The following is a 45,496-nucleotide window of genomic DNA, read 5'->3' as shown; positions in this document are numbered from 1 at the left end:
GGTCCGTTCACGGCTGATGGCAACGGCGGCGCTGTCTCAGGTCCGTTCACTGCTGATGGTAACGGCGGCGCTGTCTCGGGCCCGTACACAGCTGATGGCAACGGGGGAGCAGTCTCCGGTCCCTACACTGCAGACGGCAACGGCGGCGCCGTCTCCGGTCCCTAAAGTTTCGAGAAGTCGAGTTCGTCGCTCCAGACCAGCGAGCCGTCGATTTTCACCGGTACTGTTTCGAGCGAGAGGAATTGCTGTACCTCCTCGCGTGTCATCTCGAACGTCTTCGAGGTGCCAGACCAGAGGTGATACTGGTCCTCGTCGTCTATCCACGGCATCACCATACTCCCCATCCCGACGCGAGTCGAGGGGTGAGTCTGCCAGTCGAGTTCGTACTGGTCGCCGCCACACCGCCGAACCACGCAGACGTTCGGCGGTCCGCCGTCCGTCCGGGCCAGCGACAGGCTACTGTCGCCGATGATTGTGTACTGGTCGCCGATGACTGAGTCGTCGCGAGCGACTTCAAGGGCGCTCCCGACGGTGAAGCCCCGATTGAGGAGGCGGGCAAGCATCCGGCCCATCCGGACCGCGCCGCTGTTGATGACGTCCGAGAGCGTGACGATGCCGGCGATGGCGCCGGCTTCGATGAGGGCCGACCCCTGCTCGTAGGACTGACACGCGTTGAGTAGGAAGGCGTCCGGCCCGGCGGCCCGGAGCGTCGTCGCGTCGAGTTTGCCGTCGGCGCACTCGAACCCCTCGCCGTCGATGTGTCCGATGTAGTGGAGGAGGTCGGCCTCCGCCGAGAGCACCTCGCGGAGTTCTGCCCGCGTCAGGTCGTGATGGACCTGGACCTCGAAGGGGAGTTCGTCCCGCGAGGCGTACACCTCGTCGACGATGTCGCGTTCGTCCGCCATCCGAAGGTCGTTACAGACGACGGTGATGCCGATGTCGCCGTCGGCCGGGGTGCGGTCCAAGCGGTTGTAGAAGGCGTTGGTCGTGGCCTTGCTCGCGCCGATGGGGGCGCCGTCGCCGACCCAGGACTGTTCGAGCGAGTCCGCTGCCTCGGGTTGGACGTACGAGCGCGTGGGGTCGTCGGCCGCGGCGCTTCGGGTGAAGGCAGCGTCGCGGAAGAACTCGTTCGCGGCCGTCGTCTGGACTTCCGAACTCGGCTCCGGTTGGCTCTGGGGCGTCCGCACGACGGCCAGGTCGTTGGTGACGAAGGGCAGGAGTTCGACGTTCTCGGGGTCGGGGGCGACGTGCGACGTGAGTCGCCACTCCGGCAGTTCGTCCTCCACGGCCCCGAAGGGGACGGAGAGATACTCCGCCAGTTGCGTCGCCAGCGGCTGGTCGTACAGCCATTCGAAATCGAGGTCCAGCGACGATTCGATGGCCTCGCGTTCGTGGAGGTCGACCGAGTAGTACCCCTCCGTTCGCGTCACGCAGTCGAGGAAGAACGTCTGCTTGAGGACGCGTTCTACCTCCGTCTCGAAGCCACGAACGGTGTCGAGGTCGTGTTCGAAGCCGTCGTCGGTCACCAAGCGCGGTCGGTCGCCGGGGACCACGTCCGCCGCGACGTAGTACGCGAGCGGCGCGGCCACGTAGATGGACTCGTACTCCGGCGGCAGTTCGAGTCTGACGCCCGTGTCGGGGGCGTCGACGCCGTCGGGGACGTGGAGTCGCTCGCCGAGTTCGACCAGCGGCGGATGCCCCCGGAGTGTCGGATACGACCGCTCGGGCGAGGTGGTCTTCAGCGCCGAGGAGAACGTGGAGACGGCGGTCATCACGTCGAGTGGGTCCTCGGTCGTGGTGAGCGTCGCCGCCGGTCCCTCGTGGTGAGAGCGGGCACCGACCCCGACTTCGCGCGTGCCGTCGAACTCGATGTGGGTTCGCGTTACGTCCGAGGAGACGGTGACCGCCCCCTCGACGCGGAGATACATCTTGATGGGGCCACAGAGTTCGAGGCTGTACGTGCCGTGGGGGAACTCCTCGTGGGCGGAGTGTTCCGTCTCGGCGAGCATGGTGCCCGTCTCGTCGCGGACGTAGACCGAGACGACGGTCGGGAGGGTTATGGACGCGGCGTCGACCGTCACCGCGGCGTCGACGGGGAATCGGTGGTCATCGGTGGCGGCGGGCGTCGGGGAGACGGGCCGGTCGGTGAACAGTCGGAACTGATTGCGCTCTATCAGGTCCGACACCATCAGGCCCGGCCGGTCGTCGAGGGGCGAGAACGCGACTTCGAGGGTGTCCTGCTCCGTCTCGGAGCGGTCCGACGCCGACCGCTCGGTCCGACTCATCGTACCTGTACGTCAGTCGTCGTGTACAAAAGCGTATTGCTGGTTCGTTCCATCACGTCGAGCGGTCAATCGGGAGCCAGTCGGACGTGAGGTCACGGTCACGGAAGTGCCAGCGCTGGTCGAGATTACCCCCGTCGATACGGAGTTCGACCGTCGCGTCGAACAGCGGCTGGAACAGCCGGACGATTTCCGAATCCAGCGCCCGCGGCAGTCGGAAGTGGACGAGTCCCGAGACGGCCCGTGCCTGTGCAATCGTGAGGTGCAGGAAGCGAAAGGCCGCCTCGCGTCCGTACGTCGAGAGGAGCGTCGGCAGGCAGTCGAAGGCCATGCGGAACTCCGCGGGCGCGAGGCCACCCGCGAACAAGTCGAACTCGTCGATAACCTCTGCAATCGTGCTCCCGAGTTCGTAGACCGTGCCGTCGACGACGTGTGTCCGGGGAGACACCTGGTCGAGCGGACGGTCGGCAGCCGCCGACCGCGCCGCCTCGCCACGCGTGACGAGACGAGCGTATTCGGAGGACAGCGGCCCCGTCTCGCGGAGTCGACTCACGCCGTTCACCTGATTCGGCTCCGGCGTCACGACGAGTCGTCGTCGCGGCGGGTCGGCGGACGGGTCGCCCAGCATCGTCGCTGATGCGTCGGCGAACATCTCCTCGGGGACCGAGCCGACGACGAGCAGCGCGCTCCCCTGCTCTTTCAGCGTCGCAAGAGCGTGCGCGAAGCTAACGCCCTCGTCGTCAGGCCCCATCCCGCCACCCGCAACCATCAACTGTCCGAACGGAACGCCGACAAATAATACTTCTTATCACAGAATCAGCCGTAATATTCGGGCGTGGTCACGCCGCCGCTCAGCGTTCCTCGAGGAACGCCTCGATGCGGTTGAGCGCTTCCTTCAACTCCGACATCCCCGTCGCGTAGGAGACGCGGAGGTGACCGTAGCCTTCTTCGCCGAAGACGCGTCCCGGAACCAGCGCGACGCCCTTCTCGTGGAGCAAGTCCTCCGCGAACTGCTCGTCGTCGTAGGGCGCCTCGGGGAACGCGTAGAACGCGCCCGTCGCCTCGAAGCAGTCGAGGCCCATGTCGCGGAACCGCGAGATGACGAACCGGCGGCGACGGTCGTACTGCGTTCGCATATCGACCACGTCGTCGTCACACGTCTGCAGGGCTTCGAGCGCGGCGTACTGCGCCGTCGTCGGTGCCGAGAGCATCGTGTACTGGTGGATGCGGTTCATCGCGTCGATGGCGTCGCTCGGCCCGAGGGCGTACCCGAGTCGCAGCCCCGTCATCGCGTAGGCCTTCGAGAACCCGTTGAAGACGATGGTGCGCTCTCGCATTCCGGGCAGCGTCGAGATGGACGTGTGCTCGCCTTCGTAGGTGAGCCCCGCGTAGATTTCGTCGGAGAGCACCGTCAGGTCGTGCTCGCGTGCGAACTCCGCGATTTCGGCGAGTTCGTCCTTGGTGGCCGTGGCCCCAGTCGGGTTGTTGGGGTAACACATCATCAGCACCTCGGCGTCGGCGGCGCCGGCCCGTTCCAGGTCGTCGTAGGTGAGCACGAAGTCGTTCTCCACACGCGTGGAGACGGGCAGGGGTTCGCCGCCCGAGAACCGCACGCCCGGGCCGTAGGAGATGTACGCCGGCGACTGGACGGCCACGGCGTCGCCAGGGTCGACGACAGCGCGGAGCGCCAGGTCGACGGCCTCGCTCGCGCCCGTCGTCACCAGAATCTCCTCGTCCGGGCCGTAGTCGAGGTCGTAGCGCGTGACGTGCTCCGAGATGGCCTCGCGGAGCTCGTACATCCCGCGGTTGGTGGTGTAGGAGGTGCGTCCGCGCTCCAGCGAGTGGATGGCGGCGGCCCGCGCTTTCCACGGCGCGCTGAAGTCGGGTTCACCCACGCCCAGCGAGATGACGTCGTCCATCTCCTCCGCGAGTTCGAAGAACCGACGAATGCCCGACGGGGGCGTATCTCTGGCTCGCTCCGACAGCTTCATGGCGAGACTGAGAGCCGGTCGTCGTCGTCGCGTTCGGTGAACTCCATGCCACGGTTCTTGTACGTCTTCATGACGAAGTGCGTCACCGTCTGCGTAACCTCCGGAATCGGTGCGATCTGTTCGGAGACAAACATGGAGACGGCGCGCATCGACTCGGACTCGACGGTCACGTCGAAGTCGTAGTCACCCGAGACGAGGTGGAGTGCAGTGACCTCGTCGAACTTCGTGATGCGGCGTGCGACTTCGGCGTAGGTGGTGTCGCGGTCGAGTTCGAGGTTGAGCTCCACCTCCGCGGTGACGTGGTCCTCGTCGACCTTGCTCCAGTCGACGACGGGCTGATAGCCGAGAATCGAGCCGTCGGATTCGAGCTCTTCGAGCATCTCCTCGACCTCCTCCTGCGAGCGGCCGAGTTGTCGAGCGATGGTTTCGGTGTCCTCACGAGCGTCGTCGAGAAGCAAATCGACTAGCTCCCGTTTAGCGTCCATACGTGAGGGTGGGGAGCCTCAGTAAAAGGGTTTGCTCACGCGTCAGTATCCGTGTGGAACGATGGTGCCACGACTCGGCCGAGGAGTGCGTGTTTCGCCCGAGGGCGGCGAAAGATGGATACGGAGTGACACCGAGTTGCGGACATGGCCCTCGCAGACGTCTTTCTCTCGCCGCTGGGGTTGGTCGCCCTGCTGGCCGCAGTCCCCATCGTCGTCCTCTATCTGGTCCAACCCGACCCCCGACGGGTCGAACTCCCGACGCTCCAGTTCCTGCTCGACGAAGACGAACGCGACGCGTCGAACCCGCTGCTGGAACGCCTCCGGCGCAGTCTCCTCCTCCTGTTGCAACTGCTCGTCGTCGTCGCCCTCGCGGCGGCGCTCGCGGGTCCCTACGTCACCGTCTCGGAGAGTCAGACCGTCGAGGAGACGGTCATCGTCCTCGACGGGAGCGCGAGCATGGGCGTCGACACCGGCGACGGCACGCGCTTCGACGACGCCGTCGCCGCCGCCCGCGACTCAACGACCGGCACCAACGCCGTGGTCTTCGCCGGCGCCGAGAGTCGAATCGCCCTCCGCTCGGGCGGGAGCGACGAGGTGGACCGCACCCTCGACGGCCTCTCGGTCGTCGACACGCCGACCGACCTCGGCACCGCCATCTCGCAGGCGGCGTCCATCGCGGGCGAGAACGCGCGAATCGTCGTCCTCAGCGACTTCGCTGACGACACGGGCTGGACCGACGCGGTCCGGTCCGCCCGCGCCCGCGGCCTCGTCGTCGACCTGCGTCAGTTCGCCGAGGGCGGCGCCGGCAACGTCGGCATCGTCGACCGCTCCTTTTCCGGGAACGAGGTGACGCTCTCGGTGAAGAACTACGGCACCCAACAGGTCACCCGGACGGTGACGCTGGGTGGCCGACAGCGCTCGGTCACGCTCGGCCCGGGCGACGTCGAACGCGTGACCCTCGCCGTGCCCGGTGGCGGCGGAGAGGCGCGCCTCTCGCCCGGCGACGACTTCCCCACCGACGACACGGCGTTCGTCGCCGCGCCCGCCGACCCGACGGTGGACGTCCTCCTCCTCACGAACGACCGAAACCGGTATCTCGCGGCCGCGCTCTCGGTCATCGACGAGGTGAGTCTGACTGTCGACGAACCGCCGACGACCATCGAGGACGACTACGACGTCATCCTCTACAGCAATCTCGACGCCGAACGTCTCCTCCGGGGGAACGTTGAGGCCGGCCGCGACGTGGTGGAATCGGGTGGCGGCGTGGGCGTCCTCGCACAGGATTCGCCGCCGAGCGCGCTCGCCGACCTCCGTCTCCTGTCGCCGTCCGGCGTCGGCACCAACCCCTCGATTGGCCGCGTGGCGACCGACGAACTCACGCGGGAGGTCGACTTCCCGCCGCCGGAGCGCTACCAACGGGGGACGCTCCAGGCCGGCACGCCGCTGGTGACCACCGGGAACGGGACGCCGCTGGTGGCCACCCAGTCCCGCGACGGCGGGCGCGTCCTCTACTACGGCTACGTCGTGAACGACGACCCGTTCCGCTTCAACTACCAGTACCCCGTCTTCTGGAAGCGGGCGACGTTCTATCTCGCCGGTCGCGAACCCCTCTCGTCGCTGAACCGAGAGACGGGCGCGCGCCTCCAGTTCGCGAGCGAGACGCGCGTCGAGACGCCGGACGGGACCGTCGAATCGACCGTCGTCTCGCTCGATCAGGCAGGCTTTTACACGACTCCCAGTCGCCGCGTCGGCGTCTCGCTGTACAGCGAGACGGAGTCGAACGTCACCGCCGAGTCGCTCGACGACCGGACCGAGGAGACGGGCGTGACCGCCCGCGAGGAGGACCGACAGGTACCGCGGCCGCTGACGCCACTCGTCGCCCTCGTCGGCCTCCTCGTCGCCGTGGGTGAAATCGCCTATCTCCGCAGGCGAGGTGACCTGTGATGTCGGTGGCGTTGCAGGCGGTGCGGACGACGGTCGGTGACACCGTCGTCGGCGTCGAGCGCCCCCTACTACTGCTGGCGCTTCCCGTCGTCATCGCCGCGCTGGTCCTGCTCGTTCGCTACCGGGTGCGCGGGACGGCGTCGACGCGGAGCCGGCGCCTCCTCCTCGCCTCCCGGGTGGTGATGGCGACGCTCCTCGTCGTCGCCGCGGCGGGACCGTTCACCGTCGTCACGATGGAGACGCAGGGCGACCCCTCGGTCTCGCTGCTCGTCGACCGCTCGGACAGCATGGCCGTCTCGCCCGTCGACGCGGAGGGACTCGCGGCCGACATCGAACGTGAGGGCGTCCCGGTGACGGTGTCGACTATCGGTCAGGGGACGAACTCCCGCGTCGGCGACGGTATCGCGGCCAACCTCCGCGAGAACGGATCGGTAGTCGTCGTCTCGGACGGGCAGGTGACGGGCGGCCAGCGCCTGACGGAGACGACGGAGTTCGCTCGGTCGCTCAACGCCACCATCAGCACCGTCCGGACCGACCCGACCCGGACCGAACGCTACGTCACGGTGTCCGGACCGAGCAAGGCCAGCGTCGGCGTCGAGAGCAGCTTTCTGGTGCAGGTCGAGGGCGTCCAGACCAGCAATCCGGTGACGGTGAGCGTCGAAATCGACGGACAACCGGTCGCCACGGAACAGATTGCCGAGGGCGAGGGGAGCGTCTCGGTCGACCACACCTTCGAGTCGACGGGCGACCACGAAGTGACGGCCGAAATCGACGGGGACGACGTGTACTCGCAGAACGACCGGGCGCTGAAGACCGTCCGCGTCGTCGAACAACCCCGAATCCTCTACGTCTCGCGAGGCAACTACTCCCTCCAACCGTATCTGAACGAACTCTACGACGTGGAGACGGCCGAGTCGGTGCCGTCGAACCTCGACCCCTACTACGCCGTCGTCGTGCAGAACGTCGCCGCCGACGACATGGGGAACGTGGACGAACTCCAGCGATTCGTCATCGACGGCGGCGGACTGCTGGTCGCCGGCGGGCCCAACAGCTTCGAGAACGGCGGCTACGCCAACTCCTCCATCGCCGCGACGCTCCCAGTCACGTTCGGCGAGTCCACGCCGGGGAGCGCGCGCATCGTCATGCTCGTCGACGTCTCCGGGAGCGCAGGGACGGGCATGGAGGTACAGAAAGCCATCGCCCTCGACGCCCTCTCGCAGCTCGACGACGAGAACACCGTCGGCGTCGTCGGCTTCAACCACCAGGCGTACAGCGTCGTCGAGCCAGCCACCCTGAGTCAGAATCGCGACACCGTCGAGGACCGCATCCGCCGACTGCGGGCGGGCGGCGCAACCAACATCGCCAACGGCCTCCGTGGCGCCGAGGAGATGCTCGGCGGCCAGCGCGGGACGATTATCCTCATCAGCGACGGCGCCGACACGGAGAGTCGGTCGGACGTGGTGGCGAGCACGCTCGGCCGGCAGGGGATTCAGGTCGTCGCCATCGGCGCCGGACGGAACGTCAACGAACGCGTCCTCCGGCGGGTCGCGGAGGAGTCCGGCGGCAACTACTTCCGCGCCAACGAGACGGACCGCCTGCGACTCCTGTTCGGCGGCGGGAGCCGCCAGTTCCAGGGCGATGGCCTCACCGTCGTCGATTCGAGTCACTTCATCACCAGCGGCGTCACGCTCGAATCCAACCCCGGGCAGGTCAACGACGTGTCGATGCGCCCCGGCGCGAACTTCCTCGTCGCCACGCCGGACGGCACGCCCGCTGTCGCCTCGTGGCGGTACGGACTGGGGCGGGTCGCCACCATCACCACGTACGGTTCGGACGGCGGCCTCGACGGCTTGCTCCAGCGCCCCGACTCCCTGCTCGTCTCGAAGTCGGTCAACTACGCCATCGGCGACCCCGAGCGCAAGGCTTCGGGCGTGACGGACGTGTCGGACACTCGCATCGGCCAGCCGACGACCGTCGTCTACCGCGGCGAGCGCCCGCCGAGCGGGACGACCCTCACGTTCAGCGCCGTCGACGACGGCGTCTATCGGGCGCAGGTGACGCCGACGGAGGTCGGCTTCCACGACGCCGCGGGTGCGACGTACGCCGCGAACGCCCACGCGGAGTACGCGGGTTTCGGCACGTCGACGGCGCTGACCGAGGCCGTGCGGTCGACGGGCGGGCAGCGATTCGACCGCGGGCAGACCGCCCAAATCGCCGCGTTCGCCCGCCAGCAGTCGACGCGCGTCCGAGACGTTCGGCAGACGTGGGACTGGGCGTTCGTGGTCGCCGCGCTCCTCCTCTTCGTGACCGAGGTGGTCGTCCGGCGGCTTCAAGTGTACAACGGGCGTACGAGCAGGGAGAGTGGTCTCCCATGAGCCTCATCGGTCGGTCGATTAATCTGGCGCTCGCCCTCCTCGTCTGCGTGTCCGTCGCGGGCACGGCAGGTGCGACGCTCTACTACCAAGAGTCGGTCGAGCAACTCGACTCCGAGAACAGCGACCTGGAACAGCGGAACGAACAGCTGCGCGAGGACCTCGAAGAGACGCGACAGGAGCTCCAAGCGACGCGCGAACGCCTGCGCGAGCTGAACGAGAGCCTCGAAACCACCCGGAGCGACGTCGGGCAGGTGTCGGAGAATCTCGAAGAGACCGAGGGACAGCTAGAGTCGACGGAAGACGAACTGTCTTCGACCCGGCAGGACCTCCAAGCCGCCCAGAATCGCGTCCAAGAGCTGGAGGGTCGCGTCGAAACCTTGGAAGACCGGAATCAGGAGCTGCAAACGAGGGCCAACAACCTCGAATCCACCAACCAGGACCTGCGCGCGGAGCGCGACGACCTCCAGCAGGACGTGGACGAACTGAGCGACGAAGTGAACCGGCTCGAATCTGATGTCAGCGAACTACGGACAAGGAACGAACAACTCCGACAAGAAAACGAGCAACTTCGAGATGCACTCGCGGAGGCCTGTGCTGCCATCCCACCGAACGAGACCAAACCGAGTGAGTGCTGATATGGCCGGCGCAACGACCACCGAAAGAAGTGACTCAGAGTCTGCGGACGACCCGGCCGAGATGCAACGCATACGCCGCGCGCTCCGAGAGATTCGACGCGAGGGGTGGAAGGTGGCGGTCATCTACGCCATCGTCGACGCGACGCTGGCGACGCTGCTCGCGAACCTTCTCGTGACGGTGCTGGGCGGCGTGCCGGGCCTCCCGGCCCGCGTGCCGATTCCCGAGGCGGTCCGTCGCGTCCTGCGCGAGACGGCGGGCATCACGCTCGCGGAGCCGACGGTGTCGAGCGCCGCCGTCGTCGGCGTCGCCGTCGGCTGCCTCGTCTTCGGCGCCGACGTGGCGTTGCGGGTCCGGCGCCCCCTCGTCGAGCAGTTCGAGGCGGCGAATCCCGAACTCGCGGAGTCGCTCCGGACCGCCCGCGACGCGGTTCGCGCGGACCGTCACTCCCGGATGGCCCGGCGGCTCTACGAGGGCGTCCTCGATGACCTCAAGCAGTCCTCAAGCATTGGCTTGCTCGACCTGCGCCGCATCGCGGTATCCGTCCTCCTCATCACGGCGCTGAGCGTGGGGACGATTCAGTTGGCGGTCGTCGACCTCTCGATTGCCGGCCTCGGACCACAGCCGGGAGCGACGGCCCCGGACGGCGGCACCGACACGGAGTACGGCGGTCTGCAGGACGGGTCGTCCATCCTCGGGGAACCCGAGGACGTTCCGGAGGGCGAGGAGGACCTCGACACAACCATCGACACCAGCGGATCGGGGAGCGGCGGCGGGACGGACGCGTCGGCGACGGCCTACGAGGACAGCGGGTTCGCGGGGGCAGACACCGTCGAGAGCCAGCGGGCGGGCTACACCGAGAGCGAGCAACTGGAAGACGCGGAGCTGATTCGAGAGTACAACCTGCGGATACGAGAGGAGACCGACGACGAATGAGCGACGACACAGACATCGACCGGCTACAGCAACGACTCGAAGGCGTCCGCGAGGAGGTCGGCAAGCGCATCGTCGGCCAACACGAGGTGCTCGAACGCCTCCTCGTCTGCATCCTCGCGGACGGGAACGCCCTCCTCGAAAGCAACCCCGGTCTCGGGAAGACGACGATGGTCCGGACCGTCGCGGACGTGACCGACCTCGACTTCTCGCGGGTGCAGAACACGCCCGACCTGATGCCCTCGGACATCACGGGTACCGAAATCATCCGGGAGTCGGAGGGGAACCGCGAGTTCGTCTTCGAGAAAGGTCCCATCTTCGCGAACGTCGTCCTCGCCGACGAAATCAACCGCGCGACGCCGAAGACACAGGCGGCGTTGCTCGAAGCAATGCAGGAAAAGCAGGTGACGGCGGCCGGTGAGACCTACGACCTCCCGCGGCCCTTCTTCGTCCTCGCGACCCAGAACCCCATCGACCAGGAGGGGACGTACCCACTGCCTGAGGCCCAGACGGACCGCTTCCTCCTGAAGCTCGTCCTCGATTACCCCTCCTACGAGGAGGAACAGGACATCGTCCGACTCTACACCGAAGGCGGCGGCGGGTCGGTCCCGCCGGTCGAGAAGGTACTCACGCGCGAGGAGATACGGCAGATTCAGTCGCTCGTCCGTGAGGTGCCCATCGCCGACGACGTGCGTGACCGGGCGATTCAGTTGGTGCGAGCGACTCGCGAGGCGGAGACGGTCGAATTCGGCGCGAGTCCGCGCGCGAGCATGGGACTGGTGCTCACCGCGAAGGCGCGGGCGTTCCTCCACGGCCGCAACCACGTCTCGTGGGAGGACGTGGAGGCGATGGCGCCGCCGGTCCTCCGGCACCGCATCCTCCTCGATTTCCGCGCGGAGCGTGAGGGACTGACGACCGACGACGTCATCGCCGACCTCGTCGACGAGGTATGATAGACCCCGACTTCCTCGACGAACTCGGCCGCTTCGAGGCGTCGCTGGACCAGCAGACGACGGCGATAAAGAAGGGGGAACAGGAGTCGCCGAACGTCGGCGAGGGACTGACCTTCAGCGACTACCGCCGCTACGCCCCCGGCGACGACACGCGACTCATCGACTGGCGGCTCTACGCCCGCACGGAGGAGTTCTACATCAAGCAGTTCGAGGAGGAGCGCAACCTGACGGTCCACGTCCTCCTCGACGCGAGTGCGTCGATGGACTTCGGCGACGGGGACGAACGCAAGTTCGACTTCGGCGCCAAACTCGGCCTCGGCTACGCATATCTCGTCGCCGAAGCCCACGACGACTTCCGCTTCTCGCTGTTTCGGGAGCGCCACGAGCGCATCGACACGGGGAAGTCGACCCGCGGCGAGGTGTTGGCGCTCATCGACCGCCTCAACGAATCGGCGGTCGACGGCGAGACGGACTTCGAGACGGCGCTGACGGAGTACGCATCGTCGATTCGGTCCCGGTCGCTCGTCGTCGTCGTCACCGACGGCATCGGTGACCTCGACGGCCTCGAGACGGGACTGGCCTCGCTCGCAGGCAACGAAGTCGTCCTCGTGCAGGTGCTCTCGCCGGACGAACTCGACCCCGACGTGGCTGGCGACACCATCTTCGAAGATTTGGAGACGGACCGCTCGCGCCGAACCTACTTCGGCGGTCGCTTGGCCGAGACGTATCGCACCCGCGTCGACGAGTTCGTCGACGACGTGGGCGACCGGGCGGAGGACCTCCGACTCACGCACCGACTGGTGGCGACCGACGAGGACTTCTTCGACGCCTTCACCTCCATCTGGGTCGGGTAGAACCCACGGAGTTTTGCGCCCACCCCCGCTACGGCAGGGCGAATGCCGTACGACGAACTCGCCGACCGTCTGTCGACTCCACTCGACCCAGTTCGCGTCGGCGCCTTCCCCGACGGGAGCGTCGACGACTACCACCGCATCCGGGCCGGCGAGTCGTCGGTCGACTCGCGGGAGGCGTTCGCCGCCGAAATCACCGCTGGACGCGACTCGTTCGTCCGCGACCACGTTGCGACCGACGCGGGCGGCCAGTCGGTGAACGCGGCCCGACAGGCGGCGGCGCTCGGCGACGACGTCTGCCTCGCGGGCCATCTCGACCACGCCGTCTTCGACTTCGACTTCGAGACGGTGTCGATGGGGGCGCCCGCGAGCGTTCACGTCACCCTCTTCGATGCCGACGACGTGATGTTCGTCGAGGAGTCCGCCGACCTCGAAACGTGGTCGTTCGCGGAGCTACGGGCCGCACTCGGCGAACGACTCGACACCTTCCTCGAACGCGATGCGCTCTGTTGCACCAACTGGGCGTCGGTGCCGGGACTGGGGTCGGCGTTCGACGAGATTGCAGCGCGCGACCCGGACGGGAACGTGTTCTGTGTCGACCCGGGCCCCATCTCGACGGCGCAAGCGGGCGACTTGCTCGACGCCCTCGAACGACTGGACGGCGCCTACGACACCGTGTTGAGCGTGAACGAAGACGAGGCGGGGCGATTGGCCGAGACTGTGGACCGCGGGGACGCCGACCCGACGAGCGCGGCGGCACTGGACGCGATTCGGGCGGCGGCGTCCGCGGCGGGCGTCGTCGTCCACGGCGTCGACGCCGCGACGGCGACGACGCCGGACGGCCGCGTGTCGGTGCCGACGCTCGAAACGGAGCGCACGCTGACCGAGACGGGCGCGGGTGACCGATTCAGCGGGGGCCTCGCTCGGTCGCTCGGCGCCGGGTGGGAGTGGGACGTCGCCCTCGCGATGGGCAACGCCTGTGCCGGCCACTACGTCTCGGGACAGGGAACCGGCGGGGTGGCGGAACTCCGCGACCGAGTGCTGGCCGACCGGCCCCGATAGAGAATATCGTACCCGTTTACCGGCGTATTGCCGAACGGGGCGGCGACACGCTGGTTGGCGTACGATACTCACGACGATAACCGGAATCGAAATCCTATACTGTCGCCACGGCGGCGTACGACCATGAACTACGTCCAGTGGTCGATTCTGGCGCTGTTGTCGTACTCGGGTGTGGCACCGCTGATCGGGTTCGCGACGACGGGCGACCCGAAGATTCCGAGCTTCGTCGCCGCGCTCATCAGCAACGGACTGCTCGTGGTCGCCACCATCGGCGTCGTCCTCTACGAGGGGCAGTCAGTGGCGACGTATCTCACGCATCCGAAATCGCCGTATCTCTACCTCGCGGGCGTCTGCCTCGCCGTCGGCATCCTCGCGTACTACCGGGCGCTCTCGCTCGGCCCCGTCAGCGCCGTCGTCCCCATCTTCGGCACGTTCCTCGTCGTCAGCTCCGTCTTCGGCATCCTCTTTCTGAACGAATCGCTGACGGCGCGCAAAGCGGCCGGCATCGGCTTCGCGATGGTCGGTATCTACCTCGTGTCGGTGTAGGTCGTTGCCGCTGGCCCACAGTATTTGGGCGGGGCGGCCGTATTGGCGCATATGGCACTCCAAGAGTCCGACTCCGAACTCGAGACGGGCGACGCCGCGCCCGACTTCGAACTGCCCGGCGTCGACGGCGAGACGTACACGCTCGACTCCTTCGACACCGACGCCTTGCTCGTCGTGTTCACGTGTAACCACTGCCCGTACGCGCAGGCGAAGTTCGACTTGCTCAACGACGTGGCACGCGAGGACGACGTGACCGTCGTCGGCATCAACGCCAACGACGCCGAGGAGTACCCCGAGGACTCCGTCGAGAAGATGCAGGAGTTCGTCGAGACGGGCCGCGTCGCCTACGACGCGTACCTCCGCGACGAGTCGGCGGACGTGGCGCGAGCCTACGGCGCCGTCTGCACCCCCGACCCCTTCCTCTTCCGGCGCGAGGACGGCGAGTATCGCCTCGCCTACCACGGCCGCCTCGACGACGCGATGGGCCCGGACGAAGAGGCGACCGAGTTCTACATCCGGCAGGCCATCGATTCGGTCCGTGCGGGCGAAGCGGTCGACATCGACCCCGGCCCGTCGCGTGGCTGTGGCATCAAGTGGCCCTGAGGCAGTTATCGGCGGCACCCCTCCTCTCCGTCCCAGTAGCGCCTCGATATCCGTAAGTGGAACCCCCACGAAGTGAGAGATATGCGCGACGCCCTCCGCCGAGTCGCTATCGGATTGTACTTGCTGTGGCTACTACTCGTCGTACTGCTCATCCTCGGCCGCTACACCTCGTTCCCGTTGCTCGATGCCGTTCGCTCGGGCGTCGTCTTCGGTGCGGCCGTGTTGACCGTCGTGGGGGCCGGTCAACTACTCCGGGAAGGATATCGACGAGTCGCGGGCTGAGGGCCGCGCTCACGACGACTGAGCCGAACATCGCCGAGCAAGTGGTTATCGATTCGACAAGATATAATGGGGTGAAGTGGCTTGGACGGCCCGATGCGTTGGTCCCCCCTCGCTCGCAAGGAAGCCCGGACAGTCGCAACGTCGAAGGGAATCTGGCTCCTCGCCGTCCTCCTCGTGCCGTGGGGCTATCGGCCGAGTTACGTCGGCTGGGACGGCCTCGGGGCAAACATCACGGCCGGCTACGTACAACTCGCCGGGACGGGGCTTCTCCCACTCGGCGTGTTGCTGTTGAGCTACCAATCCATCGTCGGCGAACGAACCTCGGGGAGTCTCAAGTTCACCCTCGGACTCCCGCTGACGCGGACGGACGTGCTCCTCGGAACGGTCGTCGGCCGAACCGTCGGCATCGCCGGGCCCGTCACGCTCTCCTTCCTCGTACTGGCCGGCATCGGCCTCCTCGACCACGGCGCGTTCGACCCGCTTCCCTTTCTCGGCGTCGTCTTGGTGACGCTTCTCTACGTGGGCGTCCTCGTCTCCATCGCCGTGTCAGTCTCCGCGATGGTCGAGCGAACCGTCACGGCCGCGGGCGCCGTCTTCGGCCTCGTGTTCCTGCCGTTCGTCGTGTTCTGGTCACGGCTCGCGACGGTGGTCTTCTCGGCGGCGACTGGGACCGCCGTCAATCCGTTCGAGCCACCGGCTTCGGGGCCGCTGTTCCTCTTGCATCGGCTCAATCCGGGTGGCGCGTACCACGTCGTCTCGAACTGGGTGCTCGGCGTCGGGAACTCGGCGAACACGTACAGCACCGTCCTCAGCGAACTCCAGCCACAGGTGTCGACGAACGCGCTGGTCGTCGAAGCGACGTTTCAGCCGGGAGCGGTCCCCGGCTATCTCCACGAGTCGGTCGGCGTGCTCGTGCTGTTGGCGTGGCTGGTCGCACCGCTCGGACTCGCTCGCCTCGTCTTCTCGCGGGGTGATGTGGCGTGACCGACGCGGTCATCGAGACTGAAGGCCTCACGAAGCGGTACGGGTCGACGGTCGCAGTCGACGACCTCGACCTCACGGTCACCGGAGACGAAATCTACGGCTTCCTCGGGCCGAACGGCGCCGGGAAGTCAACGACCATCGGGATGGTCATGGACTACGTTCGCCCCACGGCGGGCCGCGTGCGCGTCCTCGATGGTGACCCCCGAGCCGACGCCGTCGAGATACACGACCGGTTGGGCATCCTCCCGGACCGGTACGACCTCTACGACGGTCACACCGCCCGCCAGCACCTCGACTTTGTCATTGACACGAAGCGCGCGAGCGACGCCCCCGAGCAGTTGTTGGCCCGCGTCGGCCTCGACGATTCGAGCGACCAAGCCGTCGACACGTTCTCGCAAGGGATGGAGCAACGGCTGGCGCTCGCGATGGCGCTCGTCGGCGACCCCGAGCTACTCGTCCTCGACGAACCGTTCACCGGGCTCGACCCCCACGGCGTCAGGACGGTCCGCGAAATCGTTCACGAGGAGAACGACCGCGGGGCGGCCGTCTTCTTCTCCAGCCACGTCCTCGGACAGGTCGAACTCGTCTGTGACCGCGTCGGCATCCTCCACCACGGGCGCCTCGTCGCACAGGGCACCGTCGACGAACTCCGTGAGCGAACGGACGTCGGCGGGGACGCCTCCGTCGAGGAGGTGTTCGTCTCGATAACCGACGAGACAGCCGCAACCGACGGGCGAGCCACGGAGGGACGATGAGACGGCGCGCCTTGCTCGCCGCCGCGGGCACCTCGCTAGCGAGTCTCGGCGGCTGTCTGGGCGCACCGGAGTACACGATTACGGACGTGACGGTAACCTCGACAGCGCCGTTCGAGTTCGACGTGACAGTCGTCGACCCCGACGCCATCGTCGAACACCCGGCGGAGTTGGAGTTCGAAGTCCGCAACGGAAGCGACCGACCGCTCCGCGTGCGGAATACGGGCGTGTGGCCGTTCGGACTGCTACAACTCGTCTACTCGCGCGAGGAGTCGGCGGCTGGCACGATACTCTGGACGGAGCGGTACGAAACCAGTCAGTACGTCGACGCCGAGAACCGGAGCAGCTACGGCGTCGAATCGACGCCGCTCGTCCGAGCCCTCGACGCCGGCGACACGGTCAGCGAAACCTACGAACTGCACGGCGACGGAGTCCACGAAGCGGGCACCGCGTACGTCATCGGCGAGTTCGAGTCGCCGGTGTTCGAGTATCAGCGTGACGGCGACGACGACTGGACCGCGTTCACACCCACTATCGAAGTGGCGATTGCCACTAAAGAGTGGGTGTCGCTGTAATCGACGCTGGGTAACAACGGGCGAGGCGATGAAGTCGCTACTCGAGCCGAGACCCACGCGGCGCCGCAGCGTGGTCTGACACACCCAGCGCGTTACCGAATCATAAGATATCCTGTCAATTGCAAATCTGGCGCAGCACACATATGATGGTGTTCCGACAGACCACAACGTGAAGCCCTCCAGAATCGACGAGACAGCGCCCAATCCGACGCCACGAAACACGGTGAGTACGAGACGCAGAACGCTTCTGACGGCAGCCATCGCCAGTGTCGGCCTGAGCGGGTGCCTCGGGAACCGTAATCGGTCCCTGCCGTCGACGCCGTCAGGTTCGTGGCGACAGTATATGCACGACGAGGAGAACACGGGAACGTCGGAGGCGACTGCACCGCCGCGCGGGAATCTCGCGTGGACGTCGGACGCGTTCACGCGTTGGCTACCGGTCACGGCCGACGGGGACGTCTACATCGGGAATGTCGACCCGGACCCCGCTCCGAAGATAGTCGGACTCGACGCGACGGACGGCACCGAGCGCTGGCGCGTCAGTATCGAGGAGGCGTCCCACTACACGTCCGCCATCGTGGGGGAGTTGCTAGTTGCCGCGTACGGAGACCGAGTAATCGCGCTCGACCGTGAGTCGGGCGACCGAGAGTGGACAACGCGACTCGCTGGTACCGTCTCGCGTACCGAGATCACGGCCGTTCCCGAGGCGACGCTCGTTCTGGTTCCCGAGGAGTCTGGACGCGACGCGTCTCTCACGGCGCTCGACGCTACGACGGGCGAACAGCGGTGGTCCGCGTCGCTCGTGGAGAGTGCCGTCGACGCTCCCGCGATTCGAGAGGACGGTGTGTTCGTCGCCGCAGATTCGGAACTGTCTCGCTTCGACGTCGCGGACGGGAGCCGAGTGTGGCAGCGGAGCGTCGAGAACGCTGCGCTCGGTCCGAGACCGACCGAGACGGAGCTCGTCGTCGCCGCCGACGGCGAACTCACCGTCCACGACGCCGACACCGGGGAGCATCTCCGGGTACTCGACAGTTACGAGGACGAGGTCCACGGCGTCGCACTCGCAGACGGTGCCGCGTACTGGCTGACTGCCGAGACTCTCGCAGCGATTGCCATCGACGACGGCACCGTCGAGTGGCGACTCGAAGCCGAGGGCTGCCAAGCGGGGCTCTGTGTCGGGCAGGACGCTATCGTCGCTCCCGTTCAATACGAGGAGTTCGACCTCGAAACCACGTGGCCCACGATTGCCGCGTTCGACCGCGAAACGGGAGAGATACGCTGGTATTACCACATCGACGGGTTCGACGTGTTGTTTACGACGCCGCCCGTGTTGGTCGACGGCGCCGTCTACGTCGCCGCCAACACCATCGACAGTATCGGTGCGCTGGGAGACATTCCCCCGAGAGACGAGTCGGGCCTATTCTAAGGAGGTGCGCTCCGAGAAACCAGTACGCGGGTTCGATATATCGACATACGATTTATTTGTCGAACACGCCGTCATCAGCGCTCTCGATGCAGACGGCTCGCACCACTGGAGAACGTTTCTGACTCCCACGTGACTCGGAGAATACGTGCGACGACTCACCACACCGATTCTGTTGGTCGTGGTCGGGTCGGTGCCTCGAGTACCGTCGCCGCCGCGCCACGAATCGGCCCCCGAGCAACTAGCCATCGTTTGCACGCTTTTCGCCAGCAGTGCCTTCCTCGGAATGGGCGGTATCTGGCTCGTCCGAGACACGGAAGAGTACGTTCGGGTCCCCGCGACGACCCCCTTCTGCTCGGTGGCGACGCAATTCTCGTCGCTATCGCGACGTTGCGGCCACTCCGAGAGAGATAACGCAGGGATTCAGAGTCGTCCTCGTGGGTATCGTAGTCCTCGCGGGAGCAGTCGTCGCCCTCGTGGGGTGGCGGTGGCGTCGGCGACAGATCGTTCGGTACCCGATTGCTTGCCACACGACGTGTTGGGACTCGGCCTGAGCTACGTCCTGTTCGAACTGGTCGATGAGCCATCGCGCCCATTCCGACACCAGTTCTCGTTCCGTTCGGGGCCGTCGTCCTTGGGCTGGGCGTGGCGTATCGATTTCCGAAACGCTCGACGCGGTGAGTGGTCAGTTCTCAGTTAGCGTGAGTCGCGACTGCGACCCCTATCCGTCGAGTGAACGACTCCGCTATCCGACCGACAGCCACTCGTCGAGGAGAGCCAGTTCGGAACGCCTACAGCCGGATTCGGATGGCCCGATACTGTCGCGATAAATTCTATGTCGCGATAGCAATTCATCCATACTCCGCAGAACCGACGCTCAGAGGTATGCTCGGCCGAAAGAGAGGAGAAACGAATTACTCGGACCGCACGGACCGCTCGGTATCGAACCGCGACACCTGCTCTCGGAGGTTGAGGCTGGAGTCGCTCAGCGACTGGGCCATCTCGGCTGTCTCGGTCATCGCGGAGGACTGCTGTTCGACGCCGCTCGAAATCTGTTGAATGGATCCGGCGATCTGTTGGGACATCGAGGACGTCTCCTCGACGACGCGGCTCACTTGGTCTGCCTCCTCGGCCTGTGCTTCGACGGCCTCGCTGATTTCGGACATCCCGTCGCTGGCGTCGGAGACCGCTTCGTCGATTTCGTCGAAGACGTCGACGAGCTCTTCGACGGCGCTCGCACCGCCCGTAATCTCCGTCGTCGCCATGTCGATTTGCTCGGTGACGTCGGTCGTCCGCTCCTGAGTCTCCTCGATTATCTCTTCGATTTCCTCAGTCGCCTCCTGTGACTCCTCGGCGAGGGACTTGATCTCGTTGGCGACGACGCCGAACCCGTCGCCGCCGTTCGCGGACCGCGCGGCTTCGATGTTCGCGTTCAGCGCGAGCAGGTTCGTCTCGTCGGTGATATCTGAGATGAGGTCGGTGATCTCACCGATTTCGTCCATCTGCCCTTCCAGCGTCTCGATGTCGTCTTCGATTCGGTTCGCGGCCTCGACCGCGTTCTGAATCTGGTCGATGGCGTCGGTCGCCTCGTCGACGCCGTCGGCAGCCAGGTCGGCCGCGTATTCCGACTGCTCGTTGACCTCGTTCGTCGTCGCGGTGATCTCCTCGATAGACGCCGAGAGATTCGAGATGTTCGTGTCGGCTTGCTCGGCTCGCTCGGCGAGGGTGTCCGCACCGTCGACGATTTCGCCACAGGAGGCTTCGATTTCCTGAATCGAACTCGTCACCTCCTCGCTGGTGCTGCTGAGGTCCTCGCTGGTCGACGACACGGTGTCGGCGATGTCGGCCACGTCGTCGATCATGTCCTCCAACTTGGTCGCCATCTGGTTGAGGCCGCCCAGCACGTCGAGGAGGTCATTGTCGATGTGATCGACGTCACCGAGCGTGGCGCGGGCGCCGAGGTTGCCGGACTCGATGTCGCGCATCGTCGCCTTGAGTTCGTCGACGAGCGCTTCGAGTTCCTGCTGTTTGAGGGCGTCCTCCGTGCGGTCCTGGACCATCTCGACGGCGCCAACGAGCGTTCCGTCGTCGTAGATCGGTGCGGCGGTGAACTCGATGTGGCGTTCGTCGCCGCTGGCGTCTATCATCACGCTCTCGTCGCCATAGAGCGTGTAGTCGACGTCCGTAATCTTCGGGACGTCGTACTCCTCGTGGGCGGCCTCAGGTGCCTCAATGACCTTGTCCGCAAGGGTCTTCGACCGGCGGCCGTCAGGATAGAAGGCCGGCCCCGTGACCCCGTGTTCTTGGGTGAGCGACTTCGCCTCCGATTCGGGCTCCTGTGTCAGGGATTCGAGCGCCCGATTCCACAGAATGAGGTCACCCTCGGCGTCGATGATGAAGATTGGCGTGTCGATGTGGTTCAGGATGGTCCGAAAGCCCGGGTCGAACTGCACGTCCGATTCGGCCGTCTCGTCGTCGCGAGCCGTCTCGTCCGTACTCGCCTCCTGAGAGACAGCCCCCACGATACTGGTGAGTAAATTCATAGGCGGGAAACCAGCTCTTGCCCTTAAAAAAGCATCGTCCACAGTATCAGATATGATTCTATCGGGCTATCTCGCTCTATCCACGGCAACGAACGACCACGCTCGCGTGGGTGAACCCAACAGATATATCGCTACGTCCAGTAGGAAAACCACCAATGAATCACCGAACGTCAGCAGCGAGAACGCGTCCGGCGACCGAATCCGTGGAGGGTCGATAACATGCCGTGGGGAGTCAACACGGAGTTCACCGAGGACGAGGGACCGGAAGTGGAAATCGACGAAGACCAAGAGGAGAAAGTCGAGCGAAGCGAGGAAGGGTCGGAGACCACGGAAGATTTCGACATCGACGAAGCGCTGTCGAATCTGGACTGAGGAGTCAGCGAACGTCTTCGAGCGCTTCGCGTGCGTTCTTGACCGCTGACTCTCGCTTCGCGGGGTAGGCTTCGACCTTCCCGCGGAGCGTGATGCCGTTCCCCTGTTCGATATCGCCGCGGAACGCCGCCTGTTTGTCGAGGGTGAGATAGAGCGAACAGTCCTCGGCGACGCGGTCGTCGAGTTCGTCGAGGAACGTGTCGTAGTCGGAGAGGTGGGTGAGGCAGTCGAGGACGTACCGAACGTCATCGGCGTTCTCCAAGCGTGCGGAGAGGACGACGATTCGGTCGCCGTGATGGCCGGTCGTCACCTGCCGGTCGAGTTCGTACTCCTCGGGGAGGTAGGTTCGAAGCGCCGATTCGACGCGCTTCTCGTCTTCCGTGGCGTAACAGAAGGTTCGTAGGTCGACGTAGTGAAAGGGGACACTCGACATGCAGGCGAGAAATCCGATTACGCGTCGTCTTCGTCGACGGCCTCGAGTGCGTCTTCCGGCACACCCGTCTCCTGCCCGTCCTCGAAGCTGACCGTGTACGTCGCGTCGCCGAACATCGTCTCCATCACCTGCGTGATGGCCCCGGTTTCGCCGTCGTACTCACTGTGCTTGTCGTGAAGAACGACCGAATCCTCTTTCTCGAAGCTCATACCCCGATGTTCCGCCGGCGCACATTTAAGCGCGCTGATTCACCAGAAGGCCCGCAGCTCACTCGTGCCCCGAGACGGGGACGGGTTCGTACGGCTCCTCCAGATACTCGATGTCGCTATCGGAGAGGCCGATATCCAGCGCTTCGACCGCGTCTTCGAGGTGTTCTATCGAGGTCGTACCCACGATGGGGGCGTCCACCCACTCTTTGTGCAGCACCCACGAGAGCGCAATCTGAGCCATCTTCACGCCTCGCTCCTCGGCGAGTTGCTGGACGCGTTCGTTCACTGCCGGCCCGCCGCCCTCGCGGTAGGGGTGTTCGTACAGGCGCTTCTCGCTCGCCCCGCGCGTCGTCGCCGCCACGTCCTCGTCGGGCCGAGTGAGATAGCCCCGCGCCATCGGCGACCACGGGATGACGCCGATGTCTTCGCGCTCACAGAGCGGGAGGGTCTCGCGTTCTTCCTCGCGATAGACGAGGTTGTAGTGGTTCTGCATCGTGACGAAGCGGTCGAGTCCCAGTCGCTCGCTCGTGTGCAGGGCGTCCGCGAACTGGTGGGCCCACATCGAGGAGGCGCCGATGTAGCGCACGTCGCCGCGACGCACCGCGTCGTCAAGGGCACGAAGCGTCGTCTCGATGGGCGTGTCGTAGTCCCAGCGGTGAATCTGATAGAGGTCGACCGTCTCCATGCCCAGTCGGTCCAGCGAGTTCGACAGCTCCTGTTCGATGGCCTTGCGCGACAGGCCGCCGGAGTTGGGGTCGTCCTCGTCCATCTGGAAGTAACACTTCGTGGCGACGACCGATTCGTCGCGGTGGCCCTCCAGCGCCGTCCCGAGGACGCGCTCCGACTCGCCGTTCGAGTACATGTTGGCGGTGTCGAAGAAGTTGATACCGAGGTCAAGGGCTCGCTCGACGAGTTCGATGCCCTCCTCCTCGTCGAGTACCCAGTCCCGCCAGTCGCTGGAACCGATGCTCATACAGCCGAGACAGATGCGCGACACCTCCATTCCGGTGTCGCCGAGAGTGGTGTACTCCATGCGTGAGAGGACGCGCGCCGAGACAAAAAGCTACGGCGAGGCGGTCAGTCCGACCCCACTTCGACCGGCGTCTGGAGGTCACGCTCGAACTCGTCGACGGTGTCGAGGTCGGGGGGCAGGTCGTACTCGATGCGACGCGCTCCACGGTTGTCGGGGAGCGGTCCCAAGTCAGCTGCGACCGGCTCCCAGCCCGGCTTCACCTTGATGCTCTCGGCGGGCGTCCCGACGGCGACGTGGTGGGCCGGCACGTCCCCGTGGACGATGGCTTTGGCACCGATCATCGCGTTCTCGCCGACCCGGCTCCCGGCGCCGACCATCGCCCCGGACGCGATGCGTACGTCGTCGTCGACGACGGTCCGGTAGATGGACACGTCGGACTGGTCGACGACGTCGTGGCTGTGAGTGTGGATGGCGGCGCCGTCGGCGACGGAGACGCTCGCACCGATATCGAGGGCGCCACGGTCGTCAAGGAGCACGTTCTCGTGGACGACGGTCCGGTCACCCATCTCGATGTTGTGACCGTACGGGAACCGAATCCCTCGAAAGAGCTTGAGGTCGTCGCCCGCCTCGGCGAAGAGGTGGTCCGCGAGCATCTGTCGGAACGGCAGGGCAACGGCGTCGTTGGCCGCCAACGGTGAGGCGTCGAATCCCAACCAGAGCCACCGAAGGGGCTTCGACCGCTGGAACTGCGCCTCGTCTTTTTCCGCCCACACCTCCCCTTTGGTGTGGACGTGTCGCGGGTGATACGTATCGAGACGGATGCGCTCGGCGAGCGACACCGACTCCCCCGCCTGCCAGCGCTCGTAGACGTCGCCGTCGCCGTGAATCCGTGCCAACACGCCTTGGACCACGTCGGCTGTGGCGTCCGACGACGACAGCTGTTCGTCTACCCCGTCGACGAACTCCTCGACCCGCGCCTGCGCCTCGGGCGATAGTGATACGTTAACTTTTGTCACTAATATAGATGCAAATGCAACCCAGGTAAAGGTGACTGTGGGGACCAAGTTTTGAACGGCGTGTTCGGGCGGGAGCACCAGTGATAGTGCGGGATTCGCACAACATCGCGTGACGCCGAGACGATGTGACGCCCGGGCCACACCGTTTTGCCACTACCGCCCAAACGCCCTCCATGACCGTCTGGTTGCTCGGCGACCACCTCCACCCGTCCCATCACGTCCTCGACGGTGCCGACCGGGTGCTCATGGTCGAGGCGACCGATTTCGCTGACCGCCGGCCGTACCACCCCCAGAAACTCGGCGTGGTGTTCGCGGGGATGCGCCACGCCCGTGACCGACTCCGCGAGGCGGGGTACACCGTCGACTACCGCCGAGCCGACTCCTTCGGCGACGCCCTCGATGCTCACTTCGACGCCCATCCGGGCGACGACCTGACGCTCATGCGCCCGCCGAGTCACGGCGCCGCCGCCCGCCTGCGCGAACTCGTCACGTCGCGCGGCGGGACGCTCACCCTCGTCGACGACGACCGATTTCGCTGTTCGCCCGAGGCGTTCGACGAATGGGCGGACGGCGACGAGTTCCGCCACGAGGACTTCTATCGCTGGATGCGTCGGCGCGAGGGCGTCCTGTTGGATGGCGACGACCCCGTCGGCGGCCGCTGGAACTACGACGAAGAGAACCGGGAGACGCCACCCAAGGACTGGTCGCCGCCGCCGACCCCCCGATACGACCCCGACGACCTGACACGCGAGACGCTCGAGTGGGTCGACTCCGAGTTCGACACGTGGGGCGAACGCGAGGGGTTCGCGTGGCCCGTCACCCGCGCGGACGCCCTCGACGCACTCGACCACTTCGTCTCCCACCGCCTCCCCGCCTTCGGCCCGTATCAGGACGCGATGCTCGGCGGCGAGTGGGCGCTGGCGCACTCGCTCCTCGCTTCCTCCCTCAACCTCGGTCTGCTCCGGCCGGGCGAAGTCGTCGACGCGGCCGTCGAAGCGTGGGAGCGTGACGAGGCGCCGATCGAGAGCGTCGAGGGCTTCGTCCGACAGGTGCTCGGCTGGCGGGAGTTCATGCGCCACGTCTACCGGCGGACGATGCCCGAGTTGGCCGAGGGGGACCTGCTCGACCGGGAGCGGGCGTTGCCACCGCTGTACTACGAGGGCGAGACCGAGATGCGCTGTCTGGACGAGGCGGTGAGCCACGTCTACGAGCGCGGATACGCCCATCACATCGAGCGCCTGATGGTCCTCTCGAACTTCGCGACGCTGTACGGCGTGGACCCCCACGAGCTGAACGAGTGGTTCCACTTCGGATTCGTCGACGCCTACCACTGGGTGACGGCACCGAACGTCCTCGGGATGGGCACCTTCGCCACCGACGCGTTCACCTCGAAACCCTACGTCTCGTCGGGCAACTACGTCGACCGGATGAGCGACCACTGCGCCGACTGCCCGTACGACGTGGACGCGACGACAGGCGAGGGGGCCTGTCCGTTCAACGCGCTCTACTGGGACTTCCTGAAAGAACACGAGGAGACGCTCCGCGGGACGGGGCGGATGGGGCTGATGTACAGCCACGTCGACCGGAAGTCCGAATCGGAGTGGGACGCCATCCGAGAGCGGGCGGCGCGACTCCGCGAGCGAGCGATGGCGGGCGAGCTATGAGAGTGTGAGAGAAATCGAAAATCGTCGTTCGTGCGCCGCTACCCGAGCGTCGAACCGGACTGCGGTTCGCGCTTACAGTCGCTGAAGATTGGTCGCTCGCGGACCCTTGTCGGCTTGCTCGATGTCGAACTCCACCTCCTGTCCTTCTTCGAGGTCCGGACCGCCGATGTCTTCCATGTGGAAGAACACGTCTTCGTCCGAATCTTCAGTCTCGATGAACCCGTAACCGCCAGTGTCGTTGAAGAATGCAACCGTACCTGTCGCCATTGCGTCACACGCAACGCGAAGCAGAAATATAAGGTTTCCGGGGACTCAATTTATCACAGTACGGTCGAGAATAGTGGAGATTGTCGACGTAGTTGTCGATGTTACTGGAATTCGAGGTGGTTTGGGCACCCTCTCTGTGGTATGTGTCCACACGTGACGACACTTTCTTCTGGGACGCTCGTCCGCGTCGAACGCGTCAGGCCATCCGGGCGGCGAGGACGGCGGCGACAGCGGTGGCGCAGACGCCGACAGCGAGGAGCGCGTAGTTGGCGATGGTGTTGTCGGCGCGCGTGAGATAGACCGAGAAATCGCGGCCGGAGAGCGGCCACAGCAACGGGACGCCCGCAGGCGTCAGGGCGTCCGCGAGGAGGTGTGCGAGGATGCCGAGCGCCCCGATACCGAAGCCGAAGGCGACGAGCGTCGACCGGCTACCCGGAATCACCTCCGCGACGCCAGCGCCGAGGCCCGCGCCGACGAGGCCGACGAGAAGTGCGAACGCGAGGGTGTGGGTGGGGCCGCGATGCGAGATGAGCGGGAGGCGGTGGTCCCAGTCGGGCACGGTCGATAGCCAGAGCATGGCGGCGCCGCCGGCGACGGCGAGCGTGGGTCGGCCGAAACTGACGAGTGCGAATCCGACCGGGGCGAACACGAGCAGCGAGACGCCCCAGTGGCCTCGGCGATACATACCTCGCTCTGGGAGTGGCGGCGACCAGAACCTGTCGGTTCCGTATCGGCGGCGCCGTCGCTGGCGAGTGGCGAGTGCGTCGAAAAGGGTGGAGGGAGTGTACGTTACCGTGCCCACGGTGGCGGGGTGGTCGTAGCGGTCAGGGCAAGCCGCGTGTCAGTTCACTCCTCGACGACGACGGTTCCCTCCATACCCGCCGCCTCGTGCGGGATGCAGACGTAGGCGTGTTCACCAGCCGTTTCGAAGGTGTGGACATAGGACTGACCGGAGGCGACGGCACCCTTGCCGTTCTCCCAGCCGGTCCGTGCCGCTTCTTCAGACTCGAAGCCGCCGGACGCCCAGTAGGACGCCCCGTCCGGAATGCCGTCACCGAGGGCGGTGACGGAGTGGGGTTCACCGCCAGCGTGGCTCCACGCCACCGTGTCGCCGACGGAGACGGTGAGTTCGGCCGGGTCGAACGCCACGGCATTCATATCGATGACGTGGTCGGCGTCGTCCGGGACGCCCTCGACGACGTTCGGGCCGCCTTGGAGGTCGGTCTCACCACTCTCGCCGCTCTCGCCGCCGCTCCCGCCGGCGGAGATTTCGGGCGCCTGGTCGATGGCACCCGCGACGGCGAAGCCCGCGTTCCGGGTCGCCTGCGCGAACCGTTCGCCGGCGGCATCAATACTCTCGCCGCTTTCGAGCGCAGAGATGTAGTCCGAGAGCGCCCCCTCGAACGTCTCGTAGGTCTCGTGGTCGCCCGCTTCGAGCGCCTCGTGGACACGCGCGTTCTCGAAGGTGGCGAACACGTCGCTCACGAGGGGCGCGGCGTTCACGTCGCCACCGCTCCCACCGTTCTCGACGACGGCGTAGACGGCGGCGGTCGCCTCGTCGGCGAACGTCGTCGCCGCCTCGTAGGCGTCGGCGTCGCCCGTCGTCGCGGAGCGAACGGCACCGAGCGCCTCCTCGAAGGCGTGGTAGCGCTCCTCGCTGGCGTGCTCGACGGCCTCGTGGAAGCCGTTGGCGCCGCCCTCGAAGTACGCGAAGGCATCGCTCGCAATCGTCTCGGCGCGGTCGGTGTCACCCAGCGCAGCTCGGACGCCGGCGTCGCCGGCCCGTCCGGTCATGTACGCCGCCGCGGCGCCGCTGGCGAGCGGCGTGCCAGCGGTCGCCTCGAACTCGACGAGGGCGTCCGTCGCACCCGAGAGGTGGGTGTCGACGGCCTCGTCGTCGCCCGCGCGGAAGGCGTCGGGGAGGGCGGTGAGGTGTTCCTCCTCGAAGGTGTGATAGAGGTCCTCGCTGGTCTCCTCGAGCGTCTCGTGGAAGCCGCCCTCGTTCTCCTCGAAGCGAGCGAAGAGGTTCTCGGCGATGGTGGCCGCCACCTCGCCCTCGCCGCGGTCGTAGCGCTCGCGCGCGTCGCCGAGGCGGGCGCGGAAGAAGCCGGACTGGAGCACCGGCGCCGCGTCGCTCGCGAGCGCGTCGATGCCCGTCGTGAGGCCGTCGTGGACAGTCGTCACCGCGCTGTCGACGCCCTCGTCGTCGCCGTCCTCGATGGCGGTGATGAGCGCCTCCAGCCCGTCGTGTTCGAACGTCTCGTAGGCGGACTCGCTGGCCTCCTCCAGTGCCTCGTGGGCGCGAGCGCCCTCGAAGTGCTGGAAGATGGACTGTGCGGCGGCCTTGGCAGCCTCTGGCTGGCCGGCGTCGTAGAGCCACGCGGCGTCACGGACGCGAACGCGGTAGGCGTTCAGGCCCGCGGCGTGAGCGGCGGCGACGCCCGGCCCGCCCATGCTGGCGGCCATTTCGGCGTCGAAGCCGACCGCAGCCATCAGCGAGAGGTGACCGATGCCGGCAATCGGCTCGGAGACGAGTTCGTACGCCGCCTCGACTGCGGTGCCGGACGCCGAGAGCGCCGCCTCGTGGACACCGTCGGCGTCGCCAGCGTTAGCCGCCTCGATGGCGTCGTTGAGCGGGGTTTCGAACTCCTCGTGGTAGCCGTCGCCCGCGGATTCGAGCGTCTCGTGAGCGGGCGCCTGTTCGAAGTCGGCGAAGACTCGCTCGCCCACCGTCGCCGCTTCGTCCGTCAGCCCCGCTGTTGCCAGCGCGTCGATGTTCCGAATCCGGGAGGCGAACACGAGCAGCGAGAAGGTTTCGGTGACAGAGTCCGAGGTTCGGGACTGCTGGGCGGACGCCAGTTCGTTGCCCGCGCCGTCGAGGGCGCCGATGGCCGCGTCCACGTCGCCGCTCTCGAACGCCGAGCGAGCGTCGCCGAGGTGCTCCTCGAAGGACTCGTAGGCGGATTCGTCCGTCGACTCCAGGCCCTCGTGAGCGCCGTACTCGCCCGATGCCTGCTCGAAGCGTGCGAAAACGTCGCCGACGAGCGTCGCCGCCGCGCTGGACTCTCCGGCGCGACCGAGCGCCACCGCGTCGTGGAGGCGAGCGCGCATCGTGTTCCACTCCGCGGCGAGCGCGGTGTCCGCCGACGCCTCGGCCGACGGCGTCTCCGTCGCCGTGGGCTCGCTCGTCTCGGTATCTGTCGCCGTCGTGTCGCTGGTTTCGGTGCCGCTCTGCCCACCGCAACCAGCCAACCCGACGCCACCGAGGGCGACGCCGGTCGTCTGTAACAACTTCCGTCTGGTTTGCTGCATAGAATTTAGGCCGGCCTAAAAGTACAAAAGGCCTCCGATTTTTAGGCCAGCCAAAATAATTGAGACGCCGGCGGCGGCCGTCGCCGTCTGGTGGACTTGCGGAGAACATCGACCGCGCCAACTGTTTTAGGTCAGCCGAAAGGCAAAAGGGTGTCGGTCAGTCTCGCAGGAAGCGGTCGAACGCGGAGGCGAAGTCGCTCTCGTCTTCGGTCGCTTGCTCCCACTCCACGAGGCCGCGTTCCTCGCGGGTCCCCTCGATGGTGTTGTCGAGGACGAACGCGACGAGGCCGCCGACGGCCATGCCCGTCGACCCGATGACGTAGATGGTGTCGGCGACGGCGCGAGCGCCGAGAACGGGGCCGAGGACGGCGATACCTCGCATCCCCTCGCGGAACGCGGCGGCGCTCCCGACGTTGCCCATGTACGCCGGAATCGCGAGGCCGGTGAAGAGTGCGATGCCGACGACGAAGACGTTTCGCGAGGAGTTCATGTCGACATACTCCAAGTTCGAGAGGCCGACGGCGACAATTTGGCCGAACATGGCGACGTAGAGTCCGCCGACGATTGGATCGGGGATGGTCGCGATGAGTTGGCCGAAGTAGCCGACGAAGCCGACGAGAAGCATCACCGCCGCCCCGATTTGGACGACGTAGCGCGAGGCGACGCCCGTCAGGCCGATGGCGCCGATGTTCTCGGAGTAGGAGGTGGAACCACCGGTCCCCATGAGGCCGGCGAAGACGTTCATGATGCCCTCCATCCCGATACCGTGGTTGATTCGGCTCTCGCTCGGCGCGCCGACGCCGGAGAGGCGAGCGACGGCGTGGTAGTCACCGAACGACTCCAGCATCGACGCCGCGACGCCCGCAATCATCCCGATGACGTACGCGGTTTCGATTCGCGGCATCCCCCACTGGAGCGGGTAGATGGGCATGAGCGCCGGCGCCGACGCCACGGACGCGAGGTCGACGTAACCCGACGTGCCCGCCGTGTAGACACCGCTCACCGACAGGGCGGCGGCGACCAGCCACGCCACGACCACGCCCAACAGGACGGGGAACAGCTTGAACGCTCGCGAGGCGTCGCCGAGATACTGCGAGAAGAGGACGATCAAGAGCAGCGTCAGGCCGAGCAGCCACCAGTTTCCGCTGGCGCTCGTCACCTGCGGCGTGTTGAACAGCGCAAGACCGATGAGGGCGATGGTCGGCGCGATGATGACCGGCGAGATGTACGACCGGAGTCGCCCGAGGAGGCCGAAGTAGCCGACGGCCACTTCGACCAGCGCGGCGACGACGATGGCGCCCTGCAGCTGGAGGAGTGCCGCCTCCCACGCCGGCCCGGTTGGGTTGCTCGCCTGCACCACGCCGATGACCGCGAGGGCGGGCGCGAGCATCGAGAACGGCGCCCCCTGGACGATTGGGTAGCGGTTGCCGAACGTCGTCTGGGCGAGAGTCGCGATTCCCGAGACGACGAAGAACGTGCCGACGAAGCGAGGAATGACCGACTCGGGCATCCCCAGCGCCCCCGCGAGAATCAGCGGGACGGCGACGTTCGCGCCGACCATCGTCAGGTAGTGCTGAACGCCGAGAAGAATCGACGTGAGCACCGGTGGTTTGTCGTCGATACCGTAGGCGACGAAACTCGACTCGGTTTCGTCGCTCATCGCCACTCACCTACGTGCATACGGGCTTCCTGATTCGCCGCCGTCTAAAGTCGCCCGGTCCACCCGCCGAAAGGGTGAGGTGGGCGGCCCCCGTCGACTCGGCCGATGGACGACGGAGACGACGCCGTGACGGGGACCGATTCGGGGAGCTACGCCCCCGAAAACCTCTGTTACGCCGGCGAACGGGTCGTCGAGCGGGCACCGCTCGGAGGGGGATGGGCCGCCGTCACCACGCATCGCGTACTCGCGTACGACCCGAGCGCCAACGGCCGGCGGTTCGAGGCTATCGACCGCCCGAACGTCCGCGCCGTCAGCGTCGACGCCGAGGGCGACCAGCAGTTACTCGGGTGGGCGCTCCGGGCGGGCGTCTACGGCCTCGTCGGCGTCGGTGGTGGTGTCGTGCTCCGGGCGATGAACCTCGGCGAGACGCTGGCGGTCGGTGCGAGCGCCGGAAGCGCCCCCATCGGGGGCGTCCTCGCCGTGGTCGACGCCCTCGCGGCGGCGCTGGCGCTTCTCACGACGCTCTTGCTCGTCGGCGGGGTCGCGCTCTGTGTCGGCGGCGTCGCTCTCGGCTGGCGCTACCTCCGCACGCGCCAGCCGGCGCTCGTCGTGGAGCGATTCGGCGAGAGCGACGTTCGGTTCGGGGCCCCGCGGGCCGACGGTCGACACGCGGCACAGACGCTCGCGGCGGCGCTGGACGACCGGGGCGGCCAATAGTATATCCCTCCCGACGGCGTAGCGGAGTGGCATGGAAGTCCGGCGGTTCCTCCGCGGTCGCATCGACGACGACCGACTCGACCGGGTGGTCGACGAAGTCGCGGCCCGCTACGGGCGCGAGGAGCCGTCGGTCCGCTATCTCGACGCCGACAACTGGCTCTCGACGCCGCTGGTCCTCGACGAAGACCTCTTCGTGAAGGTCATCTCGAAGCAGAACTCGCTGGTCCACGCACTCATCACCACGGGGCGTAACCTCGGCGTCTTCTCCGCCGGCACCGAGGGCTTTTTCGAGCACTTCGGGACGCCCTACGGGATGGCGAAACACGAACTCGAAGCGACCGAGCGCATCCGCGACATCGGTCTGAACGCGCCCGAACCCCTCGAAGCGCTGGATATCGACGGACTGGGTGTCGTCGTCCTCGAATACCTCCCGGAGTTCAGAGCGCTCGACCAACTCGACCGGGAGACGGAACGGGAGCTCGCGCCAGAACTGTTCGCGGCGCTCCGGACGATGCACGACCACGGCCTCGCACACGGCGACCTCCGGGCCGAGAACGTCCTCATCCTCGACGGCGACCTCTACTTCATCGACGCGACCAACGTCGGGGCGGCGGGACGCGACGACGCCCGGTCCTACGACGTTGCCTGCGGACTCGCGGCGCTCGAACCGCTCATCGGCGCACCGGACACGGTCGACGCCGCGGCGACAGCATACACGACGGCCGAACTCCTCGCAGCGCGGGAGTTCCTGGATTTCGTCAGCATCCGCCCGGACCACGGCTTCGACGCTGCGGCGCTCAAGGGTGAACTGGAGAAGCGAGCGGCGTGAAGGGAGAGGTGGTGGACGAGGTGAGGCGAAGGGTGACCCGGACCGACCTTGCCGGGCGAAGGGGGTCCGGGCCGGGCGAGCGACGACGTGGTGGAGTTTTGGTGCCGAGTCTCGACGAGAAAAGCGTCGATGCGTCGGCGAATGAAAGTTATTCCTCGGACGGATAAATCCACCGGCAGCGGCGTCTCTCGCTCACTCACGCCGGTCGCGCAGCGCCGGGAACTCCTCACGAACGGCATCGATTCGGTCGGGGTCGACGTCGGCGACGACGAGCGTCGGGTCGTCGGCCGCGCTGGCGAGGGTCGTCCCCCACGGGTCGTAGACGGTCGAGCGGCCGAGGAGCGTGGCGTCGTCGAACTCCGCGGCGCCGTTCGCCGCGGCGACGTAACACTGGTTTTCGATGGCTCGGGCCCGCGCCAACGTCTCCCAGTGTTCGACCCGCGGATACGGCCACGCGCTCGGCACGCAGACGAGCGTCGCCCCGCGGTCGGCGAGGCGACGGTAGAGTTCGGGGAATCTGAGGTCGTAACACGTCGACATCCCGACGGTAAAGCCCTCGAAGTCGACGGTGGCGAGCGATTCTCCGGGCGTGAGCAGGCGCGTCTCTGCCGACTCGTAGCCGAAGAGGTGGTGCTTGCGGTAGACGGCGCGACGCGTCCCGTCGCGGTCGTAGAAGACACAGGTGTTCGCGAGGCCGTCGGTCTCGGGTACGTCGACGCCGGCGGCGGCGCTCGCGCCGAGGTCCTCGACGTGGCTGCCGGCGAGGAGGCCAACACCGTGGTCGGCCGCGAGCGCCGAGAGGCGGTCGAACGTCGGGCCGTCGAGCCCCTCCGCGACGCGGGCGTAGCTATCGAACGCGAAGTAGCCAACCGTGAACAGTTCGGGGAGGACGACAAGGTCGGCGCCGCGGTCGGCGGCGTCGGCGACGGCCGTCGCCGCTCGGTCCAGATTCTCGGCCACGTCGCCGGCGACCTGGTCGAGTTGGGCCAGCGCGACTCTCATGCCGTCAGCCCGAGGTCACGCCGGAGCGCCGTTTCGAGGTTGGTGAGTTCGTCGTCTAGTCGTTTCTTGAAGAAGCGCTCGACGCCAGGGAGGCGCCCGTCGACGACGAACTCGTTGTCGAGGCGACAGCCCGTCTCCGTCTCAGTGATGCGGTGTTCGCCCGTGACGCGCATCACCTTCGACCGGCCGACGAACTTCACGTAGGTCGGGGGCTCGCGCTCGACGTCCTCGGTTTCGACGGTGGCCGTCCGGTCGACGAATGGCAACTGGAGGTCGATGTGCCACGTCGCGGCGTCACCGTCGACTTCGTAATCGCGGACGACGCTGATGGCCTCGGCGCGCTTGCCGGGGTCGGCGATGAAGTCCCAGACGCGTTCCGCCGGCACTTCGAATTCGAACGCCCGCCGGACACGTACGGTCATACGATGAGGTTCCGTCGAATGCTCAAAAAGCGTGGGGTTAGCCCTGCGTGACGCGCCAGGTCGTCGACTTGGCTCGGCCCCACTTCTCGATTTCGACGTCCTCGGACTTCTCGGCGAGACGCGGGAGACGAGAGCCGACCTGCTTGGCCGTCAAGCCGATAGCGTCGGCGATGTTCTTCGCGCGGAAGTAGCGTTCACCACGGGAGACGCTATCGTGGAGGTACGCGAGGATTCGCCGTTCCTCTTCGGTCAGAGAGGTCATCGTTCACCCCCGCTAGGTGATTCATGCTCTTAACTCTTTCAAGCCTCGGAGCGGTCGTCGCCGAACGGCGTCAGGCGTACGCCTGCACCGCAACGACCGAACAGAGCGCGGCGCCCACCGCGAGCGCGAATCCGGCGGCTTTCGTCGACTGCCCCGGGCCGGCGACCATCACTAGCGCGCCGACGGCGGCGAAGATGCCGAACAGCACGCTCAGCCCCACGCCCTTGTCCGTCTCGACGGCATCGAGTGCCATACCCATCCTGGGTCGGCGTGGCTTATAGTGATTGGGACGACGGACCGGAAGGTTCGACAGGCCGGAGCGACGACGGACCCGTATGAGCGACGACGCAGGCGACGCGACGCAGGCCACGAGCGACGACGTGACCGCCCGCTACTACGAGCGCGGCGGCGAGCGAGTGCTCGCTTTCGAGCGCGACGGACAGACCGCCGAGCTCGCCCAGAACAGCGAGGGGTACGCGATGGTGACCGTCCGCCGCGACGCCGAGGGCGACGAACTGGAGAAGTACTACGGGTTCGACATGGCGCTCGACCACGCTGCCGAACTACTGGGCGTCTCCGTCCACGACCTGCCGGTCCCCGAGGCGGCCAGCGACATGGGCATGTGAGTCGAGGGCGGATAGGCGTCGAAGCGGCGTGACAGCGCGGACCGGTCACGTCCAGTAGAATCGCGGGCCGAAGACGAGATACGCGAGCGAGAGGAAGAGGAGCGCGAACGCGAACACCTCGCCCGGCCGCCCCTGAAGCAGGATGGCGAGCACCTGGACGAGGCCCATCACGAGGGCGTCTTGCGGGTGGAGGTCGGGGTACGTAATCTGGGTCACCATGAGCGCCGCGAGCAGGCCCGAGAGCGCGACGAGCAACACGGGGCCGACAAAGCCCGCGAGGACGCCCGCCGAGAGCACCGTCGCCGCGAGCGTTGAGGGGACGCCCTTCGTCTCGGCCACGTCGCTGTCGTACGCGGTGTAGAGACCGAGGCGCGTGACCGCCATCGCGACGTAGATGGCGGGGAGAAGCAGCGCCAGCGCGTACTTGGCCGGGTCGGCCCCGAACGACCACGCGTTCGTCGCGCGCGAGGCGATGAGGAGCGCGGGCGCGACGCCGAAGGAAGCCACGTCGGCGAGCGAGTCGAGATACGGGCCGGCGAGCGTGCCGCCGCGCCGGCGCGCGATGACGCCGTCTAGCCCGTCGAGGACGGCCGCGAGCAGGACGATTCGGGCCGCGAGCGCCGCGTCACGCGTCGCGACGAAGGCGGCGAGGAAGCCGAGCATCGCGTTGCCGACGGTGACGGCGTCCGCGAGTCCAAGGCGTCCCACGAACCGCGGTTGCATAGTGGCTCACTCAGCCACCGAGGATTTACGTCTTTATATCGCCCCTTCGATGGACGAACCACGCCGCCTATATTCACCGCACCCCGAGAGGCGGACATGCGCAGACGGCGAGTGCTCGCGACGCTCGGATCGGCCCTCGCGGTGGGAACGGCGGGATGCTCCGCCCTCGGCGGGGGCGTCGACGGCGACGTGGGGATGACCGCGGTGGCGTTCGAACCCGCCTCCATCACCGTCTCGGTCGGTGACGAGGTGGTCTGGTACAACAACAGCGCCCGCGCCCACTCCATCACCGCGTACGAGAATAGCATCCCAGAGGAGGCCGACTACTTCGCGACGGGCGGTTACGAGTCAGAGACGGCCGCGCGCGAGGCGTGGGACGGGATGCACGGCGCACTCGAAAACGGGCAACGCTACAGCCACACCTTCGAGGTGCCGGGCACCTACGGCTACTTCTGTATCCCGCACGAGCGCGCGGGGATGGCGGGTCAGGTCGTCGTCGAGGAGTGAGTGGCCGGCGTCGCCGCCGGGAGTTCGACGACGACGGTCGTCCCACCAGCTGTGCAGTCGACATCGATGCGTCCGCTCGACCCCCGAACGATCCAGTTGGTGAGCCACAGCCCCAATCCGGTGCTGTGCGTGAGTTGCGTCTCCGCCGCGGTCCGGAGGACCTGCCGTTCGACCGGGGGGAGTCCCGGCCCGTTGTCTGCGATGCGGACGGTGACCCTGTCGGCTTCGCCGTCGGGGAGTGACACGTCGACCGACACGCTCGGGGCGGCCGCGTCGTTGTGTTGGACCGCGTTTTCGAGGACGTTCTCGAAGGCGTAGGGCAGGAGTTCGTGGCCGACGACGGGCGCGCGGTCGGGGAGCGTCGCCGTCACGTCGGCCGCGGGGGCGTCCCGGCGCAGTCGGTCGAGACAGTCACCAAGAACGGTGGTGAGGTCGAACGACACCGTGTCGTCGCGGTCGGCGTCGGCGACCTGCTCGATTCGGTGGGCGGTGTCGCTCAGTTCGAGGATGGCGTCCAGTCGCTCGCGGACGACGCGGAGGCTCTGCTCGTCCTCGGGCAACTGCGCCGCGAGTCGGTCCAGATGCCCCGTCGCAACGTTGAGTTCGTTGCGGATGTTGTGCCGGAGGACGCGGTTGAGCACGGAGAGTCGCTGCTGGCGGCCGCGTCGCTCGGTCACGTCGACGACGACGAACGTCGCGCCGCCCGCGGAACCCGCGTCGTCACCGAGGGGCGCGGCCCACGTCCGCGTATCGAGGAGGGACCCGTCGGGGCGGTGGTGGCGCGTGTCGATGCCGGAGAGACGTTCGCCGGACTGGAGACGCTCCAGACACGCCGAGAACGTCGTCTCGTCGTCGGCCCACACCACCTCGAACGGCCGCCCGAGAATCGACGACTTGTCGTATCCGAGCGTTCGCTCGGCGGCGGGGTTCCACAACTGAACCGTCCCGTCGTCATCGATTGCACAGATGGCAACCGGCGCCGCGTCGATGATGGTGCCGAACCGATCGACCAACTGCTCGACGGCCGTCGTGAGCACCTCGACCTGTTCGTTGCTGTCGAGATGACGGCCGAGTGCATCGAGCAACTCCGCAAGCATCGTCCGAGAGAGACCGTCCCGATTCGAGAGAACGCCCTCGTCGGCGTCGGCGTAGGCGTCGACGACAGCGCGTTCGACATCCTCGTGGCCGCGCTCTGTAATCGCGCGAAACACTGCCCCGGCAATCTGGTCGGCCGATTCATCCATTTTAGGCGTGCCTAAAATAGAGTGAGAAATAAACCTTCGGCTTGACCATTCCGCGGTCAGCGTAGCATCGGTGTCATAGAGCGTGCGGTCGTCGCCCGAGTCGATATCGGTGGTGACTCAGTGTTCCGAAACGACTCGCACAGTCTGTCCGACGAATTTCACTAGTTACGCAGATTTTCCGAGCGGAGTTCACCCTTCGCGTGCCACGTTCGGGGACGGAGAGCAACAGCGACCGCACCGAGATAGAACAGCGTCACTACCCCGACGACGACCGGACCCGGAACCAGTCCAACCGCAGCGCTCGTCAGCCACGGCGCCGGCGAGAATGCAGTGATACGCGCGAGCCACGCGGCGAGCATTATCGTAAAGAGTGGCAGATACACCCGTCGCAGCCGATGAGCAATCGCTTCCTCGGCGCTAATCTTGATCGTCGGTTCTCGATAGTCCTGACTCAGTGTCGTCCGCCAGTCGGGGTCGGGGAGTCCAGCGGAGGGGTCGAGTCCGTACGCGAAGACGTTTTCCTGTAACTTCCGGACTCTGCTTCGCCAGATATCGTATCCTCGATACCGACGTGCCTCGATCAGCAGAAACACCGAGAGTGTGGCCACCCCGATGAGGAGAATGTAGTGAGGAACGTCGGAGCGTGAGAACGCCCACGTGAGAATCGCAGAGATGACGAGGACCGCCCAGTTCGTCGTCCGATCGAGGCGCTCTCGCCAGAACTTCATTCGATGGATTTCACCCCGGTACAGATGCGCCATCGCGGAACTGGGGCCCATGTCCTCCTCGAGAAGACCCTTCCCCACCTCTCTGTGCTCTTCGTCGCCGGGGTCGACCTCTTTCGCTGAGTGTCGTGACATTACACGAGGAGTTGAATGTCGGCGTCAGCCATGTCCTGAATGGCTGTCGCCGCGCCGACGCCGACGGTGACACCGTCGTAGAAGTCAGCTTCGTCGTAGTCCATCAGATCCATGGTCATCTGGCAGGCTTGGAACTCGACCCCCATCTCCAGCGACGTGTCGACGAGTTCCGCTATCGTCGCCGTATCGTTGTCCTCGATCTGGCGTTCCATCAGCTTCGTCGTCACGCGATCCATACCCGGAAGCGACGCGATGACGTTGGGAACCGGCATGTTTGGATTGCCGACGGCGCTCAGCTTCAGCTCCTTTGACTTCTCCTCGTGGAGGATGTCCAGTCCCCAGAACGTGTGAAAGACTGTCACCTCGTAGCCGAACGCGGCCGCTGTACTGGCGAGGATGAGCGGCGGGTACGCCATATCGAGGGTTCCCTTCGTCGCGATGATCGACATCTTCGGTCGCTGGTCGTCGCTCTCGGACTCGAGTTTCTCGAGTCGTGACTCGAGGGCCACGAGTCGCTCTTCGAGCGCGGCACGACTTGGAGATTCACCCTCCGCGTCGGGCGTCTGTGACATATCTGTGCTCATTGTTCCGTCTTGCGCACGTAGTGGGTGAAGATGTCGTCACCCTCCTCCTGATCGACCAGTTCGACCCCTGCAGTCGTGTCTGCCCAGCCTGCGATGTCGCTCATGCTTCCCGGGTCAGTCGCGAGGACCTCCAGAATCACCCCCGCATCGAGTTCGTCGATGCGCTGTTTCGTCTTGACGACCGGCATCGGGCAGTTCTGTCCACGCACGTCGAGTGTCGCTGTCGGTTCGTACTCAGCCATGATATTGACCTTACTATGCAATACTGTCGTGTGCGATAAAAGTGTGTCGGTAGTATACCGCAAAATGAACACTACCATATGGCGGTAATCCCGATACTCTCTGCCTTAGAACCATAATATGAGTGTTTGAAGATAATAGTATTGTGTATATTTTGAATTACTATGCAAAGTCTTATTGGTGAGTCGTGTGTAGAGTGGAGTGACGATGACCGAAAACGACCGTCCGAACGGCGAGGACGACATCGAACCGATTGCGCCGAAACGACTGCACGAGCGGATCGAGAGCGGCGAAGAGGTACACATCCTCGACGTGCGCTCGGAGGAGGCCTTCGAGGAGTGGCACATCGAGGGGGAGAACGTCGAACTCGTGAACTACCCCTACTTCCAGCTGCTCGACGGACTGCCACGAGACCTCCTCGAGGCGCTCCCGGAAGACCGGGAGATCACGGTCCTGTGCGCGAAAGGTAATTCAAGCGAAATGATCGCGGAGAGCCTCGAAAACGAGGGATACGATGTCGGCCACCTCGAGGGCGGAATGAAAGGCTGGGCCCGTATCTACGAGTACACCGAACTCGACGTCGACATCGACGCGACGATTGCGCAGTATCGGCGTCCATCCAGTGGCTGTCTGGCGTATCTCGTTGTCTCGGAGGGTGACGCCGCCGTCATCGACCCGCTGCGGGCGTTCATCGATGACTATCTCCACGACGTTCGAAATCTCGGCGCCGAGCTCGCGTACGCGCTCGATACGCACATTCACGCGGATCACGTCTCTGGCATTCGGGCAGTCACCGAGCGGACGGACGCGACTGTAGTGTTGCCCGACGCCGCGGCAGCGCGTGGCGTCGAGTACGACCACCAGTACGAAACGGTCGCGGACGGCGACACACTCACGGTGGGCGACGTGGAAATCGACGTGTTGCACACGCCCGGTCACACGACGGGCATGACTGCCTACAAGGTGGGGCCCGTCCTGTTTACGGGCGACGGCCTGTTCATCGAAAGCGTCGCACGGCCGGATCTCGAAGACCCCGAGGCAGCCCGAGAGGCTGCGAAGACGCTCTACGAATCGCTCACGGAGAAGGTGCTATCGCAACCCGACGAGACCATCGTCGCTCCGGCACACGCCAGCGAGTCCGCGACTCCGAACGAGGACGGGTCGTACACTGCGACGCTCGGCGAACTGCGAGAGACGATGGACGTGCTGTCGATGAGCGAAGACTCGTTCGTGGAGTTCATCGTCTCGGACATGCCGCCGCGCCCCGCGAACTACGAGGATATCATCGCCACCAACCTCGGACGGGAAGCGCTCGACGACGAGGCAGCCTTCGAACTCGAACTCGGGCCGAACAACTGTGCGGCGAGTGAGGAGGCACTCACGAACTGAGATGAGTGGGGTCACACCAGTAACCGCGGCCTTCCCGCGAGGGATTCTCCCGTACCTTCTCGGCGGAGTGCTCGTCGGGGCCGGTGCTGCGGTCATCTATCTCACGACCGGGATTATTGCCGGTGCGAGCACGTTCCTCGAGTCGACGCTGTCGTATGTCTCCGGCGTGTCTCGATTCAACCGTGCCAAGTACGTCCAGTCACGAGACTGGCGACTCGTGTTTACCGCAGGCATCGTCAGCGGCGCCGCCGTGTACGCAGTCGTCTACCAAGGCGGCATCTGGACGACGAAAGTACAGTGGTGGCGTCTGCTCGGCGGCGGCTTCCTCGTCGGTATCGGGACGCGTCTCGGCAAGGGATGCACGTCTGGCCACGGCGTGTGTGGCGTCGGGTCGCTCTCGAACACCTCCCTCGTGAACGTGGCCACGTTCCTCGCGTTCGCGATTGGGACAGCCCAACTCGTACAGGCAATAGGGGTGACGCCATGAGCGGCGAACGGCACCTCGCGAGTACCCGCCGTAGTCCGTTGTTCATGCCAGTAATCTACGTCGGCGGCCTGATCTTTGGTTTCGGGCTCGCGGTCAGCGGCATGGCTCGTCCCGAAGTCGTCTTGGACTTCCTCCAGTTCGAGGATTTCGGACTCCTCTTCGTCATGGGTGGTGCAGCTGCCGTGACGGGTATCGCGTTCACCGTCGCCACCCAATATCTCGACCGGGCGCCACTGACGGCCGGAAGGTACGTGCGGCGTGTGAAAGCGTTCGACCGCAACGTCGTCGCCGGCGGGGCCATCTTCGGTGTCGGCTGGGGGCTCTCGGGCGTCTGTCCGGGCGCCGCCTACGCGAGCGTCGGTATCGGTAACTATCCAATCTTGTGGGCTGTCGGCGGGATGTTTCTCGGTGCCTACGCACACGGCTACTGGCGGACGCATCAGTCGAACCTCACCGAACCGTAGTATGGTGATAATCGCACTTTTCCGGCGTAACGATTGGTTCGGCGTGATGGTATCCTCCGCGACAACTCGCGCAGTTTGCTCCGAGTGAATCGGTATCTGCCTCCGAACAGTATTGTTCAGACGACACGAATGCTTTTCATCGGCCGGCACCTAGCATGGTCAACTGATGCCCGACTCGATGAGTGAAATGCTTCGACAGGATATGCAGTGTGAGGGCCTGCTCGAGTGTTTCCACAACCTCAAGGAAATCGACAAGGACGTATTCCGACTGCTGAACGAAACCGACGAGCCACTGACCGTCGACGAAATAGCCGACAAAATCGACCGCGAGCGGTCGACTGCCTATCGGTCCGTCAAGCGATTACTGCAGGCAGGGTTCATTCAGAAAGAGCAGGTCAACTACGACCAAGGCGGATACTACCACGTCTATCGTCCCCGGGATGCCGACGAAATCGCCCAAGAGATGCAGCGGCTACTCAACGACTGGTACGCACAGATGGGGCAGCTTATCGGCGAGTTCAGCGACAAATACGGAGACGCCTCCGAGCAGACGCCGACTATCGAAAACTGAGTCTCAGAAGGAGCGAGATTCGGGCCGACGGGCGAACGACGGAAAAATCGGGCGTTCGGGGGTATTCGAGGGCATATCACGGCGCACGTCGAGGCGGCGTCGACATCCAGTATCGACAAAAGAAATCGAAAACAGCCGAGCGTGACCGAGCACCGCCGACAGAGCGGTGACTCGCGACGCCGGCGATTACTCGTCTTCGACGGCGACGTCTTCTTCGTCCACGTCGACGGAAGCCTCTTCCTCGGCGGCGACCTCTTCGGGTCGCGCTTCGAGGGTGAGCTTCTGAATCTCGACCCGGCGGAGCGGGTAGACCGTCTTGGCTTCGCCGTAGACGGCCGAGGAGAGTCGGCCCTCGACGGCGCTCTCGACGAAGGACTGGAAGTCGCGTTCGGCGGCGGCGTCCTCGACGATGTCGATCATGATGCGACGGATGGCCTGCTCCTGGCTCCGGTCGGCCTTCTTGGTCGTGAAGGCAACGGGCTGGACGCGGACACGGTAGTCGTCCGTCGTCAGCACCGTGATGGTGGCGTCGACTTTCGAGGCGCCGCGGCGCACGAGACTTCGCAGGTAGTCGCGCGTGAGTTCGTGCTTGACGAACTCCGTGTAGGCGGCGTCCGAGCCCACGTCCGTAATCTTGAACGTGAGCTTGGTGTTGTTCGCCCCGGCGTCGTCAGTGAGGTCGCCGAGGGTGGTTTCGATCGTTCGTCCGATGACTTTCTCCGGTTCGTCGGCAACCGTCTGGCCGAGTTCCGCCCGGTCGTACTGCTCCGGGGCGAAGACCGTGTACCAGCGCTTGCCGCGTTTCTGCTTGGATACTGAGCGTTCACTCATGGTTGGATCTGTGTTCGCGTGTCGTTCGTGCGACGGTCTCGGCGACCGTCAGGTTCACCACGTAGTCGTCCACGGAGGACTGGAGTCCGCCCGTGGTCTCGCGTTCGATCTGCGTGCGGACGACGTCGCCGTCCACGCGCGTCGACATCGACGGCGTGTTGTCCGGCCGCAGGGCGGCCGCAATCGTGGCCGCATCCGCGTGTGTCGTCTCCACGTTGGCGCGTTTCATAGCGCCTCCCTGAACGCCGTGATGAACGTCGATACCTCTGCGTTCTCGAAGCGTGCCGTGGCCCGCGTGCCGGTGCCGACACTCCGTCCGTCGGCGTCGACCGCTCGTACCGCCTCGCGCATCGCGTCGCCGAGGCGCGCGCTGTCGACGCTCTGTGCCGCGGCGCCGTCGTCGCCGACGACCAGCGCGACCGGTTCGGGCGACCGAAAGTCCCGGCAGAGCTGAGCGACGGTCCCGAGTCGACCCGGCGGCGCCGAGTCGACGCGCGCGACGAACACGCCGTCGTATCGGCCCGTCGTCGCATCCGCCAGCGCTCGATGCGCCGCGCGAGCGTGCGTCCGCCACGCGTCCAGCGCCGCCGACCGCATACCGCCGTCGCGGATGGCGATGGCGACGCCCGTTCCCGGGCGTTCGCGAGCGACGGCGTCGAGGACGTCGGCGAACCCCTCGACGGTCGCGAACCGACCGTCCGGGGTCGCGTGCGGGCGAAGCACTCGCTCGACGGCTTCGGCGGCCCGCGTCGTCGACGCCGTCGCCTCGATGGCGAGCCACGACGCGACGCGGCGGTGGTCCTCGTCGGTCGGGTCGGCGCCGACGGCGAGGTCGTCGAGTGCGGCCCGTGCCGCCTCGGGGTCGCCCGAGACGGGGGCGTGGACGAGCGTCGAGTGGGCGAGTCCCTCCGAGAGGTCCGTCGTCGGCACCGCGAGTCCGGGACGCCGGTCGACGGCCGCCCCCTCTCGGGCCTCGGCCAACAGCGTCGCCGCGTCACCGGCGTCGAGCGATCGGTCCGCCGACGCGATGCCCGCGAGTGCGAGCGTCGGATTCGGGTCCGCGCCGAGTTCGCGCGCCGCAGTCGCCGCGACGAGACTCGCCGACGTGGCGCCGGCTATCGAGAGGTCGCCACCGTTGGCGCCCGCACCGATTCCGAGGACTACGTCGTCGTCCTCGCCCGGTATCGGGTCGGGGACTGCGTCGACGCGCACCTGGAAAGGCGTGCCACGTGTCTTGAGCGCCCGCGCGAGGACGCCGCTCGCGGCCAGCGAGTCACCGTCGGCGGCGGCGACGATCCGAACGAACGGAGCGTCGCTGAGCGCCGCGACAACGTCACCGGCGTCGGCGTCCTCTACGGTAGCGGGCGCGGTCGACATTACTCTTCGAGGAGTTCGGCGGCCATCTCGTAGCTGTAGGTGAAGTCCTCGTCGAGTTCGTCGCCGCGGTAGTAGTCGGCGAGGCGACGAATCTTCGCTTCCGTGTTCTGGAGCGCGCGCTTGTTCTGATGGTCCTGCGGGTTCTCCGCCATGTGCTCGCGCAGGCGAATCGCTCGCTCCATCAGGTTGCGCAGGTCCGTCGGCAGGTCACCGTCGGCGCCGTTCTCCTCGAGAATCTCCGTGACCTTCTTGCCGGTCGCCAGTTTGATGTCCGGAATCGGCGTGCCCTTCACGCCCTCGTCACGCAGTTTCATCCCGATGACGCTCGGGTCGTGACCCTCTTCGGCGAGTTCGACCACGCGCTCTTCGATGGCGTCTTCGTCTACGTCGCTCCACTCCGGGGGTTCGTCTGCCGCCGGCTTGTCCGAACCGGACGAGCCACGACGGCGGGTGTGCATTCGTGCCATTGGTAGATTGGAACCGCACAGACCGCAGAAGCGTATCGTGACCGACAGCTGTCGGTACACGCACTCCCGCAATCCCAAGCCCAGATGGGCGAGTCAGATTTGCGGTCGCGCCGTTCCCGTCTTATTCTACGCGCTTCGACACTAAACCGTTTCGAAGCCCGCCATGACACGCCGTTACGTACCGAACGTACGAGTCGAAGCCCTTATTATCCGGACTCCGGTACGAATCGATGCGACGCGGGCTCGTAGATCAGCGGTAGATCATCCCCCTGGCACGGGGAAGGCCGCGGGTTCAAATCCCGCCGAGTCCACTTCTTCACTCACTTCGTTCGTTCAGTCGTCGACTCGGCTGAGTCCCCCTCGCTCACGTCGTTCGCTCGCGGGACTCCCGCCGAGTCCATCACAGCGACCGAGTATCGAAACCGGAGTCGAACGTCAACCATGCCAGCGAAGCGACCGGCTTCGAGTAACGTCTGACGACGAGCGCTGGCTACCGTTCTCTCGCGGTGCTATCGACCTGCGAGAACCGTCTTTCGACTGAACGGCACGGCCGCTGTCGGACGTAGCGTCAATAAAAGAAATCGCACCGGATGACCGCTAACGGCGGTCAGTCGGGATTAATCGTCGTTAGTCGTCGCGTCGCACGGCCAGCAGCGCAGCCGCGATGAGCGCGATGACAGCGACGAGAGCACCGAAGCCGGGGCCGCCGCCCTCAGTGGGCGTCGGCGTGGCCGTTGCCGTCGGTTCCTCCGTCGGCTCAGGCGTCGGCTC

At 66.1% G+C, this 45,496-nt stretch carries 51 protein-coding genes and 1 tRNA gene; 25 read left to right on the top strand and 27 right to left on the bottom strand.

Annotated features, from left to right (window positions below; all coding sequences use genetic code 11):
• Positions 1 to 161 precede the first annotated feature (161 nt).
• The 4 genes from BLU18_RS00255 to BLU18_RS00240 all read right to left on the bottom strand — a co-directional run bounded on the left by BLU18_RS00255 (position 162) and on the right by BLU18_RS00240 (position 4,758).
• A complete protein-coding gene (locus tag BLU18_RS00255; RefSeq protein ID WP_092629694.1) occupies positions 162 to 2,285 on the bottom strand; it encodes a CHAT domain-containing protein in 2,124 nt (707 codons plus the stop codon).
• A gap of 52 nt (positions 2,286 to 2,337) precedes the next feature.
• Positions 2,338 to 3,051, bottom strand: coding sequence for a DUF7504 family protein (locus tag BLU18_RS00250; RefSeq protein WP_092629691.1), 714 nt, complete (start codon positions 3,049 to 3,051; stop codon positions 2,338 to 2,340).
• 82 nt (positions 3,052 to 3,133) lie between these two features.
• Positions 3,134 to 4,273, bottom strand: a complete 1,140-nt coding sequence (locus BLU18_RS00245) for a pyridoxal phosphate-dependent aminotransferase (protein WP_092629688.1) — start codon at positions 4,271 to 4,273, stop codon at positions 3,134 to 3,136.
• Positions 4,270 to 4,758, bottom strand: a complete 489-nt coding sequence (locus BLU18_RS00240; RefSeq protein WP_092629685.1) for an Lrp/AsnC family transcriptional regulator — start codon at positions 4,756 to 4,758, stop codon at positions 4,270 to 4,272. Before BLU18_RS00240 ends, BLU18_RS00245 begins: the two co-directional genes overlap by 4 nt.
• 144 nt (positions 4,759 to 4,902) lie before the next feature.
• On the opposite strand from BLU18_RS00240, the gene BLU18_RS00235 reads away from it, so the two are divergent.
• From BLU18_RS00235 to BLU18_RS00170, 14 genes are all read left to right on the top strand, one after another.
• A complete protein-coding gene (locus BLU18_RS00235) occupies positions 4,903 to 6,702 on the top strand; it encodes a vWA domain-containing protein (RefSeq protein WP_092629681.1) in 1,800 nt (599 codons plus the stop codon).
• Positions 6,702 to 9,077, top strand: a complete 2,376-nt coding sequence (locus BLU18_RS00230; protein WP_092629679.1) for a VWA domain-containing protein — start codon at positions 6,702 to 6,704, stop codon at positions 9,075 to 9,077. Before BLU18_RS00235 ends, BLU18_RS00230 begins: the two co-directional genes overlap by 1 nt.
• Entirely contained in the window at positions 9,074 to 9,712 is a 639-nt protein-coding gene (locus BLU18_RS00225) for a chromosome partitioning protein (RefSeq protein WP_092629676.1), read from the top strand. Before BLU18_RS00230 ends, BLU18_RS00225 begins: the two co-directional genes overlap by 4 nt.
• Before the next feature lie 61 nt (positions 9,713 to 9,773).
• Positions 9,774 to 10,646 carry a DUF7502 family protein gene (locus BLU18_RS00220; protein WP_143025201.1) on the top strand — a complete coding sequence of 291 codons (873 nt, stop codon included), beginning with the start codon at positions 9,774 to 9,776 and terminating at the stop codon, positions 10,644 to 10,646.
• On the top strand, positions 10,643 to 11,596 hold the full coding sequence (locus BLU18_RS00215; RefSeq protein WP_092629671.1) for an AAA family ATPase: 954 nt from the start codon (positions 10,643 to 10,645) through the stop codon (positions 11,594 to 11,596). Before BLU18_RS00220 ends, BLU18_RS00215 begins: the two co-directional genes overlap by 4 nt.
• Positions 11,593 to 12,450, top strand: coding sequence for a DUF58 domain-containing protein (locus tag BLU18_RS00210; protein ID WP_092629668.1), 858 nt, complete (start codon positions 11,593 to 11,595; stop codon positions 12,448 to 12,450). Before BLU18_RS00215 ends, BLU18_RS00210 begins: the two co-directional genes overlap by 4 nt.
• Before the next feature lie 42 nt (positions 12,451 to 12,492).
• Positions 12,493 to 13,509 carry a carbohydrate kinase family protein gene (locus BLU18_RS00205; RefSeq protein WP_092629664.1) on the top strand — a complete coding sequence of 339 codons (1,017 nt, stop codon included), beginning with the start codon at positions 12,493 to 12,495 and terminating at the stop codon, positions 13,507 to 13,509.
• A gap of 123 nt (positions 13,510 to 13,632) precedes the next feature.
• Entirely contained in the window at positions 13,633 to 14,055 is a 423-nt protein-coding gene (locus BLU18_RS00200; protein ID WP_092629661.1) for an EamA family transporter, read from the top strand.
• A gap of 51 nt (positions 14,056 to 14,106) precedes the next feature.
• Positions 14,107 to 14,658: a thioredoxin family protein gene (locus tag BLU18_RS00195; RefSeq protein ID WP_092629659.1), complete on the top strand. Its 552-nt coding sequence runs from the start codon at positions 14,107 to 14,109 to the stop codon at positions 14,656 to 14,658.
• An 81-nt stretch (positions 14,659 to 14,739) separates the two neighbouring features.
• Positions 14,740 to 14,940, top strand: a complete 201-nt coding sequence (locus BLU18_RS00190) for a hypothetical protein (RefSeq protein ID WP_092629654.1) — start codon at positions 14,740 to 14,742, stop codon at positions 14,938 to 14,940.
• A 93-nt stretch (positions 14,941 to 15,033) separates the two neighbouring features.
• Positions 15,034 to 15,924, top strand: a complete 891-nt coding sequence (locus BLU18_RS00185; protein WP_092629651.1) for an ABC transporter permease subunit — start codon at positions 15,034 to 15,036, stop codon at positions 15,922 to 15,924.
• Complete coding sequence (locus BLU18_RS00180; RefSeq protein ID WP_092629648.1) at positions 15,921 to 16,679, top strand: ABC transporter ATP-binding protein; 759 nt, start codon at positions 15,921 to 15,923, stop codon at positions 16,677 to 16,679. Before BLU18_RS00185 ends, BLU18_RS00180 begins: the two co-directional genes overlap by 4 nt.
• Positions 16,676 to 17,251, top strand: a complete 576-nt coding sequence (locus BLU18_RS00175; RefSeq protein ID WP_092629645.1) for a DUF8130 domain-containing protein — start codon at positions 16,676 to 16,678, stop codon at positions 17,249 to 17,251. Before BLU18_RS00180 ends, BLU18_RS00175 begins: the two co-directional genes overlap by 4 nt.
• Before the next feature lie 343 nt (positions 17,252 to 17,594).
• Complete coding sequence (locus tag BLU18_RS00170) at positions 17,595 to 18,677, top strand: PQQ-like beta-propeller repeat protein (protein WP_245697832.1); 1,083 nt, start codon at positions 17,595 to 17,597, stop codon at positions 18,675 to 18,677.
• A gap of 911 nt (positions 18,678 to 19,588) precedes the next feature.
• On the opposite strand, the gene BLU18_RS00165 is transcribed toward BLU18_RS00170, so the two are convergent.
• A complete protein-coding gene (locus tag BLU18_RS00165; RefSeq protein WP_092629639.1) occupies positions 19,589 to 21,217 on the bottom strand; it encodes a methyl-accepting chemotaxis protein in 1,629 nt (542 codons plus the stop codon).
• Between the two features lie 219 nt (positions 21,218 to 21,436).
• Here BLU18_RS00165 and BLU18_RS14675 point away from each other — a divergent pair, with 219 nt between their 5' ends.
• Positions 21,437 to 21,589 (top strand): hypothetical protein, encoded by a 153-nt coding sequence (locus tag BLU18_RS14675; protein WP_176791144.1) that lies wholly within the window; start codon positions 21,437 to 21,439, stop codon positions 21,587 to 21,589.
• Positions 21,590 to 21,593: 4 nt separating this feature from the next.
• Here the strand turns inward: BLU18_RS14675 and BLU18_RS00160 are convergent, their stop codons facing one another.
• Genes BLU18_RS00160 through BLU18_RS00145 form a run of 4 tightly spaced genes read right to left on the bottom strand, consistent with a single transcriptional unit; the run spans position 21,594 to position 24,220 of the window.
• Positions 21,594 to 22,022, bottom strand: coding sequence for an RNA-binding protein (locus tag BLU18_RS00160; RefSeq protein WP_092629636.1), 429 nt, complete (start codon positions 22,020 to 22,022; stop codon positions 21,594 to 21,596).
• A gap of 17 nt (positions 22,023 to 22,039) precedes the next feature.
• Positions 22,040 to 22,231 carry a DUF1918 domain-containing protein gene (locus tag BLU18_RS00155; RefSeq protein ID WP_092629633.1) on the bottom strand — a complete coding sequence of 64 codons (192 nt, stop codon included), beginning with the start codon at positions 22,229 to 22,231 and terminating at the stop codon, positions 22,040 to 22,042.
• Positions 22,232 to 22,289: 58 nt separating this feature from the next.
• Positions 22,290 to 23,264, bottom strand: a complete 975-nt coding sequence (locus BLU18_RS00150; RefSeq protein WP_092629630.1) for an aldo/keto reductase — start codon at positions 23,262 to 23,264, stop codon at positions 22,290 to 22,292.
• A 44-nt stretch (positions 23,265 to 23,308) separates the two neighbouring features.
• A complete protein-coding gene (locus BLU18_RS00145) occupies positions 23,309 to 24,220 on the bottom strand; it encodes an acyltransferase (RefSeq protein ID WP_092629627.1) in 912 nt (303 codons plus the stop codon).
• 173 nt (positions 24,221 to 24,393) lie between these two features.
• On the opposite strand from BLU18_RS00145, the gene BLU18_RS00140 reads away from it, so the two are divergent.
• Positions 24,394 to 25,884, top strand: coding sequence for a cryptochrome/photolyase family protein (locus BLU18_RS00140; RefSeq protein WP_092629624.1), 1,491 nt, complete (start codon positions 24,394 to 24,396; stop codon positions 25,882 to 25,884).
• Between the two features lie 72 nt (positions 25,885 to 25,956).
• Here the strand turns inward: BLU18_RS00140 and BLU18_RS00135 are convergent, their stop codons facing one another.
• The 4 genes from BLU18_RS00135 to BLU18_RS00120 form a co-directional block, all read right to left on the bottom strand.
• Positions 25,957 to 26,151, bottom strand: coding sequence for a cold-shock protein (locus BLU18_RS00135; protein ID WP_049938024.1), 195 nt, complete (start codon positions 26,149 to 26,151; stop codon positions 25,957 to 25,959).
• Positions 26,152 to 26,347: 196 nt separating this feature from the next.
• The gene (locus tag BLU18_RS00130) at positions 26,348 to 26,836 is read right to left on the bottom strand and encodes a metal-dependent hydrolase (RefSeq protein WP_092629621.1); all 489 of its coding nucleotides are present in this window, start codon (positions 26,834 to 26,836) and stop codon (positions 26,348 to 26,350) included.
• 161 nt (positions 26,837 to 26,997) lie between these two features.
• Positions 26,998 to 29,463: a DUF5059 domain-containing protein gene (locus BLU18_RS00125; RefSeq protein WP_092629618.1), complete on the bottom strand. Its 2,466-nt coding sequence runs from the start codon at positions 29,461 to 29,463 to the stop codon at positions 26,998 to 27,000.
• Positions 29,464 to 29,620: 157 nt separating this feature from the next.
• The gene (locus BLU18_RS00120) at positions 29,621 to 31,123 is read right to left on the bottom strand and encodes a uracil-xanthine permease family protein (RefSeq protein ID WP_092629615.1); all 1,503 of its coding nucleotides are present in this window, start codon (positions 31,121 to 31,123) and stop codon (positions 29,621 to 29,623) included.
• A 105-nt stretch (positions 31,124 to 31,228) separates the two neighbouring features.
• On the opposite strand from BLU18_RS00120, the gene BLU18_RS00115 reads away from it, so the two are divergent.
• On the top strand, positions 31,229 to 31,840 hold the full coding sequence (locus BLU18_RS00115; RefSeq protein ID WP_092629612.1) for a hypothetical protein: 612 nt from the start codon (positions 31,229 to 31,231) through the stop codon (positions 31,838 to 31,840).
• A 31-nt stretch (positions 31,841 to 31,871) separates the two neighbouring features.
• Positions 31,872 to 32,669: an RIO1 family regulatory kinase/ATPase domain-containing protein gene (locus tag BLU18_RS00110; protein WP_092629608.1), complete on the top strand. Its 798-nt coding sequence runs from the start codon at positions 31,872 to 31,874 to the stop codon at positions 32,667 to 32,669.
• Between the two features lie 192 nt (positions 32,670 to 32,861).
• Here the strand turns inward: BLU18_RS00110 and BLU18_RS00105 are convergent, their stop codons facing one another.
• The 4 genes from BLU18_RS00105 to BLU18_RS00090 form a co-directional block, all read right to left on the bottom strand.
• A complete protein-coding gene (locus tag BLU18_RS00105; RefSeq protein WP_092629605.1) occupies positions 32,862 to 33,671 on the bottom strand; it encodes a carbon-nitrogen family hydrolase in 810 nt (269 codons plus the stop codon).
• A complete protein-coding gene (locus BLU18_RS00100) occupies positions 33,668 to 34,093 on the bottom strand; it encodes an SRPBCC family protein (RefSeq protein ID WP_092629601.1) in 426 nt (141 codons plus the stop codon). Before BLU18_RS00100 ends, BLU18_RS00105 begins: the two co-directional genes overlap by 4 nt.
• 37 nt (positions 34,094 to 34,130) lie before the next feature.
• Entirely contained in the window at positions 34,131 to 34,355 is a 225-nt protein-coding gene (locus tag BLU18_RS00095) for a DUF7123 family protein (protein WP_092629599.1), read from the bottom strand.
• 70 nt (positions 34,356 to 34,425) lie between these two features.
• A complete protein-coding gene (locus BLU18_RS00090) occupies positions 34,426 to 34,608 on the bottom strand; it encodes a DUF7525 family protein (RefSeq protein ID WP_092629596.1) in 183 nt (60 codons plus the stop codon).
• An 82-nt stretch (positions 34,609 to 34,690) separates the two neighbouring features.
• Here BLU18_RS00090 and BLU18_RS00085 point away from each other — a divergent pair, with 82 nt between their 5' ends.
• A complete protein-coding gene (locus tag BLU18_RS00085) occupies positions 34,691 to 34,981 on the top strand; it encodes a DUF7111 family protein (protein WP_092629594.1) in 291 nt (96 codons plus the stop codon).
• Between the two features lie 45 nt (positions 34,982 to 35,026).
• Here BLU18_RS00085 and BLU18_RS00080 read toward each other — a convergent pair whose 3' ends face one another.
• Positions 35,027 to 35,704: a protein sorting system archaetidylserine synthase gene (locus BLU18_RS00080; RefSeq protein WP_092629591.1), complete on the bottom strand. Its 678-nt coding sequence runs from the start codon at positions 35,702 to 35,704 to the stop codon at positions 35,027 to 35,029.
• Between the two features lie 96 nt (positions 35,705 to 35,800).
• Here BLU18_RS00080 and BLU18_RS00075 point away from each other — a divergent pair, with 96 nt between their 5' ends.
• The gene (locus BLU18_RS00075; protein WP_092629588.1) at positions 35,801 to 36,211 is read left to right on the top strand and encodes a cupredoxin domain-containing protein; all 411 of its coding nucleotides are present in this window, start codon (positions 35,801 to 35,803) and stop codon (positions 36,209 to 36,211) included.
• Here BLU18_RS00075 and BLU18_RS00070 read toward each other — a convergent pair.
• The 4 genes from BLU18_RS00070 to BLU18_RS00055 all read right to left on the bottom strand — a co-directional run bounded on the left by BLU18_RS00070 (position 36,190) and on the right by BLU18_RS00055 (position 39,141).
• On the bottom strand, positions 36,190 to 37,455 hold the full coding sequence (locus BLU18_RS00070) for a PAS domain S-box protein (protein WP_092629585.1): 1,266 nt from the start codon (positions 37,453 to 37,455) through the stop codon (positions 36,190 to 36,192). The two genes, BLU18_RS00075 and BLU18_RS00070, sit on opposite strands and share 22 nt — an antisense overlap.
• A 161-nt stretch (positions 37,456 to 37,616) precedes the next feature.
• Positions 37,617 to 38,315: a DUF2270 domain-containing protein gene (locus tag BLU18_RS00065; protein ID WP_092629583.1), complete on the bottom strand. Its 699-nt coding sequence runs from the start codon at positions 38,313 to 38,315 to the stop codon at positions 37,617 to 37,619.
• Positions 38,315 to 38,899, bottom strand: a complete 585-nt coding sequence (locus BLU18_RS00060) for a DsrE/DsrF/DrsH-like family protein (RefSeq protein ID WP_092629580.1) — start codon at positions 38,897 to 38,899, stop codon at positions 38,315 to 38,317. The genes BLU18_RS00065 and BLU18_RS00060 overlap by 1 nt, the downstream gene beginning before the upstream one ends.
• Positions 38,896 to 39,141: a sulfurtransferase TusA family protein gene (locus BLU18_RS00055; RefSeq protein WP_092629577.1), complete on the bottom strand. Its 246-nt coding sequence runs from the start codon at positions 39,139 to 39,141 to the stop codon at positions 38,896 to 38,898. Before BLU18_RS00055 ends, BLU18_RS00060 begins: the two co-directional genes overlap by 4 nt.
• Positions 39,142 to 39,346: 205 nt before the next feature.
• Between BLU18_RS00055 and BLU18_RS00050 the strand changes: the two genes are divergently transcribed.
• The 4 genes from BLU18_RS00050 (at position 39,347) to BLU18_RS00035 (ending at position 42,050) form a co-directional block, all read left to right on the top strand.
• The gene (locus tag BLU18_RS00050) at positions 39,347 to 40,528 is read left to right on the top strand and encodes an MBL fold metallo-hydrolase (RefSeq protein WP_092629574.1); all 1,182 of its coding nucleotides are present in this window, start codon (positions 39,347 to 39,349) and stop codon (positions 40,526 to 40,528) included.
• Between the two features lies 1 nt (position 40,529).
• Entirely contained in the window at positions 40,530 to 41,015 is a 486-nt protein-coding gene (locus BLU18_RS00045) for a YeeE/YedE family protein (protein ID WP_092629570.1), read from the top strand.
• On the top strand, positions 41,012 to 41,479 hold the full coding sequence (locus BLU18_RS00040) for a YeeE/YedE family protein (RefSeq protein ID WP_092629567.1): 468 nt from the start codon (positions 41,012 to 41,014) through the stop codon (positions 41,477 to 41,479). Before BLU18_RS00045 ends, BLU18_RS00040 begins: the two co-directional genes overlap by 4 nt.
• A gap of 166 nt (positions 41,480 to 41,645) precedes the next feature.
• On the top strand, positions 41,646 to 42,050 hold the full coding sequence (locus BLU18_RS00035) for a helix-turn-helix domain-containing protein (RefSeq protein WP_092629564.1): 405 nt from the start codon (positions 41,646 to 41,648) through the stop codon (positions 42,048 to 42,050).
• 186 nt (positions 42,051 to 42,236) lie between these two features.
• Here BLU18_RS00035 and BLU18_RS00030 read toward each other — a convergent pair whose 3' ends face one another.
• From BLU18_RS00030 to BLU18_RS00015, 4 genes are read right to left on the bottom strand one after another with little or no spacing between them, the layout of a single operon-like run.
• On the bottom strand, positions 42,237 to 42,881 hold the full coding sequence (locus tag BLU18_RS00030; RefSeq protein WP_092629561.1) for a 30S ribosomal protein S3ae: 645 nt from the start codon (positions 42,879 to 42,881) through the stop codon (positions 42,237 to 42,239).
• Positions 42,874 to 43,110, bottom strand: coding sequence for a KEOPS complex subunit Pcc1 (locus BLU18_RS00025; RefSeq protein WP_092629558.1), 237 nt, complete (start codon positions 43,108 to 43,110; stop codon positions 42,874 to 42,876). The genes BLU18_RS00030 and BLU18_RS00025 overlap by 8 nt, the downstream gene beginning before the upstream one ends.
• Positions 43,107 to 44,258, bottom strand: a complete 1,152-nt coding sequence (locus tag BLU18_RS00020; protein ID WP_092629554.1) for a hypothetical protein — start codon at positions 44,256 to 44,258, stop codon at positions 43,107 to 43,109. The genes BLU18_RS00025 and BLU18_RS00020 overlap by 4 nt, the downstream gene beginning before the upstream one ends.
• Positions 44,258 to 44,725, bottom strand: a complete 468-nt coding sequence (locus BLU18_RS00015) for a 30S ribosomal protein S15 (RefSeq protein WP_092629550.1) — start codon at positions 44,723 to 44,725, stop codon at positions 44,258 to 44,260. Before BLU18_RS00015 ends, BLU18_RS00020 begins: the two co-directional genes overlap by 1 nt.
• A gap of 239 nt (positions 44,726 to 44,964) precedes the next feature.
• Between BLU18_RS00015 and BLU18_RS00010 the strand changes: the two genes are divergently transcribed.
• Positions 44,965 to 45,036, top strand: a tRNA-Ala gene (locus BLU18_RS00010).
• A 316-nt stretch (positions 45,037 to 45,352) separates the two neighbouring features.
• Here the strand turns inward: BLU18_RS00010 and BLU18_RS15245 are convergent.
• On the bottom strand, positions 45,353 to 45,496 hold a 144-nt coding region (locus tag BLU18_RS15245), incomplete at its 5' end, for a PGF-CTERM sorting domain-containing protein (RefSeq protein WP_143025200.1).

Origin of the sequence: Haloplanus vescus (genome assembly GCF_900107665.1) — an archaeon.
Taxonomy (GTDB): domain Archaea; phylum Halobacteriota; class Halobacteria; order Halobacteriales; family Haloferacaceae; genus Haloplanus; species Haloplanus vescus.
Note: the sequence above shows the minus strand (reverse complement) of the source record. Positions and strands in the feature narration are given on the sequence as shown.

What these genes read in the sequence shown, in the direction of transcription:
- BLU18_RS00025 (WP_092629558.1), bottom strand. Translation starts at nt 43,110, where the DNA reads ATGAAACGCGCCAACGTGGAGACGACACACGCGGATGCGGCCACGATT.
- BLU18_RS00225 (WP_092629676.1), top strand. Translation starts at nt 9,074, where the DNA reads ATGAGCCTCATCGGTCGGTCGATTAATCTGGCGCTCGCCCTCCTCGTC.
- BLU18_RS00080 (WP_092629591.1), bottom strand. Translation starts at nt 35,704, where the DNA reads ATGCAACCGCGGTTCGTGGGACGCCTTGGACTCGCGGACGCCGTCACC.
- BLU18_RS00150 (WP_092629630.1), bottom strand. Translation starts at nt 23,264, where the DNA reads ATGGAGTACACCACTCTCGGCGACACCGGAATGGAGGTGTCGCGCATC.
- BLU18_RS00155 (WP_092629633.1), bottom strand. Translation starts at nt 22,231, where the DNA reads ATGAGCTTCGAGAAAGAGGATTCGGTCGTTCTTCACGACAAGCACAGT.
- BLU18_RS00220 (WP_143025201.1), top strand. Translation starts at nt 9,774, where the DNA reads ATGCAACGCATACGCCGCGCGCTCCGAGAGATTCGACGCGAGGGGTGG.
- BLU18_RS00195 (WP_092629659.1), top strand. Translation starts at nt 14,107, where the DNA reads ATGGCACTCCAAGAGTCCGACTCCGAACTCGAGACGGGCGACGCCGCG.
- BLU18_RS00205 (WP_092629664.1), top strand. Translation starts at nt 12,493, where the DNA reads ATGCCGTACGACGAACTCGCCGACCGTCTGTCGACTCCACTCGACCCA.
- BLU18_RS00115 (WP_092629612.1), top strand. Translation starts at nt 31,229, where the DNA reads ATGGACGACGGAGACGACGCCGTGACGGGGACCGATTCGGGGAGCTAC.
- BLU18_RS00030 (WP_092629561.1), bottom strand. Translation starts at nt 42,881, where the DNA reads ATGAGTGAACGCTCAGTATCCAAGCAGAAACGCGGCAAGCGCTGGTAC.
- BLU18_RS00050 (WP_092629574.1), top strand. Translation starts at nt 39,347, where the DNA reads ATGACCGAAAACGACCGTCCGAACGGCGAGGACGACATCGAACCGATT.
- BLU18_RS00110 (WP_092629608.1), top strand. Translation starts at nt 31,872, where the DNA reads ATGGAAGTCCGGCGGTTCCTCCGCGGTCGCATCGACGACGACCGACTC.
- BLU18_RS00200 (WP_092629661.1), top strand. Translation starts at nt 13,633, where the DNA reads ATGAACTACGTCCAGTGGTCGATTCTGGCGCTGTTGTCGTACTCGGGT.
- BLU18_RS00065 (WP_092629583.1), bottom strand. Translation starts at nt 38,315, where the DNA reads ATGTCACGACACTCAGCGAAAGAGGTCGACCCCGGCGACGAAGAGCAC.
- BLU18_RS00165 (WP_092629639.1), bottom strand. Translation starts at nt 21,217, where the DNA reads ATGAATTTACTCACCAGTATCGTGGGGGCTGTCTCTCAGGAGGCGAGT.
- BLU18_RS00175 (WP_092629645.1), top strand. Translation starts at nt 16,676, where the DNA reads ATGAGACGGCGCGCCTTGCTCGCCGCCGCGGGCACCTCGCTAGCGAGT.
- BLU18_RS00060 (WP_092629580.1), bottom strand. Translation starts at nt 38,899, where the DNA reads ATGAGCACAGATATGTCACAGACGCCCGACGCGGAGGGTGAATCTCCA.
- BLU18_RS00240 (WP_092629685.1), bottom strand. Translation starts at nt 4,758, where the DNA reads ATGGACGCTAAACGGGAGCTAGTCGATTTGCTTCTCGACGACGCTCGT.
- BLU18_RS00135 (WP_049938024.1), bottom strand. Translation starts at nt 26,151, where the DNA reads ATGGCGACAGGTACGGTTGCATTCTTCAACGACACTGGCGGTTACGGG.
- BLU18_RS00125 (WP_092629618.1), bottom strand. Translation starts at nt 29,463, where the DNA reads ATGCAGCAAACCAGACGGAAGTTGTTACAGACGACCGGCGTCGCCCTC.
- BLU18_RS00255 (WP_092629694.1), bottom strand. Translation starts at nt 2,285, where the DNA reads ATGAGTCGGACCGAGCGGTCGGCGTCGGACCGCTCCGAGACGGAGCAG.
- BLU18_RS00075 (WP_092629588.1), top strand. Translation starts at nt 35,801, where the DNA reads ATGCGCAGACGGCGAGTGCTCGCGACGCTCGGATCGGCCCTCGCGGTG.
- BLU18_RS00140 (WP_092629624.1), top strand. Translation starts at nt 24,394, where the DNA reads ATGACCGTCTGGTTGCTCGGCGACCACCTCCACCCGTCCCATCACGTC.
- BLU18_RS00250 (WP_092629691.1), bottom strand. Translation starts at nt 3,051, where the DNA reads ATGGTTGCGGGTGGCGGGATGGGGCCTGACGACGAGGGCGTTAGCTTC.
- BLU18_RS00235 (WP_092629681.1), top strand. Translation starts at nt 4,903, where the DNA reads ATGGCCCTCGCAGACGTCTTTCTCTCGCCGCTGGGGTTGGTCGCCCTG.
- BLU18_RS00045 (WP_092629570.1), top strand. Translation starts at nt 40,530, where the DNA reads ATGAGTGGGGTCACACCAGTAACCGCGGCCTTCCCGCGAGGGATTCTC.
- BLU18_RS00170 (WP_245697832.1), top strand. Translation starts at nt 17,595, where the DNA reads ATGCACGACGAGGAGAACACGGGAACGTCGGAGGCGACTGCACCGCCG.
- BLU18_RS00210 (WP_092629668.1), top strand. Translation starts at nt 11,593, where the DNA reads ATGATAGACCCCGACTTCCTCGACGAACTCGGCCGCTTCGAGGCGTCG.
- BLU18_RS00190 (WP_092629654.1), top strand. Translation starts at nt 14,740, where the DNA reads ATGCGCGACGCCCTCCGCCGAGTCGCTATCGGATTGTACTTGCTGTGG.
- BLU18_RS00100 (WP_092629601.1), bottom strand. Translation starts at nt 34,093, where the DNA reads ATGACCGTACGTGTCCGGCGGGCGTTCGAATTCGAAGTGCCGGCGGAA.
- BLU18_RS00120 (WP_092629615.1), bottom strand. Translation starts at nt 31,123, where the DNA reads ATGAGCGACGAAACCGAGTCGAGTTTCGTCGCCTACGGTATCGACGAC.
- BLU18_RS00015 (WP_092629550.1), bottom strand. Translation starts at nt 44,725, where the DNA reads ATGGCACGAATGCACACCCGCCGTCGTGGCTCGTCCGGTTCGGACAAG.
- BLU18_RS00185 (WP_092629651.1), top strand. Translation starts at nt 15,034, where the DNA reads ATGCGTTGGTCCCCCCTCGCTCGCAAGGAAGCCCGGACAGTCGCAACG.
- BLU18_RS00105 (WP_092629605.1), bottom strand. Translation starts at nt 33,671, where the DNA reads ATGAGAGTCGCGCTGGCCCAACTCGACCAGGTCGCCGGCGACGTGGCC.
- BLU18_RS00090 (WP_092629596.1), bottom strand. Translation starts at nt 34,608, where the DNA reads ATGGCACTCGATGCCGTCGAGACGGACAAGGGCGTGGGGCTGAGCGTG.
- BLU18_RS00160 (WP_092629636.1), bottom strand. Translation starts at nt 22,022, where the DNA reads ATGTCGAGTGTCCCCTTTCACTACGTCGACCTACGAACCTTCTGTTAC.
- BLU18_RS00085 (WP_092629594.1), top strand. Translation starts at nt 34,691, where the DNA reads ATGAGCGACGACGCAGGCGACGCGACGCAGGCCACGAGCGACGACGTG.
- BLU18_RS00230 (WP_092629679.1), top strand. Translation starts at nt 6,702, where the DNA reads ATGTCGGTGGCGTTGCAGGCGGTGCGGACGACGGTCGGTGACACCGTC.
- BLU18_RS00070 (WP_092629585.1), bottom strand. Translation starts at nt 37,455, where the DNA reads ATGGATGAATCGGCCGACCAGATTGCCGGGGCAGTGTTTCGCGCGATT.
- BLU18_RS00245 (WP_092629688.1), bottom strand. Translation starts at nt 4,273, where the DNA reads ATGAAGCTGTCGGAGCGAGCCAGAGATACGCCCCCGTCGGGCATTCGT.
- BLU18_RS14675 (WP_176791144.1), top strand. Translation starts at nt 21,437, where the DNA reads ATGCCGTGGGGAGTCAACACGGAGTTCACCGAGGACGAGGGACCGGAA.
- BLU18_RS00215 (WP_092629671.1), top strand. Translation starts at nt 10,643, where the DNA reads ATGAGCGACGACACAGACATCGACCGGCTACAGCAACGACTCGAAGGC.
- BLU18_RS00035 (WP_092629564.1), top strand. Translation starts at nt 41,646, where the DNA reads ATGCCCGACTCGATGAGTGAAATGCTTCGACAGGATATGCAGTGTGAG.
- BLU18_RS00095 (WP_092629599.1), bottom strand. Translation starts at nt 34,355, where the DNA reads ATGACCTCTCTGACCGAAGAGGAACGGCGAATCCTCGCGTACCTCCAC.
- BLU18_RS00055 (WP_092629577.1), bottom strand. Translation starts at nt 39,141, where the DNA reads ATGGCTGAGTACGAACCGACAGCGACACTCGACGTGCGTGGACAGAAC.
- BLU18_RS00040 (WP_092629567.1), top strand. Translation starts at nt 41,012, where the DNA reads ATGAGCGGCGAACGGCACCTCGCGAGTACCCGCCGTAGTCCGTTGTTC.
- BLU18_RS00130 (WP_092629621.1), bottom strand. Translation starts at nt 26,836, where the DNA reads ATGTATCGCCGAGGCCACTGGGGCGTCTCGCTGCTCGTGTTCGCCCCG.
- BLU18_RS00020 (WP_092629554.1), bottom strand. Translation starts at nt 44,258, where the DNA reads ATGTCGACCGCGCCCGCTACCGTAGAGGACGCCGACGCCGGTGACGTT.